Here is a 55,842-nt window from a genome sequence, read left to right on the forward strand (position 1 = left end):
AGACGTTTCTTGGACACCAGACTGATAGGTTGGATTCGGAGTGCCCACTATGTACGTCATGTCGCTCTTCGTGTCATATCGACTCGTGATGCGGACAGGAACATTTTTTGCTGTCTCGCCGTTCTGAAGAGCTTCCGTCATGTCTAACTGGGCAGAAGCGTTCGGGCGATTCCATTGATGGATGAGCTTCCCCGTACGATCGTATACCACGTACCATGCCTCTTCTTGGGAAAAGCTTTTGTTCAACTCGTCCCATGTCTCCTTGCTCGTTCCCGTTTTTGCTGCGATCAGGCGCTGCATCATCTCTTTTTCTGGAGCGGGTGTTCCATAGAGGATGATCATGTTTTCGTCAAATTGATTTATAACCCAGTGCGTGATGTGATAGGGAGAAGCATCACGATCTTCTACATAACTAATCCACTCTCCTGGCCCAAATTGACTGGGAACGTCAGCAGGTGTCCGATAGTTGTACAGGATTTTTCCGTGCTTGTCGATAATCTGCAACCAGCCTTGATGTCTCGCCACGCTCTTCTCGATTTCCGGATCGACGTGAATACGCTCCCCCTCGTAATCCACCTTCAATGTCAAATCAGACGCTTCCAGCCTGGACAAATCGGTGGACAACTGCTCGTTCATTATGCGCCAGCCTAACCCCAGCATCGCGATAATCAGAAATAGCAGCAAGACGAGGAGAAACCCGAACAGTTGCCGGACATATTGAAAGATCAGCTTGTTCCGCAAATTCATGACTGTCTTGCCGGACTAACCAGCTTGTAGCCCAGCCCTCTCACCGTGACCAGGAGCTTTGGCTGTCCCGGATTTTCTTCTATGCGCTGACGCAGCTTGTGAATGTGCACCATGACTGTATTTTCATCAAACATCCCGTACTCGTCTTTCCATACGTGATCGTAAATTTGTTCTTTCGTAAATACCCGGTTCGGATTCTGGCAGAAAAACACGAGCAATGAAAATACTTGCGCCGGGCAGTCCACTCGCTCTCCATTCACGAACAGCTCGGCTGCCTCCACATTTACTTGAAAACGTCTAAAATCAAAGCGCTTTTCTTCCTGGGCTGGAGCAGATCCCCCCAAGGTTCTGCGCAGATGAGCCTTCATCCTGGCAACGACCTCTAGTGGATGAAACGGCTTCGTAATGTAATCATCCGCTCCATAAGCAAATCCGCTTAATTTATCAAAATCCGTGCCCTTTGCTGTCAGAAAAAAGATCGGTGCCTTCGTTCGCTGGCGTACTGCTCCGCACAGCTCAAATCCATTTTTATCAGGCAGCATGACATCCAGAATCAACAAGTCGTATGTCTTCTCCTCCACGAGACGAATCGCCTCTGCTGCTGTCGTACATGTATCGATCTGGACAAAGCCTTCCTTTTTCAGCACTGTTTGGAGCATCTGCAAAATCGCTTCTTCATCATCTACCAGCAAGATTCTTGCTTCTTTCTCCATGTCCGTTCCCTCCCTTGCTGTCATTCATTCTACCATGAGAAACGACGCCGATAAAAAAGATAAGGAAATGGTAAGGTAGTGTTTTAGTAGGGGAAAGGTCTGGCCTTTATGATGAAGGAGAAAGGAGCGGATTCACCTATGTGGGCTATTTGCCAACACGAATTTTTTCGGTTGTTTAAAAGTATCAAATCGTTAATTACCGTTGCCTTTATCGTCGGCATCTCGTATTTGGTTTCTGACCTCGTCAATCAGGCAGCAAGCTTTCTCCCGCAAAAGGAGCTGGCGCAGGGACATGCGCTTGGTATCTTTGCACTCATCATGCTGTTCGGGCCCTTGTTTGTATTCAGCCTGTCTCATGATGTCATAAATCGTGAGCTAGCGGGCAGGACGATTCGCTTTCTCGTCACCCGAACTTCACGCAATCGGATCATTTTGGGGAAATTTCTCGGAGTCGCGTTCTTCTGGCTAACCTGCATGATTATTACGTTTGGCGTAGTTTTCGCCACCGTACAAACGTTTGACGCCAAGACCTTTTACCTTTGCGTATCGCTGCTTATCTATTGCATCTCGCTGGCACTGCTGCTCTCGCTCGTCATACCTCGCCCCAGCTACACGATGTTTTTGGGAATTGTGATCGCACTGATCATGCCAGGTCTTGGACTGTGGAGCACCTTCTCCAGTCACCCGGCAGCACCATGGATTAAATATTTGACACCCTTTTCATTTATGGAAAAAAGCGGCGTCTGGACCGGCTTCATTTGGCTCTATGCTGCAGCATTCCTGATCGCTTCTATGTACTTATTCCGACGGAGGGATTGTTAATGGCAATGATCGAGACCATACAGTTGAACAAGCGCTTTGGCAATCGCACGGTCGTGAATGACGTCAGTCTTACTGTGCACAGCGGGGAGATTTTCGGATTCCTCGGTCGAAACGGCGCAGGAAAATCGACCTTTATCAATATGCTCACAGGCATTCTGATTCCGACAGCGGGCACCATTCGCATGTTTGGGGAGGATGCCAATAAGGAAGGATGGAAAAAGCGAATTGGTGTACTGCCGGATTACTCCACCTTCTACGACCATTTGTCTCCTGCGGAGCACCTGCACTATTTCGCTCGGGTAAAAGGCGTCACACTAACAAAAGAAGAGTGCATGCGTATCCTGACAGCCGTTGAGCTCGAGGAGCATGCATCCCGCAAAGCCAAAACCTTTTCCTTCGGGATGAAAAAGAAGCTGGGCATCGCCCAAGCATTAGTCGGAGACCCGGAGCTCATCTTCCTCGATGAGCCTACTTCTGGCGTGGACGTCGAATCAGCCTTGCATATTCAAAATTTACTGCGCAAGCTCCATCAACAAGGAAAAACGATCTTCATGACCTCACACAATTTGAATGAAGTCGAGAAAATCTGTACCCGTATCGCCATCATGAAAAGCGGGAAAATCAGTTCACTCGGCACTCTCAATGAGCTGCAAGCTGCCCATCTGGCATGGCGATCTGTGCATGTGCGTCACTCGGCTTTTGCTGCGGAGGATTCTGGAAACCTGCGCACCTTTATTGAGTCCCTCGGGCGCAATACGATTTGGGAAGACGGGCGTCTCTCGATTCAGGTCGATGACGATCAAAAAGTGGCAACCCTCGTTCGTGCTCTTGTTCAGGCACGTGTGGATATTTATGGCGTGAACGTTGAAGTACCTTCGCTTGAACGAATTTTTATGGGGGAAGAGTCTCATGATGCTTAATCTCGTTTTTGCCGTGCTTCTATCCGGAATGCTGCTTTTCAACATCGCTATAGGTAAAAGTGTGACCAACGGAAGTATGTCGATCACAATTGGCCTGATTGTCCTCAATCTCATCTTTTTCATCACAAAATACAGGAAGAGTTAGCATGAAAAAATGAAAGATCAGGTTAGTAGATACCAACGATAATCAGGCTCATGTAAATGGGGGAAGATTCGCATGGCTAGTAGGTATCTGGAGTTTGCCGTTATCCTGACAGGGATTTTGCTGTATAAAATCTTTTGGGGAGATCTTACACCGGGAGCTGTCGGAATTTTAATTGGGTTGATTATCGTTACGCTCATCCTTTTCATGAGAAAGCAGTACGCAAAACGCGAGGAACAAAAGAAGCAAGAAAACACCTAGAAAAAAAGCAGCTCGATCGCCACCGAAAACAGCCAGCAAGTATGCGGCTATGGGGCAATGGGCTGCTTTTTCTACAAGATTGCGAGAAGCTGATCCAGTCGTTCAATGACAGCGAGTGGCTGATGCTCGGAAGTAGGCTTTTTCCCTCGTGGATTGATCCAAACAGCTGAAAAGCCTGCGTCCATCGCCCCTGCTACATCTGCCTCCCACGTATCTCCAACGAACAGCACCTGCTTGCTATCAACACCGAGTTTTTCGCGAACATGTTCATAAATGCGCAGATCAGGCTTATGATGTCCGATGATTTCGGAGAGAAACACTCGCTCCTGCGGAAAATACGCAGACAATCCCAACCGCTCCAGCTTGATAAAAGCCATATCGACAGGACCATTGGTGACAATCCCGAGTGTATGCTCTTCTGCCAATCTCGCAATGGTGGACTGAACAGTGACATCTGGCTGGACTGCATCCATACATGCGGCCTGATAGGCGCGTTGAAAATCGTCGACCTGCTCCACTTCAATCTGTCGGTTGCAATCAGCCATGGCTCGCTGAAAACGCAACCTTCTGTATTGCGTAAAATCGTAGCGTTTGGCAATCACATCGACCCACAAATCATCTCCGTGGCGCCGCAGAGCCTCAAGGAATTTCTCTTGGTCTAGTTCTGCTGTAAGTGCATGGGTCGCAATCGTCTGCTGCATCCCTTTCTCCCAGCAAGCTGAAAAATCGAAGAGAGTGTCGTCGAGATCAAATAGGATTGTGGTAAATTTGGACATGGCTTAGTTGCTTCCCCTTCCTTTTTCTTGCGTTTCATTGTGCATAGGACTCTGTCTTTTGTTATGATCATTGTAACGGAAAAAGGAGGTGGAAACATGTCTAACGAAAAACTGGATATTTTGATAGAGGGTATGAATGAGTTGCGTCTGGTTGTTCATGCTCTTATGGATCGGCAGGACGAATTGGATGCCAAGATGGACGCTTTGACTATGGAAGTTCACCAGTTAAAAGCCGACGTTGCCGTGCTCAAGCAGGACGTTGCCGAACTGAAGCAGGATGTTGCCGTACTTAAGCAGGATGTCGCCGAACTGAAGCAAGACGTTGCCGAACTAAAGCAGGATGTCGCCATGTTGAAGCAAGATGTTGCTGAGTTAAAAGAAGGTCAAGATCGCCATGAGCGTATCTTGGAGACATTGGCGCTGCGTGCTCTTGAATGGAATAATTTCCGCCTCGATTTCATTCGCAAATCATCCTGAAGCATTTAGCTTTTAGGCAATTCCACAAGCAATGCCTCTTTCAACTCAGCTGGCAAAGAAATAGATTGGCGTGTGTTCGCATCGATCATGACCATCGTCACATCGGCGTCCGCCACTAATATATCTGCAGCGTTGTACAGCTCCTGGCGGATGACGAAGCTTTTTTCACCCACCTTGACCACCGTAGTAATCGCCGTTACCTCTTCACGCATCTTCAACTCTTTGCGGTAGTTAATGTTAATATTGACCACTACCGGCATGATGGCCCGTCGCCTCAATTCATCCAGCGTAAATCCTTGCTCCCATATCCACTCAAAACGCGCCCACTCCATGTACTCTAAATACTTGGCATTGTTCACATGTCCGATTACGTCAATATCAGTAGAACGCACAGTTAGATGATAGCGATGAGCCATCGTTCTCACTCCTTGTTTTTCTTCAGTATAACGAATTCAGACAGCTGAGTGAACATTCATTCAAAATTTTCCGAATGATCATGCTGTTCTTTCCTGATCTTTTTCCTATAATAAAAAGAAACACCAGAAAGGAAGATTGGATGTTCGAACAAGAACTATTGCCGACCTTGCAAACAGCTCGCTCCCGGTATCAGGATGCACTCGTCCATTTGGAAGAAGCCGAGCTTGGCTGGAAGCTGGCTCCGGGCTCCAATTCCATCGGATTTTTGATTCATCACATCGCGGAAGTCGAATATCGATTCTGTATGATGTTTTTCGGCAGAGCAATCCCGTCCGAAATCACCCTCACGACAATTGGACCTGTAAAGGATGAAGGAAACTTTACCGACTTGTCTGCCTTGCTTGCCTTCAAAGATGCTGCCTACCATCACTTGCTGGATTCTCTGGCTGCCCTGCCTAAAGACGCGTGGGACATCCCCTGTGAAGCACCGATCGCCACGCTGACTCCCCGTCAGGCACTTGGTCGACTGATCTATCATATGGGCTACCACGGCGGACAGATTGGACTAATCCGAAAGTACGGAGGACCTCAATGAGTCTCATTCTGACAGGTGAGCGGCTCATTATTCGCGAATTGCTGCGCGAGGACTTGCCCGACTTACTCGCCACCTACAACAGTAATCCAGAGTACAATCAGCTTCGCAACGGCACGAGCACAGTAAGTCTTACTGAACTGGAAGCCGAATATGACGCCACCATCGGAATTCCTTTTGGGCATTGGTTCGCCATTACTCGCGAAGGTACGATCATTGGAGTCATCCATATCATCCTCTCCAGTGAAAAGGATCCAAAAAGCTGGATTAGTCTCTTGCTTCTGCATGCCGATTATCAGCAGCAGGGCTTTGGAAGAGAGGCAGTGGCAGTCATCGAAGCTTACTGCATCCAACATGGCAGTCAGCATGTTCATCACGGTGTCATTGCGCATAATGAACCCGCTCTTCTTTTCTGGGGGCGGCTTGGCTATGAGCAGTACCGTCAGGTGGAGGCACCAGTCGGTCGTCTGACACAACCGGTGCTGCTGCTAGCCAAGTGGCTACCCCCTACTAATTAAGGAGGTGAGAAATACATGAACCGTCTTTTTGAAAATGATGTGCCCACCCTCCTCTCCTAGTCGGTGAGGAAGCGGTTTTCTTACTGCCTCCCGGCTACGGAATAACGCTCGAATGATTGATTCATGATTCCGGGAGGGACTTGTTATGTCACAATCACAATGGAAGCAAATGTTTTTAGGTGCTGTCTGCCTGACTCTCGCCGCAGCGATCTGGGGCGGTGTTTATGTCGTCAGCAAGGTCGTGTTGGAAGTGATTCCACCGTTTACGCTATTGATTTTGCGCTTTTGCATTGCTCTCGTCGTGTTGGGAGCATTTACCGTTGCTCGCAAGGAGCGTGTCGCGAAAAAAGATTATCCTCTACTGATGGCCATCGCCTTCGTCGGGGTCACAATCTCAATCGCTGCGCAATTTCTTGGTACCAAGCTGTCTACTGCCCACATGGGTGCATTGATTACCTCCGCATCTCCTGCCTTTATTGCCATTTTTGCGGTCTGGCTATTAAAGGAGCGCATCCATCTGAAGCAGGCAGCGGGTATTTTGTTAGCGACGATTGGTGTCATCATCGTCATCGGTGTTCCAGATCAAGCTGACGCCCAGTCTTCCCTGGCAGGCAACCTGATTTTGTTCGTAGCAGCGATTAGCTGGGGATTGTATACCGTTCTCAGCAAAAAAGCAACGCAGCGCTATTCGTCCCTGCTCGTCACTACCTACGTAGCATTGTTTGGCATTATCTTTACGAGTCCGCTCATGTTCTGGGAGCTGTCTGTCACGCCTGTCTCCTGGCAATTTGGTTGGGACATCTGGGCAGGCGTCCTCTATATCGGGATGATTTCTACCGCAGGTGCTTTTTATTTGTGGAATAAAGGCTTCGAGCTGATGCCCGCAGGGAGTGGGGCCGGGTTCTTTTTTGTTCAGCCCATAGTCGGTGCATTTTTAGGCTGGCTGTTGCTGCATGAGCATTTGAGTGTCGGCTTTTTCGCTGGCGGTGCATTTATTTTCCTCGGTGTCGCCTTGTCCACTCTGCGTACACGTGAATCGACGGAGGAACATTCTCTACCCCATTACAACGAGAAGCAAGGCTAAAAATTATGTATGCTTACATGCTACGAGGACTTTCCCATTCCATTGGGAAGCCCTCGTTTTTTTATACTTATGGACGAAAATATTGGCGGACGCTTCCTTTTCCAAAAGACAGCTCCACTTCAGCAAAAGCTCCATTAATAAACGTGATCTGTGGCGGCATATGCCCACAATCTACATCGTAGAGGACAGGGACTTGCAGCTCAGCAGCCAGCTCCTGATAGACGTCTTCCACGGTATAGCCCTCGACCGCCTGATTCGCTGGACTGCGACCAAACATGATCCCCGCGCAATGATCGAACCATCCGGCCAGCTTCATTTGTACCAATGACCTGCGCAGATCAGTCGCAGAAAGCTCACAGTTTTCCAAATACCAGATGATCGCCTCATTCCCGATCTGTTCTTTTTGAAATGTTTGCACATCCCCATACGGTGTTCCGATCACATGGCGAATGATATCGATACAGCCGCCAAGTAGCCGTCCCTGCATATTTACGTGGGGTGTAGTCTGTGTGGTTTTCCATACAGTCGGTTCCGTCAGGTGAAAGATATGCGGCGAAGGATTCGCATGCTGCCATTCCTTTTGATACATCGGGGAAGAGTACTGCAAGACCGACTCGCCCCTTTGCGTTGACAGAACCGTTTCCCACATGGCCGTCGTCTCATCCATATCTGCTCCGCGCAAATCTACCAGATTCGTCCCATGGGCCGTAGCCATCCCCGTTTTTAATGTAATCGCGAGCAACAGCACACTCACATCTGAATAGCCTAACACCCATTTTGGTTGCATGGCATGAAAATCAAGCTTGTCTAAAATCTCAATCAGCAGCTCGCCACCCCAGGGAGGGATGATGATATCGACGTTCTCATCTTGCATCAGTGCGTTGAATTCGGCAGCGCGGTTTGTGGCGGGAGCTGACTTGGCTTTTTCCTGTGTCCAGACTGTATCTTTGCAAAAGATAGAATACCCCCTGCTCTCCATACGACTGCATGCCAGCCTGATTAGCTCATGCAAATCCTCTGGTACACCTGATGATGGCGCAGTTACCCCAATAGTAGCGCCCTTTTTCAACGTTGGATACGTGATCATGCTTCTCCCTCCCGCTATGTATGATTTTGGATAATCATACCATGAAATAGAACAAAAAAAAGACGGCCTATAGCCGTCATCAAGGTATATAAAACGGGAGGGAAGTAGAGGAGTTCAAACGAACGTGTTTCCAGTTCGTGAATGATTACTTCTTGCTGGCGTCAGTCGTTGTAGACTGTTCAGTGGAACCGCTGCTTTCGGTTCCCGCAGCACCAGGCGATCCAGTGCTGGTACCTGCATTAGAATTGGCATCTGTCGCAGGTGCTTCCGTAGACGATCCTGTGCCCGTCGATGCATCAGAGCTGTCCGTAGAAGCGTCCGTTGTAGACTGATCTTGCGAAACCGAGCTATCGGTCGATTGTCCGCTATCAGAAGTGGAGGACCCCGGTGCGGTTTCGCTTGTCGTGCCCTCTGGTTGTGTCGCCGGTTCAGGTGTACCTGTTGTGTCAGAGCAGGCAACCAAGCTGCCAGACAGGAGTAATGCGACAGTGGCAATGGAGAACCATTTTTTGTTCATGTTCATTCCCCTTTCTTTCATTCCTTGGCTTCGTGACCTTCTCGCTGTCACACCTATATCGTAACGGGCAAAGATAACCATTCTGTAAGGAAAGTGGGAAAAAACGATGATCAAAATATGAAAAAAGTATGACCATGATCATTTTGATCGGATCATGATTTAGTTCTCCGGCTTAATCCTCGGAAGCCATATCGTAAAAGTACTGCCCTTCCCAGGCGTGCTCTCTACTCTGTATTTGCCATCGTGCAGCTCTACCAGCTCTTTTACAATGGCGAGTCCAAGCCCTGTCCCTTTATTGTTCTTGGAACGTCCCCGATCCACTTTGAAAAAACGTTCCCAGATGCGGTCCAGGTCATCTGCTGCAATCCCCATCCCTGTATCGATCACTTGAATCTGTACGTATTCCTCTTCCAGCGAAGCACGCATGCGAATTTCACCTGTAGCCGTAAACTTGAGTGCATTCTTCACCAGATTTTTCAGAATTTGCGCGATCCTGTCCTTGTCGGCATAAATTCTTGGCAGCTCGTCCTCTACCTCTACTCCCATGCGAAGCCCTTTTTCCTCTGCTTCTTGATGGAAGGAAAAAGCAACCCGATTCATTACATCTGCCACATCGACAGGGAACTTGGCCAGATTTACTTCGTTGTTCTCCAGCTTCATCAAGTCCATCAGGTCATCCACCAAGCGATTCACTTGCATCGTTTCGGTATACATCACAGCGTAATACTTTTGTCGCGCCTCTTCTTCCTCTACCAAGCCGTCTTGCAACGCCTCGAGAAAACCTTGGATCGCGGTAAGAGGTGTACGCAATTCATGGGAGACATTCGCCAAAAAATCATTGCGCACTTGCTCCAGATGATGACGCTCCTGCTCTACCTTCTCCAGCTTCTGTGCCATCGTATTGATCGTTTGCGCCAAGTCGCTGATCTCGTCAGACGTATCGACCTGGACGCGCTCTGCATAATTCCCGCGACCAATTTCAGCCGCTGTTCTCTCAATGGTTCGCAATGGGCGGGAGATTGACCATGACAAATACGAAACCATGATCGTAGAAAGAAGAACTCCAAACAAGGTCGCCCACAAAATCGACTCACGCATTTGACCAAAGGTTTTCTCAATTCCTTCAATCGGCGCATGCAAAATAATTCCGCCATAGACGTTTTCGCCCTCGCCCCACGGGACGGAGACTGACAACATCGGGTCATCCAGACCTTCGATTTGCAGCTCGGTTACCGCGCTTTTTCCGTTCAGCACGTTATCCGCGATAGAAACTGCCACAGACTTGCCTGTAAGCATCTCATCCTTCATCGAAGTCGCGACAATTTTTCCTTCCGTATCAAATAACCAGATGCGGGTATCAAATGACTCGTCCAGCATCGCCAGCTTGTCCAAGAGCCGTTTGTTTACGTCATCGCTGTTATGGATTGCGGCATTCACTTTTTTCGCCATCCGTAAAAGCTCTTCTTCTTTGGCGTTGTAGATGTACTCTCTCGTAAAAAAGGAGAGAACGATACCCGTAATCCCCAGCCCCACCAAAACGGTAGCCAAAAAGCTGACCAGCAGTCTGCGGTAGATACTTTTCGACAAGCCTAGCATCAGTTATCCACCCCAAACTTGTAGCCGATCCCCCAAACTGTTTGAATGCACTCATAAGGGAGCTTGTCTAAACGCTGTCTGATCTTTTTAATATGAACATCGATCGTTCGAACATCACCAAAATAATCAAAGCCCCACACTTGTTCCAGCAATTGCTCCCGCGACCATACACTTCCCGGCGATTTGACGAGTTGAACAAGCAAGTCAAACTCCTTCGGGCGAAAGCTCACTTTTTCCCCGGCAACGATCACTTCCCGTTTATCCAGATCGATCGTCAATTGATCAAAAACAAAGGTACGGAGCACTGCTTCATCTTCCACTTTTGGCTTTGGCTGCAGTCTGCGCATAATCGCGCGGATACGAGCAACGATCTCACGTGGACTAAACGGCTTCGTCACGTAATCATCCGCTCCGAGCTCCAACCCGAGAACACGGTCAAACTCCTCATCCTTTGCCGTCAGCATAATAATCGGCGTATCCCACTTCTTGCGGATTTCCCGGCATGCTTCAAAGCCGTCCACCTGCGGCATCATGACATCGAGAATGACCACATCCGGCTGTTCCTTTTCCATCATCTCAAGAGCTTCTCGTCCATCTGCTGCTGCGATGAGCTCGATTTGTTGTTTTTCAAAATAAAGGCGAATAATTTCGCGTACGTTTGGATCGTCATCGGCAACCAAGACTTTCATCGTGGACATAGCCAATAACCTCCCTTCTTTCAAAACGACATAAAAGGTAGCATGCCGTTCAGACAATTTACGTTTTTTCATGGTAACACAGTTCACCCGTGTTGTGGACGGATAGAAGTCCTATCCAGCTGGTAAAAGCAGGACAAAATGGTTTGCGACAATGAAAAAGCGAGTGGACCCACAGCCCACTCGCACTTATTTTTTATTTCGTTTCTCTTACAATCGGGACACTGCGTGTGAGGCTAGCCCACAACAACCCTACCAGTGCGCCTGCAAAGGCTGGCACCAGCCATCCAATTCCTACTTTGTACAGTGGCAATTGTTCCAAGATTGGTGTCAGCGAGTCGATAGACAATCCCAACTGGGACGCTCCATCCAACAAACTGATGACAGCTGTTGCCGTGATCGCGCCTACGTATACGGCACGATGTCCATTGAACAATCGATCACAAAACGTCAGCAGCATCAGTACAATTGCCAGCGGATAAATCGCCATCAAAACAGGCACGGAGAAGGTAATCAGCTGCGTCAAGCCTACGTTTGCTACCGCAGCGCTGAACACACACAGGATCACAGCCATTTTTTTGTAGGAGATGCCAGGAATACGACTCGAGAAAAATTGACTGCACGCTGTGACGAGGCCAACAGAAGTGGTGAGGCAAGCAAGCGTAACCGCTGCTCCCAGCAAGAGCGAGCCTAACGGACCGAACAGTTGATGCACGACCCCGGTCAAAATTTGTCCGCCGTTTTCCGACTTCGCAAACGATACACTGGTCGCTCCCAAATAGCTGAGGGCAAGGTATACGAGTCCGAGTCCAATTGCAGCGAGGAAAGCGGCTTTGATTGTGGACCACATCACTTTTTTGCGATCAGTGATGCCTCTATCCCGAACGGCCGTTGTTACTACGAGACCAAACACCATCGCAGCCAATGCATCCAGCGTCAGATACCCTTCGACAAAGCCTTTGAAGAATGCTGTATCCTGATAGGCGCCTGTCGGCTGTCCCACCTCACCCATAGGAGAAATGAGTGATTTGGCAAACATCAGACCAATGATGATCAAGAGAGCAGGTGTCAAAATTTTACCGATTCGATCCACCAGCTTGCTCGGGTTCAGACTCAACCAGAACGTGATGGCAAAATAGACGATGGTTGTAACAAAAAGCGGTACCCAACTGCCTTTCATGGATTCAGGCAAATATGGCAACACGCCCATCTCAAAGGTTACTGTACCTGTCCGCGGAATCGCCATGAATGGTCCGATTGACAGATAAACAACAAAGGTGAACACGACTGCAAATATCGGATGGACTCTTGACGCCATCGTTTGCAAATTACCTCCAGCCAAGCCTACCGCAATGATTCCCAGTAAAGGCAGACCTACACCAGTAATCAAAAAGCCGATCATCGCGATCCAAACATTATCTCCTGCAGCTTGTCCTAGCGCTGGCGGAAAAATCATGTTCCCTGCTCCAAAGAATAGGGCAAACAGCATCAAACCAATTGTTATTGTTTCTTTCGTGGAAAGTTCTTTCATATGAATCCTCTCAATATTATTTAATAAAATAAAATTTTCATTAGTATAACTTAAAATTTACTCACTATTCAACCTTTAATTTTTTAAAATAATTGAACTTTTGTTAAAAATGAAAGTTTTTACAGTTCAAATACTTCTTTTCTCTTGATCGCCCCTACTGCTTCCCATACGTACAAACAGTAGATACTGCGCCATGGAGCCCACTTTTCCCCTAGCTTGCGAATATCGTTTTCATTTGGTTTCGATTCCATACCATAAAGGAGAACAATTCCATTTCGCAATCCGATGTCAGCAGCCGGCAACAGATCTAGACGCCCCATCCCAAACATGAGTAGGCACTCTACTGTCCACCGTCCAATTCCTCGCAGCGAAGTGAGGTAAGTAATGATTTCCTCGTCCTTCATTGTCCATAGTCTTTCCAAATCTACCGTTTCATTCACAATGGCACGGGCGAAATCGATCATATACTCTGCTTTTCGCTGACTAAATTGCAGAGAACGCAAATCCTCCACTGTCAATCTCGCTACCGCATCAGGTGTCGGAAAAGCGATGATGCCCTCGCCGTTTGGGTTTTCTACTGGGTCACCTGCCAGTGTAACCAGCCTCTCGGTCAAATTGGCTGCAAAGGTCAGATTAATCTGCTGTCCGATAATCGTCTTGACCATGCATTGAAACAAATCGGCATCCAGCATAAGACGAAGACCGCGAAACCGCTCGGTCAGGATGGCGAGTTCCTTTTCCTCCCTCATCTGCTCGTAAATAACGGATAGATCCAAATCGGCACTAAAAGTACGGCGGATCATTTTTTCTAGCAGCTGCTGGTCTGTCGTAGACAAATTCGCCTGTGTCTCGTAGCGCAATGCGGGTTCTTCCAAGCTGCCCACAAATTGCATATGGACCAGAACAGGCCGTAAGCCGATACGAAAGACGCGCTCTAGGCTATTTTTTTCTTTATTTACACGTATCTGCGTATCTGGATGTGTCTCGAGACGCCGAAGCAACCGGTCAAAAGAATACGGGGGAGTAAGCGAAATAATCGAACAATTCACAAGACTCTCACCTTTCCAGATAAAATAAAAACCTCCGGAGAATCCTCCGAAGGTGTCAAGTATACTTCGCAAAACTTATTTCGTAAACATCCCTTTGAGAACAAATTTTACGTTTGCCGGACTTTCTGCCAGACGGCGCATGAAATAGCCGTACCAGTCGTTTCCATATGGTACATAAACACGCATTTTATAGCCTTCGCGAGCCAAGTCAATTTGGGACTGCGTGCGAATACCATACAACATTTGGAATTCAAACTGTGTACGCGGGATGTTGTGTTCCTTTTCCAGCTTTTTCACAAAATCAATGATGTTGTCGTCATGGGTTGCCACAGCAGCGTACCCACCGTTCAACAGATGCTGCTTGATGATTTTTTTGTAGTTCTCATCCACATCTGGCTTGTTCGGGTAAGCGACTTCAGGAGACTCTTTATAAGCTCCTTTTACGAGACGGAAGTTCACTTTTTTGTCCTTCAGGCTGTCGATGTCGTCCGCTGCTTTGTAGAGATACGCCTGAATAACGGTTCCTACGTTGTCGTACTCTTGCAGTAATTCGTTCAAAATCTCCATGGTCACGAGATTGTGTGCGTAGTCCTCCATGTCGATACGAACGAAAATGTTTCCATTTTTCTTAGCCGAATCCAAAATGCGTCTCATGTTGTTCATGCAAAGCTCACGGCTGATGTCCAGACCGAGCGAAGTCATTTTCAACGAAAGATTGCAATCGACACCGGATTGGTGAATCGCTTCCAGCGTTTTGATGCAATAGTCAGCAGACTCGTTTGCTTCCTCTACACTGAACACGAATTCGCCCAGATGATCCAGCGTGCACACGAGGCCTTGCTGGTTCAGCTTGCGTACGGCGCTGATTGCCTCTGCAATGGTTTGACCGGATACAAAGCGGCTCGCTCCAAAGCGCAGACCCCACTTTTTCGCGGCAGAATTCAAGGTTTTGTTTTTGGATAAAAATAGAAAGAAATCCTTCATAGCTTGTTCCATCGTTGACTGTCTCCTCCTCAACGTACTCTGTCCACTTCTACTAGCATGAATCGTGCCAACTTGTTCTCGTAAGCGCTATCGTGATGTCTAAACGACATTTTCAACACATATGTACATAGCGTGTCTATTCTTGTACACTTTTGATCAGATGCACAACAGGGCCGAGACCTTTTCCTGTTAGTTTGGATAAGAGGTGACGATTTGAAACCGTTATTTTCGCTGGATAGTACACTCGCTTCCTTTGCGATTCCGATACCACCTGATATTGTCAAAATACGCACAGGTGAAACCGTAGGTGAATGGGTTGATAAGGAACGAAAGGGCAGAGTCTTCATCGTCTCTCCTACAACCACGCTCGAACAATCCATCAGCCATATTCTCGCTGGCCCAAGCGTTTCCGATCTGCCGACACTCGTCATTGCGGATGAATCCGGGACTGCGACGGGAATGGTCGAGCCATACCAGCTCATGACTGCCTTTGTCGTGTTGACCCAAAACCAGTCCGCACTGCTCAGTACTTTGATGGATACGATGAGTGAGGCTGTCACCATCGTGGACTCCCGCAATGTCGTCCAACACTGGAATCGGGCAGCAGAAACGATTTATGAAATCGATCGCGCCCAAGTCGTTGGAACTTCCCTCGATGAGCACTTCGCTAGTGAATCGATCCGTCTGCTCGATGCGCTGCGCCAAGGAACATCTGTTCAACGTGTCTATCACATTCCTCGTCCAGACAGTCATGTACTCATTAATGCAGCACCGATTCGCCGCGAGGGTGAGATTATCGGCGCGATTTCCATAGAACAGGATATTACGGAGCTGGTTCGTCTCAATGAAGAATTAGCACATACGACGGCCCATCTCCACAATTTGCAGCAAGAGATGAGTCGGTTTCAGGCAGCGGACGATCCGTTTTACGCGATCAAGGGGCATTCCGCCTCCATACAATCCGCTATTGGTTCCGCAAAAAAAGTCGCGCAGACGGATGCGACTGTGCTGATTTATGGTGAAAGCGGCGTCGGGAAAGAGCTGTTTGCCCAAGCGATTCATCAGGCAAGTCGCCGACATGAGAAGCCTTTTATTGCGATCAACTGTGGTGCCATTCCTGCTGCTCTGTTCGAAAGTGAGCTGTTTGGCTATCAAGGCGGTGCTTTTACCGGGGCCGAAAAAAAAGGCAAGCCTGGCAAGCTGGAGCTGGCGCATGGTGGGACACTTTTTCTCGATGAAATTGGGGAGCTGCCGCTAGAATTACAGGTCAAGCTGCTTCGCGCCTTGCAGGAACGGCAGTTTTACCGTGTAGGAGGAACAGAGCCGATTACCGTTAACACACGGATCGTAGCGGCGACAAACCGACAGCTGGAGCAAATGGTTGCAGACGGTCGTTTTCGCGAGGACTTGTATTATCGGCTGAACGTCTTTTCTCTGGAAATCCCGCCACTGCGCGAACGACGTGAGGATTTGCCAGAGCTCGTGCAAATTTTCATTCATGAGTATTCGGTCGCCCATGACCACTCTGTACCACGCATCTCTCCCGAGGTCATGCAAGCGTTGTTCGAGTACAGTTGGCCGGGGAACATCCGACAGCTTCGCAACGTCATTGAACGTCTGTCGATCCTGCAAGAAAACGGCGTTATTTTGCCTGAGCATCTGCCGTCTGTCATTCGCAGTCACACAGAACCCACACACGTCTCTGTGCTCACGCAGATCGGGGGAACGTATGGGCAGCCGACTCCGACACCGCCGTCAATCATACGTCCGTCGATTGCGTACACTTCTCCACCTGCGAACGAAAAAGAGCGCATTCTGGCAGCGTTGGAGCGCACATACGGCAACAAAAAAGCAGCAGCCGAGCTACTCGGCGTATCCCGCGGCACCCTTTACAATAAGATGAAGAAGTTCAATATAAACGAGGAGTCTTTCAAATGGGATTGATAACATGGTCGGATGATGCGTATCAAATCCATTATGCTGGGGAAACGATAGTCCTTTTGCCAAAGGAATACGCCTTGTTTCACTTTCTGTACACATGGAAAAACCGGGCCTTTTCACGGAGTGATCTGCTGGATCGTGTCTGGCCAATGGAAGAACCGACAGACCGTACGATCGACGATCACATTTACCGCTTGCGGAAAAAATTGCAAAAGTGGTCGCATCTGCTCACGATTGATACGGTCCGAGGAGTCGGTTATCGGCTTACGCTAAAAGAGCAGCAATCGCCTAGTCCAACGGTATTGAACAGCGATTTCTCCGAGAACATCCAGAAGATGCTAACCACTTACCACGGCATGGGTATGGGGGCCGCTTTGCAGACGCTTTATGCGAATCAGCAAGTGCTTGGCTTCCAGATGGATTCTTTTTACGCTACCTATTTGCGGTTTGTTGTCGGTGACTTCAGCTGGTTTATCGAGGATCAAGCTACACCTAAGTCAGACAAACTGTTTTATTGGTTCCATTTGTACCATATGACACAATTGGACTCACAAAAAACAATAGACGTGCTTGAATGGGCAATGAGAAATCTGGAAAGCATGCCTGCTACTTTTCAGGATGAGATGAAAATCAATGCAGTTGGCGTATACACCCATGCGAAGCAATGGGAGCGAGCAAAAAAACAGTTGTTACCCGCAAGAGAGGTTGTCGAAAAAGTAAATTCAAACGGCTTTCATCTCTTTCTTCAAGCGGAAGAAGCCTTCCTGTATCTCCTAATGGGTCAGGTGGATGAGGCGGAGGAAGTAATTCATCGCTCAAATGACATCTTGCGGACACTCCCCATGCAGCGTGAGCTCGGCAGCTTCACCATTGCTCGCGGGCTTTGTTTGTACCATCGACAGGAGATTGCCAAAGCGCGCCGCGTGGTCGACGAAGGCATCGAAGTCGTCCGTGCCACCAAGTTCGTCCCTCACCTGATTTATGCTGTACAAAGTATTTTGTTGTTCTTGAAGCACTTCGGCTTCGATGCAGAATGGGAGCGCAAATACCAGAAAATGTGGACGGAATTATCCGAAGAGTACCAGTTCGACTATTTGCAGAAAAAGATTCGTGCTATCATCTCTACCCCTATCTGATATTCCTCTGACAAATCCCTTTTATCATCGAGATAACAGATCGATGGAGGGATTTTTTTGTTAAAAGAAAATAGAACGTTTCGCACGCTGTTCATCTCTTACGGACTGTCTACGCTTGGCGATTGGTTTGATTTTATCGCGGTATCTATCCTGTTGGGGTTTGTATGGAAGGTTGATCCGATGACGATGGCCCTCCTGCCCGTTGCCTATGCAGCTCCAAGCATTTTGCTCGGGCAGTTTGCCGGGGTGCTTGCAGACCGCGTGAACAAGGTTCGGATGATCATGACCATGAATATCATTCAGGCTGCTCTCACTCTGCTTTTGCTTGCCATGCCTACTCCGTTCTGGTTCCTGGTGGTTATTGCTCTGCGTTCAGGTGCCTCTGTCTTTAATGATCCAGCGCAGCAGACCTTGACACGTCAAATCGTACCTGAGAATCAATTGTTGCAAGCCTCTGCCTTGAATGGAGCCGTATACCAGATGGGGAAATTGATCGGTCCACTTGCGGGAGGGTTGGTAGCGGCCGTTTTTGCACCCGCCATTTGTCTGATGATTAATGCTTCGACCTTCCTTCTCTCTACTGGATTTCTGTTCACGATTCGTAAAGTGGAGAATACATTGTCTCGTCCATTTGCAAAAGAGCAGCCCCTCCCTTACCGTCAAGCCTGGCAAGAGGGCTGGCGGATCTTTTTGCAAAACCGTGTCCTGTTGTTCAGCACGATTTTCGCAACCATTACCTCGTTAGCGATTCAATTGGCGGATACACAGTTTCCCGTGATCTTCCGCGAGAAGCTGCCCGACAATCCGGAAATGCTCGGGTTTACGGTCAGTGTCATTGGATTAGGTGCACTTGTCACCGTCACCTGGCTACATCGCTTAAAAGAGCTTCGCTCCTATGGGTGGGTGCTGGGCGGTGGCGTCTTGCTCATCGGGATTAGTTTTTCGTGGATTGGACTATTCCAGCCGGGTGATGGCATGTATTGGCTGCTGATTCCCGCGATATTGGCTGGGCTAGGAACAGGTCTTACTACGGTCGGCGCGAATTATCTGGTACAAAAAGAAAGCCCCCCGCAAGCACTGGGCCGCGTGAGGGGAATTATCGATTCATTGACGAGCGCCACTTTCATTATTGCTCCGTTGCTCGGTGGCGTCATTATGACCATCTGGGGTCCAAACACCGCTTTTTTATGGGTCGGAATGTTAATCGCTGCGATTGGCGGAGGCGCTGTCCTCTTGCAGCGCTGGATTTGGGGGAATCGAATAAAAGACGTGGCTGTTGCTACCGCTACGGCTGGATCGGAACGAGTCGGATAATTTTATCGTCCCCTTCTCTCGGATTTCCACGACCATCGCGGTTGTTGGTCAACAAATAGAGTGTGCCGTCTTTTCCTTCGACGACATCACGCAGTCGTCCAAACTCGTCTGGGAACAATGCGGCAGCCTCCAATACTGTATCGGGCTTTGTAGGGTCCAAGCTAATTTTCTGCAACTGCTTGCCCCTGAGGTTCGCTACGAGCATTTGTCCTTTCCACGGCCCTTTGGATACAAACGTCATGCCAGAAGGAGCCCACGTCGTATCACCGCTTTGCAGGAGGGGGGTTTTCATCCCCTCTTTTTGCTGTTCACCTGAAATGACCGGCCAGCCGTAATTTGCGCCCGGCTCGATCCGATTGATCTCATCATGTGCAGTCTGGCCGTGCTCCGAGCTGTAGAGTATCCCTGTATCCGGATACCATGCGATGCCTTGCGGATTGCGATGACCGTAGCTGTATACAGGTGAGCCGGAAAAAGGATTGTCGGCAGGAATGGTTCCATCTAGATTGATGCGCAAAATTTTTCCAGCGAGACTTGCCCGATCCTGCGAAAGCATCGGCTCATTCGCATCGCCTGTCGTAATATAGAGACGCTGGTCCGGACCGATTTTGATCCGTCCTCCATTGTGGATCGAGCTTCCCGGGATTTTGTCGAGGAGCACCTTGTCAATTTGCGCTGTATGGTTTGCTTCTCGCAGTCGCAGAACCCGATTGAAAGTAGCCTCTCCCTCTCTGTATGTATGGTAGACGTACAAGTAGTGGTTATTTACAAAATCGGGATCGAGCACAAGGCCCAACAGCCCGCCTTCTCCCTCGCTTATGAACGGGGCAGAAAATGAGATGAGCGGCTCCGGCAGCAGCTTGCCTGACTGGATCACTCGCACTCTTCCTGGTCGCTCTGTGAAAAAGATCCGGCCATCTGAGGCTATATCCATCGCCCAAGGCACATCCAATTGATCAGCCAATACCTCCATCCGATATGGAAGAGTCTGTTGAGCTGGCTGCGACTCCATTGCAGGATTCGCCTCGCAGGCCACAACCGGAATACTCAAGATCAAGGTAAGCACACACACCATCCATTTTTTCCACATCTCACGTTTTCCTCCCTGTGCGATTTGTCCAGCAGGAATCAGGAAGCATTTTAGACAAAGTTTCGCTCAATTATGCTTATGTTCCTCTTTTCGCTGCGCAAAAAAACTGTTTGGATGCCCTCCAGCAGTTGTGCCAGAGCCGAACAGCTGAGGTGGGCTTCCAGTTTTTTTATATCTTTTTGCTTGTTAGTCATAGAGGTATTTACGTTTTTCTTTGTCTTTTTTCCTCTTTTATGCCTTTCAAATGTTGACTGAAGCCGCGTAGGAAGAAGCGGATTTCCAGTCCAAGCGCCTCTGGAGCCCTACTCAGCTTCAGAATAATTGGCGGGGGTTTTCAGCTTCAACCTCTGAATTCCTTCTTCGAACCTCTACTTTTGAAGCGCTCCCGCCAATTGTTCGGAAGCGGACAGTCCCCGTCTCCCAGCAGGGCGTAGGCCGAAGCGTAGACTGGAAATCCGCTTCTTCCCTCCCCTACAGCCACTCCAATCTCACCAGCCAAAAAGGCAAAAAAAAAATTGGTCCCCATTGAACCAATTTACGAAAAGACCTACTCGATTTTCACTTGTCTTCGTTCCTCAATTTGACGATGCAAAATGTACTTTCGCAAATTGTGAAAATGACGAGCATTGATTCCTTTGATCGTGCAGCCGTAAAAATAGTTCGGACCCTCTATTCGTTCATGAATGATAACCAGGTCAGTTTTCACTACCCCATCCGGGCGATTGCGACCATACAATTCAAAGGAAAAGACAATTTGCTGATCCGCAGGAATCTGTTTGTCTGAGCGGAATGCCAAGCCTCCCAGACTCAAATTCACCAAGTACACCATTTGACTATAGACGGAAAAAAATGAGTCTGGCTCCTGCGTCGGATACTGAATCCAGCCCTTTACCTCCATGTCGAAACGGGGATAGCGTCTGCGCTGTTCCCGAAACTCAATAGCTGTTGGAGAGTGGAACAAAAACAAGCGATTTTTGTCTTTAGCCACGACTACAGCTTCAAACGTATTGATCGTTTCATAATCAGCCGTCAATAGACAAGGGATCTGATCCCCTACTGTGACATCCAATGGGCTGGGAAATACGGCTTCGATCAAGTCCCCTTCTTCATAGGTAACATGACCTTCTATCACTCGATTCCCTTTTCTAATTTGTATTATGCTTTCCATCTGCGTTCTCCACCACTTCGCACAAATATATTACCGGGATTTCCGAAATCTTTACCTGGATGCTTTTCGCGGAAAATAAGGTATAATGGGAACATTGACAGATAGGAGGTTACAGACCGATGAATCGTTATCAATTGGTAACACTGGCTTTGGCATTTTTGGTAACCGCCTGTCTCATCGGAGTTGGCATTGCCATTGGGGAAAAAAGCCCCCTCGGTATCCTTGGCTGTATCGTTGTTGCCTTCTCGTTGATGGGATTTGGCTTTTCGTACAAGCGCAAGCATATGCGCTAACCTCTTCTCCGTTATCGCCGTACAAGCAAACTGTTCACATAAAACAGGACAGAGGGCAAGCCCTTTGCCTGCTTCAGCAGTTGTCTAGCAATAGTATAAATGTGTGGCTGGCTCCGGTTTACCTTGCGATCCGCGAGATAAAACGCGACTAGCCCGTCCACGATCATACGGTGAAATGCAGGATTTGGCAAGCGTTTAACGCTTGCCTTTGCTTGTTTTATGAAAAGCTTCAAGCGTTCAGTCGCGATCCGTTCCGAATCGTAATAGCTCACGAAGTTTAAATCTCCACCCATTTTATCTTCTTCCAGGTCAATTAAATAGTCTAATAAAATATGTAACCCGCACAGCCACGGAAAGTAAGCTTCACTTACCGTTTGAATTTGCTCTTCCCCTACATCTGGATCAGTTGCTAAGCAAAAAAGAGCGAATATCCCAATAGTCGAGCCTGTGACAGCCGCAAATTCTTGCCAGTGCAAATCGTGATAGCGTTCTTTGTACTGATCCCACCACGTCAACAAGTGATCCTCGCGCAACTGGGGAGCAATGTGCTTGTATACTTGCAAATCGCTATACAAACAAGAAAACTCGAGTATCTTTGCCTGGATTTTTTCATAGGCTGGCAATTGTGCGACATGCTGTTGACAGGTCTGAACCAGCCCAGCCAAAAAGCCGCCGTCATCCTTATCCTCGCGGTACAAATAATAGTCTCGCAAGGGCGCACCTGGTGTCAGTGCATCCTGCATCGACACGTGAAGCTGACGGAAGTCTTGCGGGTCTAGTGACGTGCTGCGATCACACAGATTATCCAAGTAGTCACTGATCGTTTGGTAAGCGACAATCAGCGGGACAATTGTCTCTACATGCGGGATGACCTGTGCTGCATAAACACATCCCCCTTGGCAGTGAAACTTTTTAGAATTCATGCTGTCTTGTGCCTGTTTTCTCAGCTCGGGATTGGGAATCGCCTGTGCTCTTTTGTACCAGGCCGCAAACTCTCGCTCCAGAACAGGTTGCACATGACGATAGACTCGGTAAAGGAGCTGCCATGGATTACGTAGTTCGCTCACTTACTTCCCTCCCAAAACAAATGTAAAACGAAAGACATCCCAAGCTTTTACCAGCTTTCATCGAAGCCCTCGCTCATGACCAATAGAAATATCTTATCACATTTGGATGCCCACTCCAAAAGTCAGCCCTGAAATACACCAATTCGCCTTTTTGACTCCATATAGAGTACAAAAATAAACTTTTTGGTATTGATACGAGTAGAAGAGATCGTCATTTCCATCTGATTCTCCAGCTCCAGCATGCGTTTTCGCACCTCTGTAAAATCGAAGAATGTGGTCGCGTAGCTCTCAAATTTGGGATTACTGTAATCGGTCAGCCCGAGGGAAGCCAAATGGGTTAATGCCTGATAGATGGCTCTGCGAACCCGCTGCTCAGCGGCCTTCGTTTCCTTTTGGATCAGGACAGTCACTCCCTTCCCCAGCTTGCGGTCAGCAATCGCCCAAAAAATATCGCGTAAAGGAGGCAGATTCACTTCTCCATCCCTTTCCTTCTCCCAGCGATACAGCCACTCCATCATGTCGAGTAAATCTTTGCTGCCTTTTTCGCTAATCATCCCCAGTTCGGTTAAGAGAAACCGTGCGGAAGACAGGATGCCCTTTTCAGGATACGGTGCTTCTTTTGAAAGAGCTGCCGCCACGTTCATACTGCCGGACAAGACGGAAAGCGACCGCTGAATACCCTCGATGGATTGCTGCAGCAATATGCGTTCCCGTACCTTTTGCAGAACACTAATGACCTCTAGGCGATTCACCGGTTTGGTCACGTAGTATTCGATCCCTGTCGCATACGCCTCAGCAATCATCTCCTTTGCTTCGATTTGCGAGATCATGACAATTTTGCCTGTAAAACGCCTTAGTTGGCGCACTGTTTCAATGCCATCACGATTCGGCATCAAAAGATCAATCAACAAGATGTCTACTTGCTTCCAATTCAAAAAATCGTGGTCAATTTGTGAGCCATCCTCTGCTTCCCCACATACCTCTCCCAAATCAGCATCCTCAATCATTTGACCGAGCATGAATCGAATCGCAGGATCGTCGTCCACGATAAAGTAGCGCATGAGGTCACCCTTTCTGAATCAGAGTTGCGATTGGCAGGCGAATGCAAAATTGTGTCGTTTGTCCGCATGAGTCCTCGGCTATATCAATCATTCCTTGGAGACTGTCTGTCACTTCCTTAACGTATGATAGCCCAATCCCCGTGGAAGGCCTGCCAGAAACGTCGTATTTGGTAGTAAATCCAGGCATGAACAAGAGCTCCTTGTCCTTCACCACAATGCCTGGCCCATCATCGGTTACACAAAAATGAATCCACTCCCGACTCTCGTCAATCGAAGCAACGATCGATACCATCCCCCGGTCGTGTATGGCTTCGACACTGTTGCCGACCAGATTGTTGATGAGTGAGAGCGTCGTGTAAATGTGGCAAGCGAGATACGGCACCTCCACATTCGTTTCAAACTGAATGTCCTTCTCCAACAGTCTCGCGTACTTTCGTTGCCCCTGAACAATGATGGCTATCAATTCGCCCAGTGGCATATAGTCTCGTTCATTCTCGTCAGAAATCAGCTTGGAGAGGCCTGCATATATGCGTTGATTGTCCTTTTTCACTTCATGTACTTGTCCGGCAAGGGACAGCAGTCGCTTTGCGTATCGCTTGTTCGTCCCATCTTTATGTGCCACCTCGTTCATCTCGCGATACAGCTCATAGCAGTTGCGCGTGATTTCCTCAACCTGATGCAATGTCTTTTTTAGATGAACAGATTCCTCGTACAAATTGGAAATGAGCATCAACATCTGCTCGTTTCGATTGCGCTGTTGCTTTTCCATCCATTTCGCCTGACGCAGCTGAATCATATTGAAAAAACTAAGGACAAAAAAACTGCGTATCAAGGCAATGACGGCAATCGGGCCTACGACCCCCAGGTGAAAGACACCCTCCCAGGACACAGCACGAAAGGATAGCTCTACTAAATTCGCTGCTATTTCTGCGACTGTCCCCAACAGCCCCACCCAAAGTGGGCGATGATGTAGCATATTAACGCGAAAGAGCGAGAATAGACAAGCAAACGTTGCATAATAGCAAAATGCGGGGAAGTGCATCTGAAAGGAAGGCAGAAACGAAAAGACATCTCCATACAAGAAGTCTAAGACTATTCGAAATAGAACAACAATTATCCCGGTTACTATCCCTGCCAAGAAAGAAGGACGCAGCCACAATAAAAAAAAGAAAAAAGCTGTTGTACCAAAGCTGATGCGAAAATCATCTTGAAACGGGTGAAATTTGAGCTCCCCGGCAATTGGGACGGCAATGAGCATGAGCAGCAGGATCGAAATGGTCTCTCTCATAAAATGTTGCCCGCACTTCCTCATAAGAAGTAGTTCAAAAAGTCGTTAACGTTTATTTCTTAGTTTACTATATTTTTCTATAGATTTTTGTAGTTTTTTATAGACCTCCCCTTACAATGCCGAAGAAAGACATATAAACAGAACATTTAGACTAGGGGGAATTCTCTTGAAGAAACGTCATTTTCTTCTCTCGCTCACACTGCTTCTGTCCATGTCGCTCATGACGGCATGTGGTGGTGGCGGCAACTCTGCACAAGGAGGTGGAGGCAGCTCCAACTCAGGAGGAAGCGCCGACCCCTCCCAATTAATTATCGCAACAGGCGGTACAGGCGGCACTTATTTCCCACTCGGCGGCGGCATGGCTGACCATATTACGAAAAACGCTGGCATCACTGCTACCGCACAAGCCACAGGCGCTTCAGCAGAAAACATTCGCCTCATTCGCGATAAAAAGGCGGACATCGCTTTCACGCAAAACGATATTGCCGAGTATGCGTCAAAGGGAACGAACATGTTCCAGCAAGACGGTAAAATTGATTCTTTCCAAGCATTAGGCGCTCTCTACGATGAAACCATCCAAATCGTCGTCTCTGCTGACAGCAATATTAAAAGCGTTGCCGATTTGAAAGATAAGCGTGTATCTGTAGGCGCTCCCGGAAGCGGCACAGAAGTGAACGCTCAGCAAATTTTGGAAGCATATGGGATGACCTTTGAAGATACCAAGCTCCAGCGCCTCTCCTTTGCTGACTCCGCCAAAGCCATTCAGGACGGTCAATTGGATGCTGCCTTCCAAACTGCCGGTACGCCTACCGCAGCAATCACAGAGTTGGCAGCGACAACTGGTGTAAAAATCATTCCAATTGACGCGGACAAAATCGATGCAATCATCGCCAAATATCCTTACTACGTGAAAACAACGGTCCCTGCCAATACGTACCAAACGGTTCCAGAAGAAGTGACAACCGTCTCCGTCAAATCGATGCTCTTGATTCGCTCCGATCTCAGTGAAGACCTCGTGTACAAAGTAACAAAGGCGATCTTTGAGAACAGCGACAAGCTCGGCCACGCCAAAGCCAAGGAAATCAAGCTGGAGAACGTGAAGAACGGTGTCAGCATCCCTGTTCACCCGGGTGCCCAAAAGTACTTCGACGAAAAAGGCGTGAAGTAAACCAGATGGTTTTTATCAAAGGAGTAACAAAGGATAAAGGGCGGACGTTGTTCCGCCTTTTCTCCTTCTTTCTTCTCATCATTGTCATTTATGCGGGCATCTCCACTCCGTTGATTCCCGCTCTGGTTATCCGGAATACACAATCGAATCAAGTTGTTTGGAGTGCCGACATACAGGATGAAGCAGCTTTTGGCATCCGCTGGACTCATTCCATTCATCGCTCCACAATCGAGGAGCAATACCGGATTGTAGACGGTCAAATTATTTTGTCGGAGATGAGCTTTCACGACTACGGTATCGGCATGGAAAATGAATTGGCTCCTGGCGAGGAGCTGGTTCTGGCCGATGGACGATTCCACATTCGCAATATGCAGCGCTCTTTTCCTGCCCTACGGCTTTTTATCGGGCAAGTACGGGCTAATCATACGTTGCTTTTCGCTGGACAGGATGTTCCTTTGAGCTTGATCGACAAGCCGGGAGAAGCCATCACGATTCAGGCAGAAAAGCGATCCATTCTGAGCGAGTTAGGAGGTTACTAGATGAGTACAACAACGAATATGAACCAGCAAGAGATGGATAAGCTGATCGCACAATACGACAAGGAATCAGCTACACGCCAGCTCGCGGGTCCCATGAAGTGGATCTCTTTTGGTCTACTTGTCCTCTTCTCCCTGTACCAGTTATCCAGCACGCTTTTCTTCACGCTGCCTCCCCAGATTCACCGCCCGATTCACTTAGCCTTCGGGCTAGCACTTGTCTATCTGTTATATGCAGGGACATCCAAAGGCAACAAAGACAAAATCGGAATCGTGAATATCATTCTCGCCCTGTTAGGTGTCTTCGTATCACTTTATTGGGTCATTGACTACGAAGGACTCGTGACCCGAACAGGTAACTATACGACGATGGATATGGTGGTCGGCGGCATTGCTGTCGTGCTTGTCCTTGAGGCTGCACGGCGAGTCGTCGGAATTCCAATTGCTCTTATCGCCACTATTTTTCTTTTATACACCTACTTCGGACCTTACATGCCAGGCTTTTTGGAGCATCGCGGCAGTGATGTCGAACGGATTATCGGACACAGCTACTACACACTGGAGGGTATTCTCGGTACTCCGCTCGCTGTTTCCTCTACCTTTATCTTTTTGTTTGTGCTGTTTGGCGCGTTTCTCGAAAAAACAGGGGTCGGCGAGTATTTTAACGATTTGTCGTTGGTCATTGCAGGGAGACGAATCGGCGGTCCTGCGAAGGTGGCCGTTTTTTCCAGCGCCCTGCAAGGGACGATTAGCGGCAGCTCTGTTGCCAATGTCGTTACCTCCGGCGCCTTTACCATCCCGATGATGAAGCGGCTCGGCTATCGTTCCGAATTTGCCGCAGCGGTGGAAGCCTCGTCCTCTACCGGGGGACAAATCATGCCGCCTGTCATGGGGGCTGCTGCGTTTTTAATGGCGGAGTTCATCGGCGTTCCTTACTTGGAAATCGCCAAATCAGCGATCCTTCCTGCGATTTTATTTTTCGTGGGCATCTGGATTATGACGCACTTCGAAGCAAAGCGACTCGGATTGCGCGGACTCTCCAAGGAAGAACTGCCGGACAAAAAAGAGGTTTTGAAAAAAATGTACTTGCTCCTCCCCATCGTGATCATTATTACAGCCTTGATGATGAACATATCAGCCGAGCGCGCCGCGATTATCGGTATCGTCTCTACGATTGTCGTAGGAGCCTTCCGAAAAGAAACCCGCATGTCTATTGCTGATATTTTTGCAGCGCTTGCCTCTGGTGCCAGAATGGCTCTCGGCGTCGTCGCTGCAACTGCGTGTGCCGGAATCATTGTCGGTACGATTACGTTGACAGGGATTGGGTTGAAGCTGGCAAATGGTCTGATTGATCTGGCTGGCGGCCAACTTTTGCTTACGTTGTTCTTTACCATGATCGCTTCGCTTATTTTGGGAATGGGAACGCCAACAACGGCGAATTACATTATCACTTCAACCATCGCGGCTCCAGCGCTCATTCAATTGGGCGTTCCTGCTATCGCGGCTCACATGTTTACTTTCTACTTCGGAATTGTCGCAGACATCACGCCGCCAGTTGCGCTTGCTGCCTTCGCCGCATCAGGCATTGCCAAATCAAAACCAATCCGGACAGGCGTAGAATCAACACGGCTATCCATTGCGGCTTTTATGGCTCCCTATATTTTCGTCATCTCACCAGCCTTGCTGCTGATTAATACCACTTTGCTGGAATCGATTTGGGTTATGCTGACTTCAACGCTTGGGATGATCGGTGTGGGGGCTGGGTTAATCGGCTACTGGATGTCCAGGCTAAACATCTTGGAGCGCATCCTCGCTGTTGCGGGTGGCGTGCTTGCGGTTATCCCTGGAATCGAAACGGATATCGCCGGCTTTATTTTGCTGGGGCTCGTATTTTCCTTGTCGTATTACAAAGCTCGCAAGCAAAAACAATCTGTGCAAACAACACTGTGAAACAACACAAAAATCCCTCCTGTGCTTTCATTCATGCAAGGAGGGATTTCTTTTGATTATTCGTCTTTGTCAGTTCCAATGATTTTCGTCCAGCCGTCTACTTGCTCCACGCGGCGTTCCTTCATCAGCTTGCCGAGTGCCCGCTTGAAGCTGGACTTGCTCATTTGGAATTTTTCACGGATGACATCCGCTTCTGTTGAATCGGTATAAGGCATCGCCCCGTCACGATTGATCAAATAGCGCAGCAGCTTGTCCGCATCTTCGCCATACTGTACTTCCTTGCGCTCTTTCATGGAACCGTTCAGACGGCCATCCTCACGCACAAAGCTGATACGGCAGCGCACAGTTTGTCCGAGGCGCAGACGCCCTACCATTTCATCACGATGAATGAAAAGGATATGCTCGTCCTCCGTCAACAGGAATGCGCCTGCTTGAATCACTTTGTAGACCGTACCTTCGACAGACTTGTTTTTCATACTCTGATCTGCCTTTGCTGCGATCTTGACGATTTCGTTTTCAGTGACTGGCTTTGCCAAGAGTCTGCCGAGCTTGTCTTGCTTCAGTGCCACCAGCATTTGATCCTTGGGACGCGGCCATTCATCGCTATGCTTAGGCAGGTCATCGATGAACAAGAGCAGATCCTTGTTAATGCCATTGTCCAGGAATACACCCATACGCGGAGAAATGTCCACTACTTCCAGCCAGCCGTATTCACCCATGCCGACATGAGGCATGTCCATGGTCGCAGCCAGTCGGTTCTCGTGATCATGGTACAAAAACACTTCGACCTCATCATCGATATGTAAACGCTCATGCGCTTCATTGGCATGGAGAAACACTTCATCTTTGCCATCGCTTAAAAAATAGCCGATTTCCGTTTTTCGCGCTACCGTCATGGTAAGCGTCATCCCTGCCGCCAAATTGCCGTTCTGAATGATTTGGGGCTCACGCTTTTCACGCATTTGTCTTTTGTACATATGTGTTTTTTCCTCGCTCTCTACCATTGTGCACACTAACTATACCCATCCCCAGCAAGAAAATACCACAACTTTTTTCTAACAAAATAACGATGCGTAACGAAATAGGCAAGTCTTCAATTCACGGACATACACATGACAGTAAGACGGGCTTGGCCCTACTTTTTCAAGACTGGAGTGACTCTTGCCTATGCTGTTGCTGCTTGAACATATTTTTCTTGGCATTGTACAAGGCTTGACTGAATTTTTACCGATATCAAGCACGGGTCATCTCGTCCTGTTTCGCAAAGTGTTTGGCATGCAGGAGGTCGGACTTTTATTTGACACGATGCTTCATTTCGGTACGCTGATTGCTGTCGTTATCGTCTTTTGGCCACAGGTTCGTTTTATCATCATGAATCCGATGAGCAAGCTGACAAAACTATTGGTCGTAGGCACGATCCCTACTGCCGTGATCGGACTGGCATTTGAAGACTATTTTGAAGAAATCTCCCAAACAGGCATTACGATCGGGTGGGAATTTCTTGCGACAGGCGCGATCCTCTGGGCGGTGGAGTCCATGCGCCGCGGCAATCGAAAATTCGAGGAAATCAACTACACGGACGCCCTCATCATCGGAACACTGCAAGGTGCTGCGATTCTGCCTGCTATTTCCCGCTCAGGGCTGACGATTGCCGGTGCCCTCTTGCGCGGAATCGACCGCGCTGACGCTGCGCGCTTTTCGTTTTTAATATCCTTGCCCGCGATTCTGGGTGCTTGTGTCTTACAAACAGTCAAGCTCGTAGAAACACCACTTGAAACAGCATTATTGATCCCGATGCTCGTGGGCACCATGTTTGCCGGACTAGCTGGATATGTAGCCATTCGCTGGATGCTTACCATCATCAGTACAGGCTCCATGAAGGGCTTCGCTATCTACGTCTGGGTATTGGGTGGATTAATTTTACTCATGCAATTCTTGGGTTGGTAAAAAGCCGGCTGCTTGCACGCCGGCTTTCATCTGCTTTCTTCCTTGTCTGGATAACGGCTGGCAATTAATTTGCCTACCAATAAAATAATGCCGTAGAACGCTGTTGCCAAAAGCGAGGTAGCCAGCCACGTCGCTGTCCCCAGCACCAGGTAGAGCGCGGCGTGAGCAACAAAGATACCTACCAGCCACACCATAATGTTCATTCGATTAAAAAACGTTATCAAACTACGCAATTTCCTCGCACCTCCACCATTCCATTTACTACTGTTATAGCCGATGAAACGGTGTTTTATCCCCTTACCGCTCTCCAAGATCAGGATGAGGCACAGTAACCGCAAAGCCTGCTCGCTCCAGAATTTCCGCCAGTACCGAAAACGGTGTGTCAGCAACCTCTCTGTATATTTTCGGCGTATGCAAGTGTATCGCATCCGGAAAATCTTCGCGTAATTTCGTCCGCAATTTTTTCCCGCTATCATCTTCATCTGTAAATATGTATATCTCATCTGCATCTGCCGCTTCCGTTTGGGTGAGCAACTTCTCCCCCTTTTCCAAGCTGTAGGAACCGTACGTACAAAGAATGGTGACAGGCTCAGCCAGCACCCGCAGCAAGCGTTCCTTGTCTGTCTTTCCTTCCACAATCATGACACACCCTGCCATCCGCTCCCACCCTCCCTGACGCATGCTCGTTTTTTTATAGTATACCTCAACATCCAGCTAGGAAAATGAGGATGACTATTCCCTTTCGAAACAAGACATCTTAAAGAAGCATCCATTATCGAACAGGGGGTCGTACCATGTCCAAATTCAAAAGCGCGAAAAACTTGAACCAAAAAGGCTTGGCTGTTGCAGGGCTTACCAGCAGTACGGTTGCGGATGATACGCATACCGATGACAACCAAGGCTCATCCAAGCAGTATCAGCATAATAACCAAGGTTTGCAAAATCAGAAATAAAAAAAGCAGATGAAATAGTTGCTTGGATAAAGATTCCTTAGTAATATAGTTTTATGAATATTGAACAATTCGAACTCACCGAAAAGCGCGTCAAGATTTTTAAAGCATTGGCTGACGAGACACGACTAGCTATCTTGAAAATGCTGTACCATTCCGGAAAAGAACTGAATTGCACGGAAGTGGGCGTAACTTGCGATACTTCGAAGTCGAATGCTTCCTACCATTTCCGGACACTTCGAGAAGCAGGACTGATCAAAGTCAGAAAGGAAGGGCAAACACGGTACATGCGGATTTATAAAGAGACATTTGATCAAATATTGCCTGGCTTTTTAGATACCTTGTGATTGGTATCCTTTTTTTGCCCGTTAGTTAAAAAGTTATTTAACTATAGAATAACAAAACTACGAGGAGAGATTTTTATGGAACGCTTATATTTGATGATTTTTTTCTTCACCATGTTTTTGATCGGGACAAATACATTTATTATCAGCCCACTGCTGCCAACCTTGCGAGAGTTATATGACGTATCTACTAACCAGGCAGCCTGGCTGATCGGAACTTATGCTCTCGGATTTGCTTTGGCCGCTTTAGTCGCCGGTCCGCTATCAGATAATCAAAACAGGAAACATGTGATGGCTGTCGGTATGCTCGGATTTGCAATTTCCACACTTGCATGCGCCTTTGCGCCTGGTTTCACCGCAATGCTTTTCTTTCGCTTCCTTGCTGGAATCTGTTCTGCCTTTATCGGTCCTCAAGTGTGGGCTGCCATTCCTGTTTTGTTTCCCTCTGCTCGTATCGGAAAAGCTATGGGGATTGTCATGGCAGGTCTTTCGGTTTCCCAAGTGATCGGTGTGCCTATAGGCAGTTTTCTGTCCGCTTATCATTGGTCGTTTCCTTTTTTGGCTGTAGGAATTGCTTCTCTCGGAGCTTTTATACTCATAATCCGAAAACTTCCTGATTTATTGCCTCCTACCTCCATAGCCGGAATTGGAACAACCAACGCCCGAGTTGCTATTTTTGCGCGTTACAAGGATCTGTTGCGACTGCCTCAAGCGTCACGCAGCTTTATCGGCTATTTCGTTTTCATGACGGGTGTCTATGCAGTCTTTTCATTCTATGGCGTATGGCTTTCCGATCAATATCAGCAATCCGTTACCGAAATTGGCTTGATCACATTAGTTATCGGGCTTGGCAACACCGTTGGCAGCTTACTCAGCGGCTGGTTACTTGAGCGTTGGAAGAGAAATACGATTTTGACCGTTGGATTTCTGGGCAGCGCCCTGCTTTATCTTGCTTTGCCTTACATACCGGGAGTCGGCTTTTTGCAGGTTGTCCTCTTCTTCATGTACTGCTTCGGCGGTGTACTCGTGCCTGTCCTGATGGGATACTTGCAATCATTGTCCGACACCTCGCGAGGTACCATATCGAGCTTGGCCAACGCTTGCATGTACATAGGGACTTTTATCGCCTCTTCTTTCGCAGGCAGTTTGTATTCTGTTTTTGGATTCGCGGGGGTCAGCATCTTCGCCTCCTTCACTTTTCTTATCGCCTATTTTCTCTTTGTTTTGAGGACGGGTAAATTAAATGTAACCTCACAAGCATGAGTCCTTTACTTTCCCTCTTCGCCTTGCTACGCTATGGTCAAATTCATTTTATCGCAGTCAGCAGGACGGAGAGGGTCAACGTGGATTCATCCTCATCTTTATGGAAAAACAGTTCGTTCCTCAAGCTTTGGCTTGCGCAAATGACGGCAAGCATCGGTGATCATTGCTACAGCTTCGCATTACTCTGGTATTTGCTCCAAGCAACCAAATCGGGTACAGTGCTGAGCCTGCTCGCAATCCCGGAAATGGTGGCAGGTCTCATGTTTTACCTCGTCGGCGGGGTTATGGCTGATCGGTACAGCCCACGCATGCTTATGGTGGGAGCGGATGTTGCGCGAATTGTTGTCGCGATTACGGTTGGCATCCTGGTCTACATGGGTGTAGAAGAGTTTGCCTTTTTTCTGGCAGCCCAATTCTTGTTGGGGTTGTTCTCCAGTCTGTTTCAGCCAGCACGGACCGTTGCACTCAAATCAGTGGTTCCCCAAGAGCAGCTAGGGCGAGCAAATGCCATCTTGGATACAACTTTCCGAACGATTCGGATTATTGCGCCAATGTCGATAGGACTGGTCGCTTCGATCATGCCTCTGTCTACTTTGTTTTTTGTGAACGCAGGCAGCTATTTGATCTCCGTCTTGTTCCTTTATGCCATCCGTATTTCGTTGACCGATCAACAACGAGTATCTGCTACGAAAATGACACCCAGCCAGTACGCCCGGGATATTGCCTCAGGTTTACAGGAGCTAAAACAAAATCGTGTTCTGTTCTTGATTCTTCTCTTTAGCAATATGGGCTTTCTCGTCTGGCAAGTCACTTACTCGGTGGGCTTCCCGTTTATGGCCGAGCGCATGCAGCAAGGAAATGGAAGTACATTAGCTGTCTTGTTGGGCTTTTACGGGATTGGGAACTTGCTGGGAAGCCTGCACATGGCTCGCTCGTTCTACACTCGGTATATGTTTGTGATTTTGATTGGATGGGTGTTTCAGGCAGTCGGATTCCTGTTGCTTACGACAGGAGGCACCGCTCACTGGATTGCCTTCCTCGGAGCTGCCGTGGCAGGGATCGGAGGGCCGCTCATTGGTATCCCGACCGTAACTGCCATTCAAATCAAAGCGTCCAGCAACAGTACAGGCAAAATTTTTGCGATCAACATGCTCATGTTCACCTTCTTTTGTACATTGTCCAGCAGCCTGGGTGCAATCTGGATGGGCAAATGGCCAGTCGAGCAGCTTTTCCTCGTCAGTGGACTATTCCTCGCTGCCATGAGCTTCGCAGGCTTCCTGATTGAAAAACGAAAACCAACCGCACAACACCAATCCTCCTCTGCTTAAGACGGAAGGATTGGTGTTTTCTCATTATTTGCAAAAAAACAATTGCAACTAGAATTTCCATGTCATATAATCTGACATAAATAAAAGTAGTGTCAGGTTATGTGACACAGAAAAGAGGTGGATAGGATGGAACCTACTGTCGCAAGTCTCTCGTCTGCCATTGACGCCACATGGGTCATGGTATCGGCCATTCTGGTCATTCTCATGCAGGTTGGATTCGCCCTGCTGGAAGCTGGTTCTACTCGCATGAAAAACGCTGGTCACGTCGCAGGAAAAACAGTTCTAACCTTCGGCATCTGCTCGATTGCCTTTTGGGCGTTGGGCTTTGGGCTGACGTTTGGAGACGGCAACTCTTTCATCGGACTTTCCGGATTCTTTTTTGACGGCATGCAAAAAGACGCTTTCTCCGCTTTTTCCGCTGCAACTGTTCCTATCTCGATTCTCTTCCTCTTTCAACTCGCTTTTGCAGCCGTTTCACTCGCGATCGCCTGGGGCGGTTTTGCTGAACGCGCCAAGCTGTCCATTTATTTTATTTTCAGCGTACTGTTTACTGTCCTCATCTATCCTGTCGTCGGTCACTGGGTATGGGGCGGCGGTTGGTTGGCACAGCTCGGAATGCAAGACTTCGCTGGTTCTACAGTTGTCCATCTCCAAGGTGCCATCGTCGCACTCGTCGCCACTATCCTTTTGAAGCCTCGTATTGGAAAATACAATCGCGACGGCAGCTCCAATCTGATTCCTGGTCACAATCAGGTCTACTCTGTCTTAGGTGTTCTGTTTCTTTGGATCGGCTGGTTTGGCTTTAACGCCGGCTCCACGCTCGGCAGCACATCAGGATTTTTCGGCTATATCGCCGTTACTACCAATCTCGCTACCGCAGCAGGCGCTGTCGCCGCTCTCGCTATCTCCTGGATCGTCATGGGAAAAGCAGATATTCCAAGCATGCTCAACGGCGTCCTCGCTGCTCTCGTCGCGATTACAGCATCCTGCGCCTTCGTCGATCCGTGGGCAGCTGTCGTGATCGGTGCTGTGTCAGGTATTCTCACATTCTATACATCCATTTGGTTTGACCGCATGGGGATTGATGATCCTGTCTTTGCTTTTTCCGTGCATGGGGTGGCTGGCATTTGGGGAACGTTGTCCACGGGTTTATTCGCTACCCCGGAGCTTGCCGAAAAGGTCGGCGTTGGCGGTCCTGGGCTGTTTTATGGCGGCGGTCTGCATCAGTTAGGGGTTCAGGTCTTGGGCTTGGCTGGCTCCGCGCTTTATGTTTTCATAATAGCCTTCATCATTTTGTATGTATTAAAAGTAACCATTGGCCTGCGAGTCACTGAAGAGGAAGAGGTGGTTGGTCTTGACCTTAGCGAACACGGGGGATACGGCTATCCCGAACTACTCCAGCCTGAACGCGTACGACCGGCTGCACCTACCCAAAGCAACACCTCTCACTCTCTCACCTGAACAAGTGGAAAAAATACGGAACGTTGACTCCTTTGACGAGCTGGCCTTGTTGCGACGAGAATTGTTGGACCCTTCTCCGTTGCGTCCATTGAATCGCGCAGGGGAATTGGCCCCCTTTTCCATCGTCGTCAATCTGATTCACGACAATCTCATTCGACAAGGGGTGCTCCTCGCTGTGAACGACCTTGCCAAAAGAGGCTTGGGTACCCCTCCCGTCCCCTTTGCCTTTTTGCAATTCGGCAGTGGCGGCCGATCAGAGCAAGCACTCATCAGCGATCAGGATAACGGCCTCGTCTATCAACTGCCAGATCATCTGGGCGAGCAGGAAACAGAAAAGATTCATGGCTACTTTCAATTGCTGGGGGCGACGATCGTTGCTGGTTTGGAGGTAGCCGGCTATCCTCCCTGCCAAGGGAATGTGACTTGCCTCTCCCCCAAATGGCGAGGCAGCACCGAACAATGGCTGGACCAAATAGACAGATGGGCCTCTCACCCTATCTGGGAGAACGCCCGTTATTTACTGCTCGCAAGTGACGTGCGTGTCTTATGGGGCGAATCGGCCATTTTTACTCCCGTCCATGACCGCTTCCGTCAATTGCTTGCAGGGAACCTCTTCTTGCTGAATCGACTGGTGAGCAATACGTTGCATTATCGGGTGCCGCTTGGAATCTTCGGCAGAGTTTTACCTGAGGTCCATGGACGCTTCCGCGGCGCCATCAATGTGAAGTACGGCATTTATTTGCCACTGGTGAATTGCGTACGGCATTTTGCCTTGGCGCATGGCATCTTTGCCAGTTCTACCTTGGAGAGACTCGACCAACTCGGTGAAAAAGGAGTCTGGAGCAAAAGCTTTTGTGACGAGGTAGCCGCATACTTCCGGCAAATTCAAGGTTTGCGACTGATCGCTCCTCTCCATTGGGAAGATGGGCAATACACGAGTAATAGCTATATCAAACTAGGGGAGCTGTCTCCTGACACCCAAGTGATGGTAAAACAGTCGATGAAGCTGGCGATCCGTCTGCAAAAAATGACAGAAAAGCTCCCATCCGTTTTTGGGGGATAGGAGGAGATTGCGTGGCAAAATGGGACTTATTCGGTCGCATTTGGCATATGAGCCGGGCTATGTCACCTATAGCAGATGACAAACAGCACATCGCCTATTTGCGCTCTATCTCAAAAGTGAATAAACCAGTCGATTCCAGTGCCGATATTCCTCTACACGATCTGGAGGTTGTCGTCGTCGATCTGGAAACGACCGGTTTTTATCCCGATCACGGAGACGCGATTATATCGATGGGAGCAGTCGCCATGAGAGGAGAACACCTCCTCCTCGGCGACTCTTTTTATACGTTGGTCAATCCCGGTCGGACGATTCCTCCTCACATCCGCTCTCTCACCGGGATTACCGATGATATGGTTGCCGATGCCCCTGAGCTGTTAGAGGCTTTGTCCCGTTTTTTTCAATTCGTTGGAGATCGTCCGCTCGTTGCCCATCATTCTCGCCATGAGCGTGAATTTTTACGATCTGGACTTTGGAAAACGAGCCGGCGTCCGTTTACCCATCGCATGCTGGATACGATGCTGCTCATCCGATTGTTAAATAATCCGATTGGCAACGGCTCGCTGGACGCCCTCTGTGCGGCACACGATATCCCGATCTCACGCAGGCATCACGCTTACTGTGACGCTGTTGCCGCTGGTACGCTCTGGGCGAAGTATTTGATGAAAGCACAATCCCTAGGCTTTACAAACCTGCGGCAGGTTTACGAGGCCGTACGCTAAGAATTAGTTCGAATCGTTCAACAAGTCCTACCAACCAACATGAGGAGAGAATATCATGCTACAGATCAGAGACGCAGTTGTGGGTGACCTACCCGCTATGCTTGCTATTTACAACTACGCGGTGGAAAATCTGGTTGCGACATTTGACTTGGAGCCACAGACGCTTACCCAGCGCGAAGTGTGGTTTCATAAGCACGGTGACAGACATCCGATCATCGTCGCCGAATCGGAAGGGAAAGTAATCGGATATTGCAGCCTGTCCGTTTTCCGTGAGAAGCCCGCCTATCAAAAATCTGTTGAACTGTCTATTTATATCGCCCCTGATCAAAGCGGGAAAGGTGTCGGCACTACCTTGATGAGTGCAATTCTGGAGCGTGCCAGACAACTCGAATACCACACGATCGTAAGCGGAATCGTAGGCGGCAATGACGCCAGCGTGAAGCTGCACGAGAAGTTCGGCTTTACCTTGGCAGGGAAGTTTCAAGAGGTGGGATTCAAGTTTGGAGAGTGGCACGACGTTCATTTTTATCAATGGATGGTCAAGTAACAGCATGCGAAAAGCCGACACCCCTTACAAAAGGAAGTGTCGGCTTATTTGTTATGAAGGAAGCGAATACTTAAAAGTGGCACATCTTAAGCCAGGGTCTAATCCCTTAGCCCTTATGATATTAGTGTAACCGACGGATGATTATAAGTCTATATCTTTTTGAAAATTTCCACTAAAGTATGTGTACCTGGCCAGGGAATCAAAAAACAGGAGGTAAACCTGCTGTGCAATGGCTGTCATGGGATCTGAACCTGAAGACCAGATTGATCGGCGAGACGCTTTTCAACCTATTGTTTTGGATGTACTTTCCCTTTCTTACCCTCCACTTTAGTGATACCTTTGGCAAAAATGTTGCCGGGTTACTCATGACAGTGCCACCGATTATGAGTATGATCGGCAATCTTTTTGGCGGCTATTTGGCTGATCGCTTTGGTCGTCGATATGTCATGCTGTCAGGAGCGTTTTTGCAGGCAGGCATGTTTGTCCTGTTTGCCTTCTCCCTCTCTTCTTGGATCGATTATGTTGCGTTTATTGGAATCGGGCTTGGCAAAGCGGTATACAGCCCGGCGAGTTCTGCGATGGTTGCTGATCTCACCTCAGAAAAAGACAGACGCAAAATCTTCGCTACCTTTGTAACAGCCATGAACATTGGTGCCGTATTGGGACCCGCTCTGGGGGCCATCTTTTTCTTTCAATACCGCAGTGAGCTGCTGTGGACTTGTGCGCTTGTCACTTTTTTGTATTCGATCGCGATCTGGATCAATGTGAGAGAGACACTGCCACAGTCCGTTAAAAGCTCTGTCGCCCCCATCCATTTCCCTTCCGTTATGAAGGAGCAATGGCAGAGCTACGCCGTCATTCTAAGCGACAAAGCCTTCGCCATCTATATTCTCGCAGGCATGCTGATTACGATTGCAATCGTGCAGCTCGATTTATTTTTGGCGGTCTATGTAAAAGAGTTCGTCCCAGCGCAGACACTGCTTTCGTGGAATGCCTGGTCGCTTTCGCTTAGCAGTACGGAGATTTTCGGATGGATGGTGGGTATAAGCGGCCTTCTGTTTGTTCTGTGCGCCCTGCCTGTTACCAAATGGTTCGAGCACTGGAGCGACCGGAATGTCTTCCTCTTATCCTCCTCGCTGTTTGGTGTGGGCATGTATTTGGTGGGATTCACGACGAATGCTTGGCTGTTGTTTGGATGCGTGGTCATTTTTACAGTAGGGGAAGTGATGCGAACTCCGGTCGAGCAGAGCTTCGTAAGCAAATACGCACCAGAACATGCACGAGGACAGTACATGGGTGCCGCTAACCTGCAGTACTCCCTCGGCCGCTTCCTCGCTCCCGTGACCGTCATTCTTTCAGAGTGGATCATGCCGATTGGCGTTTTCACGTTCATCTTGTTATGTGCTCTGTTGAGCGCGTTTCTTTACGTGAAGCTATTCCAAATCGTTCAGAAACGCGAGTCCTCTCCTTACAGCTAAACGACAGCAGAAAACAAAAAGTGGTTGCGCAGCCATAACCTCCTGCCAACCACTTTTTCCTTTTAGCATTATATTTTTTTAGGAGCTTCTAATTTCAAATGGATTCGCTTATGCCGAGGCAGCATCGATTTCTTTCGCCCCTGTCATCTCCAACAAGGCTTCATAAGAGACAGGTAAAAGCGATTCAGCTATACCAGCAGCCGTATAAACCACCGAGAAACGCTTCAAGGAGCGATCCACAAATACAGGCACTTCTTCCTGCAAGGCAAATGGACAAACCGCTCCAACACGGAAGCCTGTCATCTTTTCTACCTCTTCCGGCGAAGCCATCTTCGGCTTTCCTTGTCCAAACGCTGCCTTCACTTGCTTGGGATGGACACGTACATCGCCTGCTGCTACAAACAAGGCGAACTTCTCATCTACCCGAAACAAGATCGACTTTGCGATTTGGCCGATCTCGACACCTAATGCCTGTGCAGCCACTTCAGACGTAGGCAACGGCTGTTCAAACAAAATCGGCTCGATGCTCGAATCATAGCGTTGTACATAGCTGCGAACCTTTTCCAAAGGGCTAGCTGTCATACCCCGTCACTCCCATCTCTACTAAAAAAACGTCATCGCCTTGCGACACACTGCCTGCCGTGACAACCGAAGCATAGACACCGAAGTGATTGTTGTGACGCTTGACGCATGCCTTCAATACGGCAGGAGTCATCGCCAACGTTTCTGGGTCGATATTGACATATACACAGCGTTCGCAGTGCTTGTTGACTTGCAAGGTTACATCATTGATTTTGATCTGTTTGCCCAGCCACTTGTCTTCCGCGAATGGCTCATCATCCTCCAGGACAACGACCAAATTCCCCCGAAAGCGTCGTGGATCTACCTGTTCTGCGCCAATCTGCCGCGCGATCTCTCTGAGAGATGCATCCGTGACCAGCAGAATGTGGTCTTCCCAGTTCACGCCGCCTTCTTGCGGACTACTAATCATAGGCGTAATGGAGCGCTTCGCCGTCTCCGCGACATGGGCAAAAAAAGTATCATCCCACGTATGTACACTGCCATCTCGAGCTTCAATCCGAATCGGCGGGTACGCTTCTTTTCCTGTCCCTTCGCTCATGCTGGCATGATACCCGATAAGAGCGGGCACAACATCCGCACTGAGATACTTACCTTGACGGGCATTATCCAAAAAATAATAGGCACGGTCTCCATACAAGCCAAATTCATCGACCGTACTTGATGCAAGCTCCTCCCCTCGCATTCCTTTGACAGGATGACGGAAAATGGTCTGCAGTGTTCCTACTTTTTTCATTTGGTTCCCCTCCCCAACGCTTTCTCTATCCGGATATAAACGAATTGCGAACCCGCCCCCAAAATGTCAGTCGCTTGTAGCGGGCGAATTTCACTTTGTCAGGTCCCACTCGGCAACGAATGGAACACACATCTCTCCATACTGCCTGTTCGCGATCCAAGCCGATCATAATCTCGGGATTCATGACGATCAGCTCTACTTCATGATGCTTCGGCAATACGAGCGAGCTGTTGATCGTCCGATATGCTTGGTTATTGATCGAAGCGATCTCGGACAACTGAATCGCCTCAATGGACGGGTGAACAATCGCTCCATCCACCGCCTTGTTGTAGGCGGTACTTCCTGACGGTGATGAAACAATCAAGCCGTCGCCGCGAAACGTCTCCAGCTCATCGCCATTTATATAGACGCATGACACCAACGTAGACAGATTCGCGTTACGCAAAACCATTTCATTCAACGCCCACTTTTCGTACTGCTTTCCATCTCTTGTGCTGATTCTGCATTGGACCGTCGGGTATTCCGCGATCAGAGGCTCATCGTTCATCAGACGCTCAACGAATTCGTCCAGCTCCTCGGGACGCCAGTCCGCATAGAAGCCGAGATGTCCCGTATGAATCCCTACATAAGACGGCTCGATCCCGTATTGATGCACGGCCTCCAAAAGTGTCCCGTCTCCCCCAATGGACAACACCATATCCGGTTGCTCACCTGGTCCCTTCACAAAGGTAAACGGGCTATTGGCTGCATGCAGCTTTTCTTTTAATGCTTGTTCCACTTCTCGTGTATAATCGTCATTTCGCAGTACAGTCGCAATCTTCATGCTGGTCTGCCCTCACTTTTATCCTTACAAGCGGTCATATACGCTCTGTTGTTTGTTCTCACTATACCATAGGAAAAATCGACTTGCATAACACGTGTCACCAGCGGTCACTCTGAAAAGACTGCTTGCGAAATTGAGATAAACGTCTCTCTGTAGCTGGTGATATTTCCCGAGGAAGCTCATCCCATGCGAAAAAGCGCATTTCCGCTACTTCTTTGTCATCCTTATTCAATTCTTGGCCAGGTGTGAGGTCGACATGATACAAGGCAATGTGGTCTCGTTTCCCTTCCCGCTCACTGTAAAAAAGATGGCAGAGGGTAAGTCCGTCCACTCGCATTCCGCACTCCTCCCACAACTCCCTGCGAGCAGCATCCCCAAACGACTCTCCTCGCTCTACCCCTCCTCCCGGCAAATACCAGCCATGGACATACGTATGCCGAATTAACAAGACTCCCTTTTCTTCATCCGTTACAATGACACGAACACCTAAGGTGAGAGGCTTGCGGATTTTCCAATACCATTTCGCCACTGCATGGTACCAGGCCATATTTCCACCTCGCTTTTTCCATGTGCTACCATTCTTTAGCCACCTATATTTTCCCTGCCATGAACAAGAAAAAAACAGGCCTATCAACGGCCTGTCTCACGCGAGGCGATTCTCCAGCTCTTTGACAACCGCCTCTGCTTTTCGAATCCACCTCGAATCAACCTGCGCGTCCTTGTCTACCGGCTCCTGAAACTGATTCATCAAACCCGAAGCGAGCGCCTCCGTGTAGCCGATATCTTCCTCTACCCCAGTCTGGTACACATGTCGGATCACAAACGGCCGCCCGAGTTCCAGCCATGCATCCGGGCTGTCGAGCTCGCCTTGCAATACTTTTACAGGCAAGCGCAAAAAGACCGTATTTTTATCATCCAGCGCCCGGTCGAAGTACCCTTGCTCATAATCCCAGTTGGATAATGTAAAATGCGGCTGAAGCGCTTCACGAAAATAGCCAAATGTCGCCCGCGTGCCTGGCAAGCTGCTGTTTATTTCTTTCATCTTCAATCCCTGCCTTTATTTATTCTGTGAGAAACGTCCACCGTTTTGTTCGTAGTGTGTGACAAAAGACGAGGTTGTACTCTCACATCTACAAAAAGCAGCAAGCCTCTTAAGCCGTGATGGCCTTGAGAGGCTTGTAAATTCCCCACCATTAAATCAAGACAATCGTCAGGAGTGTATAGAGCGCCAGTGGAATGATTTTACGTCCGTTCCGGCATTTTTTGCGTCTTCTTCTCCCTTGAACTTTTGGCAAAACATATGGCGGTGGGGGTGGTGGCGGCGGCGGACAAAAAAATGGCGGATACGGCGGGAATGGTGGAAATGGCGATAGATTTTGCTCCCAAGGACTTACCTGCGGCTTCTGCTCGCTATACGGACTGACTTGGGGCGCGGGACGATTACTGCTGCTATATGGGCTGACTTGGGGTGCGGGACGGTTGCTGCTGCTATACGGGCTAACCCGTGCGTTGTTGGAACTGCCAAAAGGACTGATCTGATTGTATGGATTGTACTCATCGCCATAGGGACTTACCTGCGGATAGAATGGATTGTTGCCGCCATAAGGACTGAGATCGCCATAGGGAGGATAGCCTGCATACGGATTGTAGCTCACATACTGGTAGTAATAATCAGGATATTGTCCCCATCCTCCATACGGTTGACGACTAGCTACCTCCATCACATGATAAGGGTTGTAGTCCTCATAGTCTTCATAACCATACTCCTGGAAATCTTCTTCCTCCGCATCCTCGTCTACAACTTCTACGTATACGTTCTGATCATCATAATCGACAATGACGCCTTCAAACACTTGCCCGTCAATTGCTTCGATGCGCACTTTTTTCTCCACGTGCTCCTTGCAGATGTTGTGCACATTTTCTCGCATATCCTTTAACAGGCTGACAAATTGAATGTCAGCCTGATACAGGTTTTTTTGAGAATCAGACTGCATGGAAACTCCTCCCCTTCTGGTGTTTCTTTATTACCATATACAAGTGCCCATGGGGAGGTTACCGGAATCTAGGCGAGACTAGCCCAATTTACAGAAAGCGGGCAGGTAAAAATGGCAAAAGGCGCTCCGTCTCCCCTTTTTCCACAAAGTCCGCCATCGATTTAGCAGTGACGGGAGAAAGCAGGATACCATTGCGAAAATGTCCACCTGCAATCGACAGTCCTTCCCAGCCAGGAACGGGGCCCAAGAGTGGCTTGCCATCTTGTGTCGCAGGTCGAAGTCCACCCCAAGCCTCCAGAAAGGTAGCAGAGTGTAGCGCAGGAACATACGGCATGGTCCCTTGCAGGATACTGGCTAACCCCGCCATTGTGACGTCCCGTTGGAAGCCACTCTCATCCTCAGTCGCACCAATGACAATTTTTCCATCCTTTTTCGGAGTGATGTAGCCTGTCGTTCCAAAAATCACTGTTCGCAACGGAATGCCCACGGACGAGACGGCCGCAATCTGTCCACGTACAGGGCGAATCGGCACGGAAACACCAAGCATCTCCAGCATCATTCCAACCCACGCTCCCGAGGAAATCACCGTCTGTGCGGCACGCAGTGACCCTGTAGAAGTCTCGATTCCGATCACTTTTCCGCCTTTGACCGCAATGCCGCTCACCACACAGCCAGATAACAGCTTTACTCCTTGCAATTGGCAAGCCGTAGCCAAGGCGTGAAGAAGCATTCGATTGTTGATGTGTCCTTCGTACGGCGAATAGATGGCCGCTTGCACTTGATCGGTCAGAAGCGGCTCTACCTCTTTCACTTGCGCTGTATTCGAGAGCCATTGCACAGCATGTCCCGCTTCTTTTTGCCAACGGTACTTGTCTGTGAGCTGTTGGACTTCTTCCTCATGTAACGCGACGGTCAGCAACCCATCCAGGCTTAGCTGTACATCTCCACCAGTCAATTCCTCCAGCTCAGCTGCCCATTCCGGGTATAGCGCAAGTGACTCCATGCCCAAGTCGAGCATGGATCCAGGTGCCGTGAATTCCTTCAAAGGAGCAAGCATTCCGGCCGCAGCGGAAGACGCCTGCCCTCCCCATTCGCCCTGCTCGACCAAGGTAACGCTCACCCCGCGCCGTGACAGCTCATATGCCAAGCTCAATCCGATGATTCCTCCACCCACTACCAGACAATCACTCATCTTTTTTCTCTCCTCACTAAGTTGCAATTATGTCTAATAAAAAACGACTCGTACGTTGCTGTTGCGGCGTGGAGCAAACAGGAGAAAACGCTCAGCTTCTAGGGCCACCCCCTGTGGGATTGACTGCACGACTCCATGCAAAAAGCGAAACCGCGTCCAAAGTGGTATCTTCAAGGATGTGTTGCAGAGGTGGACGCTTAAGAGCGTGTTTCGCTTTTTGCATTCCGTCTCGGTCGGTGTCCCTAAGATCTTCGCTTAGTTCTCCTGTTTCCTCTACGAGCTTTTCGTGTTATCCGATTCCTAAAGATTTTTAATTAATGAAGAACGCAATCAGTTACGCCAGAGAAGAATATTTCCAGACGTAGCGACTTGTGGAGTCCTACTGAGCGGAGAAGGGATTCGCGGGCAACAGAAACGCAACGTGCCCATGCTACGAAGCGGCTACCACTTTTGCGTTTCCCCGCGAATCCCTCCGGAGCGGGCAGTCCCAGCCCCCAGCAGGACGGAGCCTGGAGCCTAGACTGGAAATATTCTTCTCTCCACTACAGCCACATGTCCACCTCATAATAAAAAGCCCACCAATTCCAATAGCAGGAAAAGGTGGGCTACATACGCATAGATAACAATAAGCCAAAAGCGCTGTCTGCCGGCAACCGTATCCCTGCGCCAGCATGATCCGGATCAGGTGCAATGGGTCGATGGTCGATTGCTTCCATCCTCTCAGCCCCGCATGAAGGACTCCCCAAGTTGCTTGTTCATTATCATATTCCTTTGTAAGTATAGTCCTGTTTGCAACCATCTGACAAGCACGTCCGCTGGTTAATCCTCATCCTTCACATCGTAGCTCTCTGGAATCGGGTCATGACGTGCAGCATCCTCGAACTCCCGAAGCTTGCGAATTTCCTCCAGATGATGATTGAATTGCTCTTTGTTGATGATGTACTCATTGCCGTCATGGACAGCACGGATGCGCCCCTGCTTGATTTTTTCCATAATAAACGTCTCGGGAAGCTCCAAATAGGCGGCTGTCTCCTCAACGGTCAAATACGTCTTATTCTCGCGCAATCTAGCCTCCAGTTCCGCTTTCTGCCGCTCGTAGCCCGGCTTGCCCAGCAAGGCAAACATATTGGCTTTGTACGCCTCCACCCCTGGCTGATCAAACGGATTGACGCCCAGCAAATAGCCGCTGATTCCGCATGCCTTTTCAAAAAAGTAAATCAGTCCGCCGAGATAGTAAGCTGTCGCCTCCGGTATTTCCACAAGCAGATTCGGTACGCCGCCGTCCACATGGGCCAGCACCGTTCCCTCGAAAGCCTTTTTATTGACATACCCCATTCGTTTTCCGGTCAAAAAATTCAATCCGTCGACGTCAGCGGGGTCCTCCTGAACAGTCAAATCCACAGCGGGCTTCGTCACAGACACAACGGTCTCAAACAAATGCCTCATACCGTCCTGTATGTATTGGCCCAACGAATGCAAGTCTGTTGAAAACTCGGCAGAAGCCGGAAAAATTCCTTTGCCATCCTTGCCCTCCGATTCCCCGAAGAGCTGCTTCCACCACTCCGCAAAGTAGCGAAACTGCGGTTCATAGCTGACCAACAGCTCTACTGTCTTGCCTTTTCGATAGAGTGCATTGCGAATCGCCGCATACTGATAGCACGGATTATCACGCAAATCCATGACCATGTAACGTTCGCGTGCATCCCTTGCCCCTTGCATGAGTGCATCCATGTTCGCCCCGCTTACCGCGATCGGCAACAATCCTACCGCGGTCAGGACTGAATACCGCCCACCGATATCATCCGGAATGACAAAGCACTCATAGCCCTCGTCATCCGCCAGCTTTTTCAGGGCGCCCCGTTGTTTATCGGTCGTAATGTAGATTCGTTTTTTGGCCTCTTCACGTCCGTATTTCTTTTCCAGCCATTCCCGAAAAAGTCGAAACGCGATAGCTGGCTCTGTCGTCGTGCCCGATTTTGAGATGACGTTGACGGACACATTTTTTCCTTCTAATACGTCCATCAGATGAGAGATATAAATCGGACTGATATTGTTGCCCACAAAATAAATCTCTGGAAAACGCCGCTTGGACTTCGGCAGCAAATTGTAGAAGCTGTGGCCCAAAATGTCAAGCACCGCTTTTGCCCCTAGATACGAGCCTCCGATGCCAATCACCAGAAGCACATCCGAATTCGATTGAATCCGTGCTGACGCTTGGCGAATTCGCTCATACTCATCCCGGTCGTATTGTTCCGGCCAATCGACCCACCCAAGATAATCCTTGCCTGGTCCAGTCCTTGAATGAAGCATTTGATGCGCAATTTCGATCGCTGGAGAAAGCTGCTCCCACTCATGCTGTTTGACAAAGGCTCGAGCGTTGGCGTAATCAAAACGAATCGTTTTGTTCATAGCTCCCCTCCGAGGAACGTCATCTCATCTCTTTCTATGATATCACGGCAATTGGCGGCAAAGAACTTTCCGACAAAACGTATCAAAATGCACTTAATTATGTCCAAAATGTGAACACTCGGCATTTCATGTTACCTTTTTCCAGTACTACCGTAAAAACCTTTCGAGCAATGAAATAATATGGTTCTTACCAAAGCAAGGAGAATGAACATGAAAAAACGATGGTGGATCATCGGTTCCGTCGTAGTCCTCCTGGGCATCGGGGGCGTTGCGTTTTCTATGATGGGATCGCAACAAGCTATGGGAATGCCTGTCAACATCGGCGCACCAACGAAATCAGCTTTGGAAAGCAAGGTTTTGACATCAGGGCTCGTCACCGTAGAAGACAAGCTCAAACAGTACGCCAACGTCACAGGAACCTTACGCGAGTTTGTCGTCAAGGAAGGCGACAAGGTGAAAAAGGGACAAGTGATTGCGAAAATCGACACGTCCGATGTCGATAGCCGAATCCTCGAGCTGGAAGCGCAAATGGAATTGGCCAAAGCCAACCTCGCCAAGGCACAAATCGGCAACGAACCCGAAGAAGTCGCACAAGACCAAGAACGTGTCTCCCAAGCCCAGCGTGAATACGATGCGGCAAAGCGAGAATATGATCGAATGAATCAATTATTCACTTCTGGCGCTTCTACTCAGCAAGAACTGGACAAGTTGAAATCACAAATGGATAGCGCTCTATCTACGCTGAATGTCGCCAATCAACAGCTCGCTCTCAAGCAAAAGGGGCCACGCAAGGAAGACATTGCTGCTCAGCAAGCCCAAATCAACAAGCTGAATGTAGAAAAAGCACAGCTGAATAAAGAACGTGTCCAAAGCGTCGTCGTAGCACCTATGGATGGAACCGTCATTGGCGTTGCAGCGGATAACGGTCAATACGTCAACAAGGGAACAGAAATTTTGACCCTTGCCAATCTGAACAATCTGTTGATTGAAGCAGACATCAACGAATCCGATGTCAACAAGCTCAAAATCGGTCAATCTGCCACGATTGAAGGCGTGACGCTCGGAAAGAAAAAGCTGAATGCGGAAGTAGCTCGCATCTCTCCAACCGCGACCACTACTGCCACCAAGTCGGGGCAAGGTGAAAAAACACGCGTCAAAGTCACCCTCAAGCCATCTGGAGATGTATCTGCTTTGAAGCCTGGCTTCCATGTGGACATCAACATCTCCGTCGAAAAAATCGATAATGCCATGCAAGTGCCAATCGAAGCTGTGCAGCAAGATGCTGACGGCAGTACCTTTGTCTGGGTATCTGCTAATGGTGTTGCGAAAAAGCAAAAGGTCGATACCGGTATGGAAAATGAGTTGTTCACTCACGTCAAGTCTGGACTTACCGGCGATGAGCAAGTGATTTTAGGCCCTGTCGAATCCCTGACTGAAGGAGCACCTGTCATGCCGATGACTGGCGGCGGCGCACCAATGGGTATGTAACACGTAAAGAAGGAGGTCAGCCGACGATGCTTCATGTAGAAGGCTTGACGAAAGCATACAAGACGGGTGATACCGTACTGCCCATCTTAAAAGGTGTCTCTCTGCTGGTGGAACAAGGCGAATTCGTTGCCATCATGGGGCCATCAGGATCAGGGAAATCGACGTTTATGAACATGCTGGGCTGTCTGGATCGTCCTGATTCGGGTTCGTACATGCTAGACGGCATTGAGGTCAGCAGCCTGAAGGATACGGAGCTAGCCGTCGTTCGCAACCAAAAGATCGGCTTTGTGTTCCAATCATTTAATCTGCTCGCCCGCTCTACCTCCTTGCACAATGTAGAGCTGCCGATGATGTACGCGAATGTCAGCCGCTCAGAACGGCGCAAACGGGCTACAGAAGCACTCAAAAGAGTGGGATTGGCTGAGCGCATGGACCATAAACCAACCCAGCTGTCCGGTGGTCAAAAACAGCGTGTAGCAATTGCCAGAGCACTGGTCAATAAGCCTGCCATTCTGTTGGCAGATGAACCGACGGGAAATCTGGACAGCCGCTCCGGGGTCGAAATCATGGCCATGTTTCAGGAGCTGCATGCGCAGGGCGTTACGATCATTCTCGTTACCCACGAATTAGACATCGCCCAGCACGCTGAGCGGATTGTGACTTTCAAGGATGGCGTGATCATTCGCGATGAAAAGGTTACGGAGCGAATATTCTCCAAGCCGTCTGACGAGGTGATTGTCACATGAATTTTATGGAAAGCTTTAACACCGCCGTGGAGGGTATCTGGGCGAACAAAATGCGCTCGATCTTGACCATGCTCGGGATCATCATCGGGATTACATCGGTCATTGTCGTTACGGCACTCGGTGAAGGCGGACAGAGAGCCATCAACGAAGAGATGGAAAAGTTCGGGCAAAACACGTTTAATGTCTTCATCAACTGGGAGACAAAAGAAGAGATAGCCTCAGAAGATATGACCGTGGAAGATACGGAGGTACTCGGCAGGATTAGTCCTGCCATCGAATACATCGTACCTTACAACTCCAGTACGATTGATTTGAAGGGTCCGAAAAAAGAAGAGCGCGTCAACCTCACTGCCTCCACTGCTGATTATTTTTCGATGCAATCAACATTGAAAGTGGCAAAAGGGCGACTTTTCAACGAGATAGATGACAAAGAACAACGCGCTGTCATCGTTCTGGAGGAAGCTCTTGCTCAAAAGCTGTTCGGTCAAATGAGCCCGATTGGTCAGCGTGTTCGCTGGGGAAATCAATCTCTCGTCGTAATCGGGACGTACACGGAAGAGAAATTCAAGTTTGATATGGCAACCAGCTATGGAGCCATTATTCCCATCCGTTACGAAATGAGCCTGCAGGAAGAGCCTTCCGTCCAAATGATCATGGGTAAAGCAATCGACAAAGCTTCTGTCGACCCAGCCATGCAGCAGGTCAAACAGTACTTGAGCCGCAAGCATCAAAAGGAAGACCATTACAGAGTTCGCAGCATGCAAGAATCAATGGACCAGTTTAATCAAATGACGGGCACCTTGACGCTAATCTTTAGTATCATCGCAGGTATCTCCCTCGTGGTTGGCGGTGTCGGCGTTATGAATATCATGCTCGTATCCGTAACAGAGCGCACGCGCGAAATCGGGATTCGCAAAGCATTAGGGGCACGCCGACGAGATATCTTGATTCAGTTTTTGATTGAATCAGTCATCGTCTGCTTAATCGGTGGATTGATCGGGGTGTTGTTCGGTCTTGGTATCGCTTCGATCATCGCCTATTTTGCACAGCTGCCGCCGCTTATGTCCTGGAACAGCGTATTTATCGCATTCGGCTTCTCCAGTGCCATCGGTATTTTCTTTGGCCTCTACCCGGCCAACAAGGCAGCCAAGCTCGATCCAATCGAAGCACTGCGTTACGAATAAGTGGGCGTTGCCTTTTTGAAAAAACAAGCACCTGTAAGCTCTCTGGCTACAGGTGCTTGTTTATGTTGGCAACGTATCAGTTACCAGCTTCAAAACAAAAAAAAGCGCAATCCCGACGCTCGCGACTGTCCACCAGAGCGGCTTGCTGTCAGCCTTTTGGGCCTTGTAGATCCCGATTAACTTCCAGGTACCCACTGCCACGCACAAGAGGCTAAACAGGAGCAGGATTGTCCCCATGACCTCCCTCCCCTCACTCTTTAGCTATATGGGGAAGAGAAGGAAAAAATCACTTCTTCGGGTCCTTTTTGCCCAATCGACCGAGGACCATCCGGCCCCGTTCCTTGATGGACTCGTCCTTGATATCTTGTTGACGCTTTTTCATCAAACCGTTTTTGGAAGTATCCGGTCGGTCTGTTTGCCGTCCATCTCGCATTAGCTGTACTTGCCTCCGCCTTTTTTCTCGTAATCATCCAAAAGCTCAGCAAAGCTCTTGTTGCGCTCGCGTTCTTCCTGCTCCCGGCGCTTTTGTTCGGCAGCTTCCTTCGCTTTGCGCTCGCCTTCTGTCTTCATGTCTTTTTCAAGCTGCTTGAGTGCTCCGAGTGCATCTGCATTCAGCATATCCTTCAAACTGTTCAATCCGCTTTTCGCGTCTGTCGTAGCTGTTGTCACTGCTTGACGCTGTTGTGGTTTTCGTTGTTTTTTCGCCATTTGAATTGCCACCCTTTCCCTATCCTCATTCTGTCCTCATTCTCTGGCCCCATCCGGGTCATACTATCTTCATCTTTCACAAAGAGGAGGACATCACATGGTTCGCAACAAAGAAAAAGATTTTGGAAAAACCGCTGAAATCCGAGGACCCAAAGCCCAATCCGAGGCTGTCCGCTCTAACGGCTCCATTAATAGTGAACCACAAGAAAGGCTAAAAGAAAACCGCTAACAAAAAAACCGCCGGGCAGCTATTATGCCCGGCGATTTTTACTCTTTCTAAAGTGTAATGAGTCTAGAGGAAGTGTAATCTCATGAGTATGAAACAAAATCAATATTTGGAAGTGCAGAAACAGTAGGGAACGTTTCTTTGGTTGCGGAAAAATTAAACAAAGAAGGGCTCAGAATAGGAAATCGAAAATACATCAGCAATGACATTTCCGCAGTGCTAAAACAAAAACCTATGAATGCTCTCCATCAAATCGTAAAAAAGTCCTTTGAACATAATAAGGCTGGACTACGGTATTTTTGAGGTTCTTATCCCATAATCGCGGAAAACGGCCAAAAACGCCCGAATTTGAGAGTTCGGGCGTTAGTTAACATAATACCTATTAAAAGCGACTTCGTAATGTATCACTTTGTTGCTTTCATAACATATAGGAGAAAAAATAAGGTCTTTCTACAACCAATGCCCTAAAAAAATCCCCTAAGAGAAAACTCCTAAGTATGATACGAAAACGCGATGAAATGGCGTTTGAAGATGGAATATTTTATGTAAAACAGTTGTTTTTTACCTTCTTTTTTTACCTATAAGGTGGGAGGGTGAAAAGCATGAATGATGAGTTATTAATTGAGAAGTGTAGAAAAATTTTAAGAAGGATTGCTTGGCGGTTGCAGTATCAAACAAAGAAGATTTCCGCCCGAGAGCTTCCGATCATAGAAAATATCTGTGGGCAGAATCAAATGTCTTCTGTAGATTCTAAGTTACACTTAGAAGAAATGTTGAATTCCCTTCCAGATAAAGCAAGATTTATTATTGAGCAAGTAGTGATCAATGGAGTTCCAGAAGAAATAGTTGCACAGCATTTAGGCATATCTCAACAAGGCGTAAACAAATACAAACGGAAATATTTAGGGATACTTCGAAAAAAGTTAGAATCTAACCCGCAAGCAGTTAAGTCGTAGGCCCTCCATTTTGGAGGGTTTTTTTTAATTTTTTATACACGAATAGGCCGATTAACGTCTTGATCAGGCTAAATCCCTTTGACCGGTTATGTTTAAACACCTTACCAAACGAGCTACAAAGGCCCTTTTATGCGTTTTTATTCTAGGTGTAGTGTTGGCTAGTCATTGAAAAATCGAAATTTACCCCATTAGAGCCGTTCAGATGATTGGTCACTCCATCAAAAAAGAACCCGTTCACGATCTAATTTATAACAAGAGCCCCAACTAAAAAGTTGAGGCTCTTGTTTGGGCGACTGCCAACCAAATGACATAAAACCCACGCTAAGAGATTTTACCAATCAAACAAGCCACTTTTTCCTACGCTAAGAAACTTTTGCGTCACTTTTTCCACTTATTTTCAACATAGGTTAGAAAAGCTTGCATTCCTTTAAGCCAAAGAGCCAAAAAGGGTGTCGTAACTGGTAGTACTATCAGGGCATATAGGGGTGCTAATTTAAAATAGTCATGCATGATATCATTCGCTGTAATCTCTGTTGACGGGGTCATTACACGCTCAAAGCCATACTCTAAAATAAGCATCAGCGTAGCACCAACTGACCCCATGAAAAGGGGGATTATAAAACCTAGAAAAGCACATAAAACCCAATATACCCATAGGCGAATGTTCCTGAATGCCTGGAAGTAACCTGAAATACCAGAAATAACAGAGACAGGAAATAGGGATGTCGCAAAAAACCATAACCATCCCCCAAACGATGCTCCCCCAACCGACATGCCGCCAGCTGCGAAATCTCCGAGAAAAGAAATGATAAAACTCAAAAAAAACATAGTCACCAAACCGTAAATAAGACCTACTAACGTAAAGCGCACTTTAATACAAATGGTCGCTCCCTCCCCCAAGTGAATTAGTTTCAATATTATTATTATTTTTCAATAAATTCCACATATTATCAAATTGATTTGACCTATTCTGAGATTTTCGATGTCGTGGCATAAATGACCGAGATTCCTTTAATTGAAGGACCTTTATCAAAAAGTTTAACGTTCGGTTGTAGAAAACCAATCCTGATTACCTATATTGGTGAAGGTGATTGATATCAACATAGCATTAAGGTTGGGCGACCTTTATGTTATGCGCCCTTATCATTCATCTTATAATTCCTATAGGAGATGGATATAAATGGCAAACATTGTAGAATTGCGTGTAGCAGCGTTTATCCCTGAAGAATGGTTATTAGTTAGTGCTGATCCTTATAACAATTATTATGGTGAAGGAAACAACCGTGATTTTACCTACTGGACGGAAAATAATAATAAGCTATTTAAAATGGCTCAACACATTGTGATTAATTGGAATACTTCCACAATTGACGTATACAAAGCGGTGGGACCAACTAGAACGAAAATTGAAAATAGGGCAACCGGAAATGAATATATTAAAGAATATCCGTTGACAAGCGACAAGGATATCACATATAAGAATACAGTTTTAACCCCAACGACTGCGTCCCTATATATCAAAGGTTCGGCTGGAAATTCTGCTTTGCCGGAACTTTCCCCTGCGATTGACTGGGAGTACAACATTTCTGTTGATAGAAAAACTGGACGTGTAAGTTTTAATGGAAGACACGATGGTTTCCCTAATCACGAGATTTATAAACGAATTGATAAAGGGACTTCAGTAGAACTTTATAGATTCTATAAGAAGACACTTGGACATTTGGTTGATCCAATGGATGTTGAAGTGAATTTTTCAAAATAAAGTTCAGAGAATCGGAAAGTCGGCTATCCAACTAATGGATAGCCGACTTTCTATAACACCGTACGTACCTTTCGGTATAGTCTTCCGTAAATTCTAAATTGTATGTAGAAGAAATGTTAGATCCCCTTCGATCTAAAGCAAGATTCATTATTGAGCAAGTAGTGATTAATGAAGTTCCAGAAGAAATAGTCGCACAGCATTTGGGTATATCTCAACAAGGAGTAAATAAATATAAACGGAAATATTTAGCGTTACTTCGGAAAAAATTAGAATCTAACTGGCAAGAAGTTAAGTCGTAGGCCCTCCAAAATGGAGGGTTTTTTGCATTCTCCAGCCTTTTGGCGACAAGCAGCATTGCAATAACTAGCCAAAAAGAGGCCTGAAAATTTTTTGCGGGCCGGACGGGCGCGTAAAAAATCTGCATTATGTTGGCGGTCTCCCTAATTGGACGAGGGTAAGGAGAAACATATTCGAGAAAAATGAGTCTAATATATAAAGCGAGCATCGCGTGGGGGGAGGGATTTTTATGCCAATGTGGGCGTTTTTATTAACCATTGTTGGTGGCTTGATCGTATTTGGTGTAATTTATGACCAGATCAACAAAAGAAAAAAGAGAAAGACTCCCAAGAACTTGAGTAGCTCCCAAATGGTGTACACAGAGAACTATCTAAACGAAGTACGTAACGATATTAGCGGACCACAATAAAAAACGGTGAGGTACGCTAGCCTCACCGGGCCAACAAGTATAGATACGGGTACCAGCAATACAATTTAGCCTCAAGATGGTATTTCACAATGCAACACAATCGTTAACGTGGTTTTTTCGCGCTCTGCTGGTGCTACCCCTGTTTACAAAAAGCCGATTGCTTATGCAATCGACTGAGAGAAACTTTGCGCGTGTCGTGAAGACTAAAAACTCATAGGTGGTGGATTGTATCATGACACAAGTCATTGTAGTTCTGATTATATTTACTTTTGTTGCCCTGATTGCCCGAATTG

General features: G+C 48.2%; 62 protein-coding genes, 1 pseudogene and 1 riboswitch (2 of these 64 running past the window's edge). Of the genes and pseudogenes, 31 read left to right on the forward strand and 32 right to left on the reverse strand.

Annotation, left to right across the window (positions count from 1 at the left end; genetic code table 11):
• Nucleotides 1–747: the start of a sensor histidine kinase gene (locus FB479_RS23420; protein ID WP_142066889.1), read on the reverse strand. The gene continues 993 nt to the left of window position 1, outside the view; the window shows 747 of its 1,740 coding nt (coding positions 1–747); its start codon is at nt 745–747; its stop codon lies beyond the left edge, outside the window.
• Nucleotides 744–1,460, reverse strand: coding sequence for a response regulator transcription factor (locus FB479_RS23425; protein WP_142066890.1), 717 nt, complete (start codon nt 1,458–1,460; stop codon nt 744–746). Before FB479_RS23425 ends, FB479_RS23420 begins: the two co-directional genes overlap by 4 nt.
• A gap of 108 nt (nt 1,461–1,568) precedes the next feature.
• Here FB479_RS23425 and FB479_RS23430 point away from each other — a divergent pair, with 108 nt between their 5' ends.
• From FB479_RS23430 to FB479_RS23440, 3 genes are all read left to right on the forward strand, one after another.
• The gene (locus tag FB479_RS23430) at nt 1,569–2,282 is read left to right on the forward strand and encodes an ABC transporter permease (protein ID WP_106654193.1); all 714 of its coding nucleotides are present in this window, start codon (nt 1,569–1,571) and stop codon (nt 2,280–2,282) included.
• Nucleotides 2,282–3,202, forward strand: coding sequence for an ABC transporter ATP-binding protein (locus tag FB479_RS23435; protein ID WP_106654192.1), 921 nt, complete (start codon nt 2,282–2,284; stop codon nt 3,200–3,202). Before FB479_RS23430 ends, FB479_RS23435 begins: the two co-directional genes overlap by 1 nt.
• 217 nt (nt 3,203–3,419) lie before the next feature.
• Complete coding sequence (locus tag FB479_RS23440; RefSeq protein WP_106654190.1) at nt 3,420–3,605, forward strand: hypothetical protein; 186 nt, start codon at nt 3,420–3,422, stop codon at nt 3,603–3,605.
• Between the two features lie 71 nt (nt 3,606–3,676).
• On the opposite strand, the gene FB479_RS23445 is transcribed toward FB479_RS23440, so the two are convergent.
• Nucleotides 3,677–4,381, reverse strand: a complete 705-nt coding sequence (locus FB479_RS23445) for an HAD family hydrolase (protein WP_142066891.1) — start codon at nt 4,379–4,381, stop codon at nt 3,677–3,679.
• A gap of 96 nt (nt 4,382–4,477) precedes the next feature.
• Here FB479_RS23445 and FB479_RS23450 point away from each other — a divergent pair, with 96 nt between their 5' ends.
• Nucleotides 4,478–4,858: a hypothetical protein gene (locus tag FB479_RS23450; RefSeq protein WP_142066892.1), complete on the forward strand. Its 381-nt coding sequence runs from the start codon at nt 4,478–4,480 to the stop codon at nt 4,856–4,858.
• Nucleotides 4,859–4,863: 5 nt separating this feature from the next.
• Here FB479_RS23450 and FB479_RS23455 read toward each other — a convergent pair whose 3' ends face one another.
• Entirely contained in the window at nt 4,864–5,274 is a 411-nt protein-coding gene (locus FB479_RS23455; protein ID WP_142066893.1) for an acyl-CoA thioesterase, read from the reverse strand.
• A gap of 140 nt (nt 5,275–5,414) precedes the next feature.
• On the opposite strand from FB479_RS23455, the gene FB479_RS23460 reads away from it, so the two are divergent.
• The 3 genes from FB479_RS23460 (at nt 5,415) to FB479_RS23470 (ending at nt 7,469) form a co-directional block, all read left to right on the forward strand.
• Nucleotides 5,415–5,870, forward strand: coding sequence for a DinB family protein (locus FB479_RS23460; protein WP_106654186.1), 456 nt, complete (start codon nt 5,415–5,417; stop codon nt 5,868–5,870).
• Nucleotides 5,867–6,385, forward strand: a complete 519-nt coding sequence (locus tag FB479_RS23465) for a GNAT family N-acetyltransferase (protein ID WP_106654185.1) — start codon at nt 5,867–5,869, stop codon at nt 6,383–6,385. The genes FB479_RS23460 and FB479_RS23465 overlap by 4 nt, the downstream gene beginning before the upstream one ends.
• Before the next feature lie 145 nt (nt 6,386–6,530).
• Nucleotides 6,531–7,469: a DMT family transporter gene (locus FB479_RS23470; protein ID WP_142066894.1), complete on the forward strand. Its 939-nt coding sequence runs from the start codon at nt 6,531–6,533 to the stop codon at nt 7,467–7,469.
• 67 nt (nt 7,470–7,536) lie between these two features.
• Here FB479_RS23470 and FB479_RS23475 read toward each other — a convergent pair whose 3' ends face one another.
• The 7 genes from FB479_RS23475 to FB479_RS23505 form a co-directional block, all read right to left on the reverse strand.
• A complete protein-coding gene (locus tag FB479_RS23475; RefSeq protein WP_142066895.1) occupies nt 7,537–8,556 on the reverse strand; it encodes a S66 family peptidase in 1,020 nt (339 codons plus the stop codon).
• Nucleotides 8,557–8,701: 145 nt separating this feature from the next.
• Nucleotides 8,702–9,073: a hypothetical protein gene (locus tag FB479_RS23480; RefSeq protein WP_106654182.1), complete on the reverse strand. Its 372-nt coding sequence runs from the start codon at nt 9,071–9,073 to the stop codon at nt 8,702–8,704.
• Nucleotides 9,074–9,232: 159 nt separating this feature from the next.
• Nucleotides 9,233–10,669 carry a sensor histidine kinase gene (locus FB479_RS23485; RefSeq protein ID WP_106654181.1) on the reverse strand — a complete coding sequence of 479 codons (1,437 nt, stop codon included), beginning with the start codon at nt 10,667–10,669 and terminating at the stop codon, nt 9,233–9,235.
• Nucleotides 10,669–11,367, reverse strand: coding sequence for a response regulator transcription factor (locus FB479_RS23490; RefSeq protein ID WP_106654180.1), 699 nt, complete (start codon nt 11,365–11,367; stop codon nt 10,669–10,671). Before FB479_RS23490 ends, FB479_RS23485 begins: the two co-directional genes overlap by 1 nt.
• 193 nt (nt 11,368–11,560) lie before the next feature.
• Complete coding sequence (gene brnQ / locus FB479_RS23495; protein ID WP_106654179.1) at nt 11,561–12,895, reverse strand: branched-chain amino acid transport system II carrier protein; 1,335 nt, start codon at nt 12,893–12,895, stop codon at nt 11,561–11,563.
• 119 nt (nt 12,896–13,014) lie between these two features.
• A complete protein-coding gene (locus FB479_RS23500; RefSeq protein ID WP_142066896.1) occupies nt 13,015–13,944 on the reverse strand; it encodes a DNA-3-methyladenine glycosylase family protein in 930 nt (309 codons plus the stop codon).
• Between the two features lie 75 nt (nt 13,945–14,019).
• A complete protein-coding gene (locus tag FB479_RS23505; RefSeq protein WP_106654177.1) occupies nt 14,020–14,940 on the reverse strand; it encodes a proline dehydrogenase family protein in 921 nt (306 codons plus the stop codon).
• Nucleotides 14,941–15,141: 201 nt separating this feature from the next.
• Between FB479_RS23505 and FB479_RS23510 the strand changes: the two genes are divergently transcribed.
• From FB479_RS23510 to FB479_RS23520, 3 genes are read left to right on the forward strand one after another with little or no spacing between them, the layout of a single operon-like run.
• A complete protein-coding gene (locus tag FB479_RS23510; RefSeq protein ID WP_142066897.1) occupies nt 15,142–16,872 on the forward strand; it encodes a sigma-54 interaction domain-containing protein in 1,731 nt (576 codons plus the stop codon).
• On the forward strand, nt 16,863–18,005 hold the full coding sequence (locus FB479_RS23515; RefSeq protein ID WP_142066898.1) for a winged helix-turn-helix domain-containing protein: 1,143 nt from the start codon (nt 16,863–16,865) through the stop codon (nt 18,003–18,005). Before FB479_RS23510 ends, FB479_RS23515 begins: the two co-directional genes overlap by 10 nt.
• Before the next feature lie 57 nt (nt 18,006–18,062).
• Entirely contained in the window at nt 18,063–19,319 is a 1,257-nt protein-coding gene (locus tag FB479_RS23520; RefSeq protein ID WP_142066899.1) for an MFS transporter, read from the forward strand.
• On the opposite strand, the gene FB479_RS23525 is transcribed toward FB479_RS23520, so the two are convergent.
• Nucleotides 19,291–20,409 carry a PQQ-dependent sugar dehydrogenase gene (locus FB479_RS23525; protein WP_106654173.1) on the reverse strand — a complete coding sequence of 373 codons (1,119 nt, stop codon included), beginning with the start codon at nt 20,407–20,409 and terminating at the stop codon, nt 19,291–19,293. The two genes, FB479_RS23520 and FB479_RS23525, sit on opposite strands and share 29 nt — an antisense overlap.
• Nucleotides 20,410–20,956: 547 nt before the next feature.
• The gene (locus FB479_RS23530; RefSeq protein WP_106654172.1) at nt 20,957–21,577 is read right to left on the reverse strand and encodes a PilZ domain-containing protein; all 621 of its coding nucleotides are present in this window, start codon (nt 21,575–21,577) and stop codon (nt 20,957–20,959) included.
• 119 nt (nt 21,578–21,696) lie between these two features.
• On the opposite strand from FB479_RS23530, the gene FB479_RS30610 reads away from it, so the two are divergent.
• Nucleotides 21,697–21,870, forward strand: coding sequence for a YlaF family protein (locus FB479_RS30610; RefSeq protein ID WP_007722723.1), 174 nt, complete (start codon nt 21,697–21,699; stop codon nt 21,868–21,870).
• A gap of 11 nt (nt 21,871–21,881) precedes the next feature.
• Here FB479_RS30610 and FB479_RS23535 read toward each other — a convergent pair whose 3' ends face one another.
• The 3 genes from FB479_RS23535 to FB479_RS23545 all read right to left on the reverse strand — a co-directional run bounded on the left by FB479_RS23535 (nt 21,882) and on the right by FB479_RS23545 (nt 24,941).
• Nucleotides 21,882–22,937 carry a tetraprenyl-beta-curcumene synthase family protein gene (locus FB479_RS23535; protein WP_047073536.1) on the reverse strand — a complete coding sequence of 352 codons (1,056 nt, stop codon included), beginning with the start codon at nt 22,935–22,937 and terminating at the stop codon, nt 21,882–21,884.
• 122 nt (nt 22,938–23,059) lie between these two features.
• On the reverse strand, nt 23,060–23,998 hold the full coding sequence (locus FB479_RS23540) for a response regulator (protein WP_142066900.1): 939 nt from the start codon (nt 23,996–23,998) through the stop codon (nt 23,060–23,062).
• A 4-nt stretch (nt 23,999–24,002) separates the two neighbouring features.
• Nucleotides 24,003–24,941 (reverse strand): sensor histidine kinase, encoded by a 939-nt coding sequence (locus FB479_RS23545; protein ID WP_255438563.1) that lies wholly within the window; start codon nt 24,939–24,941, stop codon nt 24,003–24,005.
• A 511-nt stretch (nt 24,942–25,452) separates the two neighbouring features.
• Here FB479_RS23545 and FB479_RS23550 point away from each other — a divergent pair.
• Genes FB479_RS23550 through FB479_RS23560 form a run of 3 tightly spaced genes read left to right on the forward strand, consistent with a single transcriptional unit; the run spans nt 25,453 to nt 28,940 of the window.
• The gene (locus tag FB479_RS23550) at nt 25,453–26,454 is read left to right on the forward strand and encodes a TAXI family TRAP transporter solute-binding subunit (protein ID WP_106654169.1); all 1,002 of its coding nucleotides are present in this window, start codon (nt 25,453–25,455) and stop codon (nt 26,452–26,454) included.
• Nucleotides 26,455–26,459: 5 nt separating this feature from the next.
• Complete coding sequence (locus tag FB479_RS23555; protein ID WP_142066902.1) at nt 26,460–26,993, forward strand: DUF1850 domain-containing protein; 534 nt, start codon at nt 26,460–26,462, stop codon at nt 26,991–26,993.
• The gene (locus FB479_RS23560) at nt 26,994–28,940 is read left to right on the forward strand and encodes a TRAP transporter permease (RefSeq protein ID WP_106654167.1); all 1,947 of its coding nucleotides are present in this window, start codon (nt 26,994–26,996) and stop codon (nt 28,938–28,940) included.
• 56 nt (nt 28,941–28,996) lie between these two features.
• On the opposite strand, the gene FB479_RS23565 is transcribed toward FB479_RS23560, so the two are convergent.
• Entirely contained in the window at nt 28,997–29,917 is a 921-nt protein-coding gene (locus tag FB479_RS23565) for a CvfB family protein (RefSeq protein WP_142066903.1), read from the reverse strand.
• A gap of 190 nt (nt 29,918–30,107) precedes the next feature.
• Here FB479_RS23565 and FB479_RS23570 point away from each other — a divergent pair, with 190 nt between their 5' ends.
• Entirely contained in the window at nt 30,108–30,887 is a 780-nt protein-coding gene (locus tag FB479_RS23570) for an undecaprenyl-diphosphate phosphatase (RefSeq protein WP_185746406.1), read from the forward strand.
• A gap of 26 nt (nt 30,888–30,913) precedes the next feature.
• On the opposite strand, the gene FB479_RS23575 is transcribed toward FB479_RS23570, so the two are convergent.
• Together FB479_RS23575 and FB479_RS23580 are read right to left on the reverse strand one after the other, a co-directional pair.
• On the reverse strand, nt 30,914–31,120 hold the full coding sequence (locus tag FB479_RS23575; RefSeq protein ID WP_106654164.1) for a hypothetical protein: 207 nt from the start codon (nt 31,118–31,120) through the stop codon (nt 30,914–30,916).
• Nucleotides 31,121–31,184: 64 nt separating this feature from the next.
• On the reverse strand, nt 31,185–31,544 hold the full coding sequence (locus FB479_RS23580) for a toprim domain-containing protein (RefSeq protein ID WP_106654163.1): 360 nt from the start codon (nt 31,542–31,544) through the stop codon (nt 31,185–31,187).
• 137 nt (nt 31,545–31,681) lie between these two features.
• Between FB479_RS23580 and FB479_RS30615 the strand changes: the two genes are divergently transcribed.
• From FB479_RS30615 to FB479_RS23620, 9 genes are all read left to right on the forward strand, one after another.
• Nucleotides 31,682–31,840: a hypothetical protein gene (locus FB479_RS30615; protein ID WP_164724523.1), complete on the forward strand. Its 159-nt coding sequence runs from the start codon at nt 31,682–31,684 to the stop codon at nt 31,838–31,840.
• Between the two features lie 53 nt (nt 31,841–31,893).
• The gene (locus tag FB479_RS23585) at nt 31,894–32,184 is read left to right on the forward strand and encodes an ArsR/SmtB family transcription factor (protein ID WP_142066905.1); all 291 of its coding nucleotides are present in this window, start codon (nt 31,894–31,896) and stop codon (nt 32,182–32,184) included.
• 75 nt (nt 32,185–32,259) lie between these two features.
• Nucleotides 32,260–33,444, forward strand: a complete 1,185-nt coding sequence (locus tag FB479_RS23590) for an MFS transporter (protein WP_142066906.1) — start codon at nt 32,260–32,262, stop codon at nt 33,442–33,444.
• Between the two features lie 80 nt (nt 33,445–33,524).
• Nucleotides 33,525–34,772, forward strand: a complete 1,248-nt coding sequence (locus FB479_RS23595) for an MFS transporter (protein ID WP_142066907.1) — start codon at nt 33,525–33,527, stop codon at nt 34,770–34,772.
• Between the two features lie 126 nt (nt 34,773–34,898).
• Nucleotides 34,899–36,233 (forward strand): ammonium transporter, encoded by a 1,335-nt coding sequence (locus tag FB479_RS23600; RefSeq protein WP_142066908.1) that lies wholly within the window; start codon nt 34,899–34,901, stop codon nt 36,231–36,233.
• 49 nt (nt 36,234–36,282) lie between these two features.
• Entirely contained in the window at nt 36,283–37,296 is a 1,014-nt protein-coding gene (locus tag FB479_RS23605; protein ID WP_185746409.1) for a DUF294 nucleotidyltransferase-like domain-containing protein, read from the forward strand.
• Nucleotides 37,297–37,307: 11 nt separating this feature from the next.
• Nucleotides 37,308–38,015 carry a 3'-5' exonuclease gene (locus FB479_RS23610; protein ID WP_142066909.1) on the forward strand — a complete coding sequence of 236 codons (708 nt, stop codon included), beginning with the start codon at nt 37,308–37,310 and terminating at the stop codon, nt 38,013–38,015.
• Between the two features lie 55 nt (nt 38,016–38,070).
• Nucleotides 38,071–38,562, forward strand: a complete 492-nt coding sequence (locus tag FB479_RS23615) for a GNAT family N-acetyltransferase (RefSeq protein ID WP_142066910.1) — start codon at nt 38,071–38,073, stop codon at nt 38,560–38,562.
• A 224-nt stretch (nt 38,563–38,786) separates the two neighbouring features.
• Nucleotides 38,787–40,040: an MDR family MFS transporter gene (locus FB479_RS23620; protein ID WP_142066911.1), complete on the forward strand. Its 1,254-nt coding sequence runs from the start codon at nt 38,787–38,789 to the stop codon at nt 40,038–40,040.
• Nucleotides 40,041–40,148: 108 nt separating this feature from the next.
• Here FB479_RS23620 and FB479_RS23625 read toward each other — a convergent pair whose 3' ends face one another.
• The 9 genes and pseudogenes from FB479_RS23625 to FB479_RS23665 form a co-directional block, all read right to left on the reverse strand.
• The gene (locus FB479_RS23625; protein WP_142066912.1) at nt 40,149–40,622 is read right to left on the reverse strand and encodes a YbaK/EbsC family protein; all 474 of its coding nucleotides are present in this window, start codon (nt 40,620–40,622) and stop codon (nt 40,149–40,151) included.
• Nucleotides 40,612–41,355 carry an MOSC domain-containing protein gene (locus FB479_RS23630; RefSeq protein ID WP_142066913.1) on the reverse strand — a complete coding sequence of 248 codons (744 nt, stop codon included), beginning with the start codon at nt 41,353–41,355 and terminating at the stop codon, nt 40,612–40,614. Before FB479_RS23630 ends, FB479_RS23625 begins: the two co-directional genes overlap by 11 nt.
• A 25-nt stretch (nt 41,356–41,380) precedes the next feature.
• A complete protein-coding gene (locus FB479_RS23635) occupies nt 41,381–42,178 on the reverse strand; it encodes an NAD kinase (protein ID WP_088910792.1) in 798 nt (265 codons plus the stop codon).
• A 97-nt stretch (nt 42,179–42,275) separates the two neighbouring features.
• Nucleotides 42,276–42,725: an NUDIX domain-containing protein gene (locus tag FB479_RS23640; protein ID WP_142066914.1), complete on the reverse strand. Its 450-nt coding sequence runs from the start codon at nt 42,723–42,725 to the stop codon at nt 42,276–42,278.
• Nucleotides 42,726–42,821: 96 nt separating this feature from the next.
• Entirely contained in the window at nt 42,822–43,220 is a 399-nt protein-coding gene (locus tag FB479_RS23645; RefSeq protein ID WP_142066915.1) for a YugN-like family protein, read from the reverse strand.
• A 151-nt stretch (nt 43,221–43,371) separates the two neighbouring features.
• Complete coding sequence (locus FB479_RS23650; RefSeq protein WP_142066916.1) at nt 43,372–44,172, reverse strand: hypothetical protein; 801 nt, start codon at nt 44,170–44,172, stop codon at nt 43,372–43,374.
• Nucleotides 44,173–44,260: 88 nt separating this feature from the next.
• Nucleotides 44,261–45,364: a glycine oxidase ThiO gene (gene thiO, locus FB479_RS23655; RefSeq protein ID WP_142066917.1), complete on the reverse strand. Its 1,104-nt coding sequence runs from the start codon at nt 45,362–45,364 to the stop codon at nt 44,261–44,263.
• Nucleotides 45,365–46,002: 638 nt separating this feature from the next.
• Nucleotides 46,003–46,119, reverse strand: a riboswitch (TPP riboswitch).
• A 64-nt stretch (nt 46,120–46,183) separates the two neighbouring features.
• Nucleotides 46,184–46,429, reverse strand: coding sequence for an excisionase family DNA-binding protein (locus FB479_RS31300; RefSeq protein ID WP_318533228.1), 246 nt, complete (start codon nt 46,427–46,429; stop codon nt 46,184–46,186).
• Nucleotides 46,424–47,773, reverse strand: a pseudogene (locus FB479_RS23665) (glucose-6-phosphate isomerase); the annotation flags it as partial. The gene FB479_RS31300 and the pseudogene FB479_RS23665, both read right to left, overlap by 6 nt.
• Before the next feature lie 210 nt (nt 47,774–47,983).
• Between FB479_RS23665 and FB479_RS23670 the strand changes: the two are divergent.
• From FB479_RS23670 to FB479_RS23680, 3 genes are read left to right on the forward strand one after another with little or no spacing between them, the layout of a single operon-like run.
• Nucleotides 47,984–49,261, forward strand: coding sequence for an efflux RND transporter periplasmic adaptor subunit (locus tag FB479_RS23670; protein ID WP_142066919.1), 1,278 nt, complete (start codon nt 47,984–47,986; stop codon nt 49,259–49,261).
• Between the two features lie 26 nt (nt 49,262–49,287).
• A complete protein-coding gene (locus FB479_RS23675; protein WP_047073491.1) occupies nt 49,288–50,007 on the forward strand; it encodes an ABC transporter ATP-binding protein in 720 nt (239 codons plus the stop codon).
• Nucleotides 50,004–51,191, forward strand: a complete 1,188-nt coding sequence (locus FB479_RS23680; RefSeq protein WP_106654146.1) for an ABC transporter permease — start codon at nt 50,004–50,006, stop codon at nt 51,189–51,191. The genes FB479_RS23675 and FB479_RS23680 overlap by 4 nt, the downstream gene beginning before the upstream one ends.
• Nucleotides 51,192–51,251: 60 nt before the next feature.
• Here the strand turns inward: FB479_RS23680 and FB479_RS30620 are convergent, their stop codons facing one another.
• Genes FB479_RS30620 through FB479_RS23685 form a run of 3 tightly spaced genes read right to left on the reverse strand, consistent with a single transcriptional unit; the run spans nt 51,252 to nt 51,899 of the window.
• Entirely contained in the window at nt 51,252–51,428 is a 177-nt protein-coding gene (locus FB479_RS30620; RefSeq protein WP_164724524.1) for a hypothetical protein, read from the reverse strand.
• Nucleotides 51,429–51,477: 49 nt separating this feature from the next.
• Complete coding sequence (locus tag FB479_RS30625) at nt 51,478–51,624, reverse strand: hypothetical protein (RefSeq protein ID WP_007724729.1); 147 nt, start codon at nt 51,622–51,624, stop codon at nt 51,478–51,480.
• On the reverse strand, nt 51,624–51,899 hold the full coding sequence (locus tag FB479_RS23685; protein WP_106654145.1) for a DUF3886 domain-containing protein: 276 nt from the start codon (nt 51,897–51,899) through the stop codon (nt 51,624–51,626). The genes FB479_RS30625 and FB479_RS23685 overlap by 1 nt, the downstream gene beginning before the upstream one ends.
• Before the next feature lie 97 nt (nt 51,900–51,996).
• Here FB479_RS23685 and sspK point away from each other — a divergent pair, with 97 nt between their 5' ends.
• Together sspK and FB479_RS23695 are read left to right on the forward strand one after the other, a co-directional pair.
• Nucleotides 51,997–52,128 carry a small acid-soluble spore protein K gene (gene sspK, locus FB479_RS23690; protein WP_088910784.1) on the forward strand — a complete coding sequence of 44 codons (132 nt, stop codon included), beginning with the start codon at nt 51,997–51,999 and terminating at the stop codon, nt 52,126–52,128.
• 599 nt (nt 52,129–52,727) lie between these two features.
• Nucleotides 52,728–53,081 (forward strand): RNA polymerase subunit sigma-24, encoded by a 354-nt coding sequence (locus FB479_RS23695; protein WP_106654144.1) that lies wholly within the window; start codon nt 52,728–52,730, stop codon nt 53,079–53,081.
• Nucleotides 53,082–53,459: 378 nt separating this feature from the next.
• Here the strand turns inward: FB479_RS23695 and FB479_RS23700 are convergent, their stop codons facing one another.
• Nucleotides 53,460–53,909 (reverse strand): hypothetical protein, encoded by a 450-nt coding sequence (locus FB479_RS23700; protein WP_232030070.1) that lies wholly within the window; start codon nt 53,907–53,909, stop codon nt 53,460–53,462.
• 352 nt (nt 53,910–54,261) lie between these two features.
• Between FB479_RS23700 and FB479_RS23705 the strand changes: the two genes are divergently transcribed.
• Together FB479_RS23705 and FB479_RS23715 are read left to right on the forward strand one after the other, a co-directional pair.
• On the forward strand, nt 54,262–54,843 hold the full coding sequence (locus tag FB479_RS23705) for a DUF3238 domain-containing protein (RefSeq protein ID WP_142066920.1): 582 nt from the start codon (nt 54,262–54,264) through the stop codon (nt 54,841–54,843).
• A gap of 938 nt (nt 54,844–55,781) precedes the next feature.
• Nucleotides 55,782–55,842 carry the beginning of a hypothetical protein gene (locus FB479_RS23715; RefSeq protein ID WP_106654140.1) on the forward strand. The gene runs 119 nt beyond the window's last position, so the window shows 61 of its 180 coding nt (coding positions 1–61); its start codon is at nt 55,782–55,784; the stop codon falls past the right edge of the window.

This window comes from Brevibacillus sp. AG162 (genome assembly GCF_006715575.1).
Lineage (GTDB): Bacteria > Bacillota > Bacilli > Brevibacillales > Brevibacillaceae > Brevibacillus > Brevibacillus brevis.

What these genes read in the sequence shown, in the direction of transcription:
- FB479_RS23580 (WP_106654163.1), bottom strand. Translation starts at nt 31,544, where the DNA reads ATGGCAGGGTGTGTCATGATTGTGGAAGGAAAGACAGACAAGGAACGC.
- brnQ (WP_106654179.1), bottom strand. Translation starts at nt 12,895, where the DNA reads ATGAAAGAACTTTCCACGAAAGAAACAATAACAATTGGTTTGATGCTG.
- FB479_RS23585 (WP_142066905.1), top strand. Translation starts at nt 31,894, where the DNA reads ATGAATATTGAACAATTCGAACTCACCGAAAAGCGCGTCAAGATTTTT.
- FB479_RS23490 (WP_106654180.1), bottom strand. Translation starts at nt 11,367, where the DNA reads ATGTCCACGATGAAAGTCTTGGTTGCCGATGACGATCCAAACGTACGC.
- FB479_RS23480 (WP_106654182.1), bottom strand. Translation starts at nt 9,073, where the DNA reads ATGAACAAAAAATGGTTCTCCATTGCCACTGTCGCATTACTCCTGTCT.
- FB479_RS23540 (WP_142066900.1), bottom strand. Translation starts at nt 23,998, where the DNA reads ATGCGCTACTTTATCGTGGACGACGATCCTGCGATTCGATTCATGCTC.
- FB479_RS23530 (WP_106654172.1), bottom strand. Translation starts at nt 21,577, where the DNA reads ATGGAAAGCATAATACAAATTAGAAAAGGGAATCGAGTGATAGAAGGT.
- FB479_RS23430 (WP_106654193.1), top strand. Translation starts at nt 1,569, where the DNA reads ATGATGAAGGAGAAAGGAGCGGATTCACCTATGTGGGCTATTTGCCAA.
- FB479_RS23570 (WP_185746406.1), top strand. Translation starts at nt 30,108, where the DNA reads ATGCTGTTGCTGCTTGAACATATTTTTCTTGGCATTGTACAAGGCTTG.
- FB479_RS23625 (WP_142066912.1), bottom strand. Translation starts at nt 40,622, where the DNA reads ATGACAGCTAGCCCTTTGGAAAAGGTTCGCAGCTATGTACAACGCTAT.
- FB479_RS23590 (WP_142066906.1), top strand. Translation starts at nt 32,260, where the DNA reads ATGGAACGCTTATATTTGATGATTTTTTTCTTCACCATGTTTTTGATC.
- FB479_RS23635 (WP_088910792.1), bottom strand. Translation starts at nt 42,178, where the DNA reads ATGAAGATTGCGACTGTACTGCGAAATGACGATTATACACGAGAAGTG.
- FB479_RS23700 (WP_232030070.1), bottom strand. Translation starts at nt 53,909, where the DNA reads ATGTTTTTTTTGAGTTTTATCATTTCTTTTCTCGGAGATTTCGCAGCT.
- thiO (WP_142066917.1), bottom strand. Translation starts at nt 45,364, where the DNA reads ATGAGTGATTGTCTGGTAGTGGGTGGAGGAATCATCGGATTGAGCTTG.
- FB479_RS23450 (WP_142066892.1), top strand. Translation starts at nt 4,478, where the DNA reads ATGTCTAACGAAAAACTGGATATTTTGATAGAGGGTATGAATGAGTTG.
- FB479_RS23440 (WP_106654190.1), top strand. Translation starts at nt 3,420, where the DNA reads ATGGCTAGTAGGTATCTGGAGTTTGCCGTTATCCTGACAGGGATTTTG.
- FB479_RS23505 (WP_106654177.1), bottom strand. Translation starts at nt 14,940, where the DNA reads ATGGAACAAGCTATGAAGGATTTCTTTCTATTTTTATCCAAAAACAAA.
- FB479_RS23630 (WP_142066913.1), bottom strand. Translation starts at nt 41,355, where the DNA reads ATGAAAAAAGTAGGAACACTGCAGACCATTTTCCGTCATCCTGTCAAA.
- FB479_RS23670 (WP_142066919.1), top strand. Translation starts at nt 47,984, where the DNA reads ATGAAAAAACGATGGTGGATCATCGGTTCCGTCGTAGTCCTCCTGGGC.
- FB479_RS23560 (WP_106654167.1), top strand. Translation starts at nt 26,994, where the DNA reads ATGAGTACAACAACGAATATGAACCAGCAAGAGATGGATAAGCTGATC.
- FB479_RS30620 (WP_164724524.1), bottom strand. Translation starts at nt 51,428, where the DNA reads ATGGGGACAATCCTGCTCCTGTTTAGCCTCTTGTGCGTGGCAGTGGGT.
- FB479_RS23645 (WP_142066915.1), bottom strand. Translation starts at nt 43,220, where the DNA reads ATGAAAGAAATAAACAGCAGCTTGCCAGGCACGCGGGCGACATTTGGC.
- FB479_RS30615 (WP_164724523.1), top strand. Translation starts at nt 31,682, where the DNA reads ATGTCCAAATTCAAAAGCGCGAAAAACTTGAACCAAAAAGGCTTGGCT.
- FB479_RS23640 (WP_142066914.1), bottom strand. Translation starts at nt 42,725, where the DNA reads ATGGCCTGGTACCATGCAGTGGCGAAATGGTATTGGAAAATCCGCAAG.
- FB479_RS23455 (WP_142066893.1), bottom strand. Translation starts at nt 5,274, where the DNA reads ATGGCTCATCGCTATCATCTAACTGTGCGTTCTACTGATATTGACGTA.
- FB479_RS23705 (WP_142066920.1), top strand. Translation starts at nt 54,262, where the DNA reads ATGGCAAACATTGTAGAATTGCGTGTAGCAGCGTTTATCCCTGAAGAA.
- FB479_RS23695 (WP_106654144.1), top strand. Translation starts at nt 52,728, where the DNA reads ATGAATGATGAGTTATTAATTGAGAAGTGTAGAAAAATTTTAAGAAGG.
- FB479_RS23445 (WP_142066891.1), bottom strand. Translation starts at nt 4,381, where the DNA reads ATGTCCAAATTTACCACAATCCTATTTGATCTCGACGACACTCTCTTC.
- FB479_RS23685 (WP_106654145.1), bottom strand. Translation starts at nt 51,899, where the DNA reads ATGGCGAAAAAACAACGAAAACCACAACAGCGTCAAGCAGTGACAACA.
- sspK (WP_088910784.1), top strand. Translation starts at nt 51,997, where the DNA reads ATGGTTCGCAACAAAGAAAAAGATTTTGGAAAAACCGCTGAAATCCGA.
- FB479_RS23470 (WP_142066894.1), top strand. Translation starts at nt 6,531, where the DNA reads ATGTCACAATCACAATGGAAGCAAATGTTTTTAGGTGCTGTCTGCCTG.
- FB479_RS23460 (WP_106654186.1), top strand. Translation starts at nt 5,415, where the DNA reads ATGTTCGAACAAGAACTATTGCCGACCTTGCAAACAGCTCGCTCCCGG.
- FB479_RS23515 (WP_142066898.1), top strand. Translation starts at nt 16,863, where the DNA reads ATGGGATTGATAACATGGTCGGATGATGCGTATCAAATCCATTATGCT.
- FB479_RS23465 (WP_106654185.1), top strand. Translation starts at nt 5,867, where the DNA reads ATGAGTCTCATTCTGACAGGTGAGCGGCTCATTATTCGCGAATTGCTG.
- FB479_RS23475 (WP_142066895.1), bottom strand. Translation starts at nt 8,556, where the DNA reads ATGATCACGTATCCAACGTTGAAAAAGGGCGCTACTATTGGGGTAACT.
- FB479_RS23600 (WP_142066908.1), top strand. Translation starts at nt 34,899, where the DNA reads ATGGAACCTACTGTCGCAAGTCTCTCGTCTGCCATTGACGCCACATGG.
- FB479_RS23555 (WP_142066902.1), top strand. Translation starts at nt 26,460, where the DNA reads ATGGTTTTTATCAAAGGAGTAACAAAGGATAAAGGGCGGACGTTGTTC.
- FB479_RS23650 (WP_142066916.1), bottom strand. Translation starts at nt 44,172, where the DNA reads ATGCAGTCTGATTCTCAAAAAAACCTGTATCAGGCTGACATTCAATTT.
- FB479_RS23435 (WP_106654192.1), top strand. Translation starts at nt 2,282, where the DNA reads ATGGCAATGATCGAGACCATACAGTTGAACAAGCGCTTTGGCAATCGC.
- FB479_RS23680 (WP_106654146.1), top strand. Translation starts at nt 50,004, where the DNA reads ATGAATTTTATGGAAAGCTTTAACACCGCCGTGGAGGGTATCTGGGCG.
- FB479_RS30610 (WP_007722723.1), top strand. Translation starts at nt 21,697, where the DNA reads ATGAATCGTTATCAATTGGTAACACTGGCTTTGGCATTTTTGGTAACC.
- FB479_RS23425 (WP_142066890.1), bottom strand. Translation starts at nt 1,460, where the DNA reads ATGGAGAAAGAAGCAAGAATCTTGCTGGTAGATGATGAAGAAGCGATT.
- FB479_RS23485 (WP_106654181.1), bottom strand. Translation starts at nt 10,669, where the DNA reads ATGCTAGGCTTGTCGAAAAGTATCTACCGCAGACTGCTGGTCAGCTTT.
- FB479_RS23615 (WP_142066910.1), top strand. Translation starts at nt 38,071, where the DNA reads ATGCTACAGATCAGAGACGCAGTTGTGGGTGACCTACCCGCTATGCTT.
- FB479_RS23525 (WP_106654173.1), bottom strand. Translation starts at nt 20,409, where the DNA reads ATGTGGAAAAAATGGATGGTGTGTGTGCTTACCTTGATCTTGAGTATT.
- FB479_RS23675 (WP_047073491.1), top strand. Translation starts at nt 49,288, where the DNA reads ATGCTTCATGTAGAAGGCTTGACGAAAGCATACAAGACGGGTGATACC.
- FB479_RS30625 (WP_007724729.1), bottom strand. Translation starts at nt 51,624, where the DNA reads ATGCGAGATGGACGGCAAACAGACCGACCGGATACTTCCAAAAACGGT.
- FB479_RS23565 (WP_142066903.1), bottom strand. Translation starts at nt 29,917, where the DNA reads ATGTACAAAAGACAAATGCGTGAAAAGCGTGAGCCCCAAATCATTCAG.